This window comes from Chloroflexus islandicus, from assembly GCF_001650695.1.
Lineage (GTDB): Bacteria > Chloroflexota > Chloroflexia > Chloroflexales > Chloroflexaceae > Chloroflexus > Chloroflexus islandicus.
Window position 1 is genome coordinate 57,672 of record NZ_LWQS01000031.1, and the last position, 56,966, is coordinate 114,637.

Consider the following 56,966-nt stretch of genomic DNA (forward strand, 5'->3'; position numbering starts at 1 on the left):
CATCGGACAGCACCCGCGCCGCCGCCACCGCAGGCGGCAACGAGGCTTCAGCCGCTTGGGAGCGGTCTAGCTCTGCTTGGGGTTGGCGGCGATAAGCCGTTTGCGCAGCCAGCTCGGTCTGGGCCGCATCAACCCGCTGCGCCGTCAGCAGCGGGCCGCCCACCAGCGCTACGATCAGCGCCGCCGCCAAACCGCTCGCCAACCGGCGCGAACCGCGCCAGCGGATCAGGAGAAACATAGCGCCCAACCCCGCCAAGAGCGCGCCTACCACCGGCAAGGCCGCATCGCTTGCCCCGCGCAACGCCCCCAACCACTGCTGCCAGAACAACGGCATCCCCGGCGGCAACGGGCCAAACTCGGCAAAATCCATGGTCACCTGCGCGCGGCTAGCCGGCTGATCGCCACTAGCCGGCAAGGTTATATGCAACACTTGGCGCACCGGCAAGCCATCAGCAGCCAGCCACAACTCACCGCTGCCCCGCAGCCGGTGATACTCATCCGCCGGACGCAACTCAACCCCCGGCGGCAACCGGTTCGCCTGCCGCAACGCCGCCTGCTGGCGTTCGCGCAGATAGCGCTCGAGCGCCATCGCATCGATCTGGAAGGCATAACGCGTCACCGTGCGCCCAGCTATCTGCTCCTCACCCAACGGCTGCACATCGCGCACCGCATTCAAATACCCCAACACATCACCGCCGGGCGCAAACAGATCGCCAAGACCGCTGTACTCCTCCCAAGCCCCCTCACCTTGGCGCACCCACGTCTGCCCGGCGACAATACGCAGCATCACGCTGCCCTCACCGGTCTGCACATTCCCACCCTGCGTCCACAACCGCAGCTCAGTCGTCTCAGCCGGCAGATCGGCCTTGCCTTGCAGATAGATTTCGTGCCGGTCGGGAGGCTGGCCGGCATTCACCGGCGAAGCAACCGGGTCAGCAACAATCGTCGCCGTAGCATCAAACCGGTAACTGCCGGCGCTCAACGCGCGCTGCCACGCGGCCCGGATCGGATCCGGGTTCGCCGCCGGATACAAGCGCACAACCATCAACAGCAGAAACAGAGCAATCAGCGCAATCGATACAACAGACGCAGAGAGCGCAAAACGGCGCGGCTGGCGCATAGCGAAGCCTCCAAAACATCGAGTGACGGCTAAACAGAGCGACGAAAAAGTGACGAGCTAGCAAAACAATGTTTTGGCCATACCGAGAGCAGGTGCGCGCCGGTAGAGGAGCCAGAGACGTACCGGTTCGTTATCCGGTGGCCGCACCTTGCAGAGGCGCAGACTATCTGCACACAGCGCGCAGAGGACACGATCGAGGGTACATTTCGGTATGCGCTAGCGGCAGCGCCAGATCGAATTGGGGCAAACGGTGTCCTTTTACGAATGGTTAAGATTCCTTGTGCGCCAGTGTACAAGTTTGGCGTAACAAAAACATTACAAGCGCCGGCGGGCCGGCGCTTCTTACGATGAAGTGCGGCAGCCAAACTGCCGTACCCTCCTGTCATTGCGAGGGCGCGGAGCGCCCGAAGCAATCTCCCCCTTCAGCGGAACGAATGCCTGAGCACACCTCTCCCGTGCTCGGAGGAGATTGCTTCGCCGCCTCCGGCGGCTCGCCATGACAACCGGGGAGCGCGGGCCGCTGGCCCGTCGATCAACACACTGGGGGGAATAGCCACAAAAAGACACAAAACACACGAAACTTTGGCAGCTCTTCCTCCATTGCTTTCCGCCCACTACCCTCTATGGAGTGCGGCAGTTTGACTGCCGCACTCCATAGTTCTGCCCAAGCTATGCAAAACCCTTTACACCACCCCTTGATACGCCTTGATCACCTGCGCCACCAACCGCTCGGGCGCAAACCGTTCGCGCACCGCCCGCCTCCCGCCAGCGATGAGGCGTTCTCGCAAGGCTTGATCGTCGAGCACGCACAGTATCGCGCCGGCCAGCGCCTTATCATCGTTGTACGGGATGAGCAAGCCGTCTTCGCCATCACGGATCAGTTCGTTAATTACCGGGATGTTAGTGCTGATGACCGGCACCCCTGCGGCCATCCCTTCCAACACTGGCAAGCCAAACCCTTCGTAGCGCGAGGGGAACGGCAAGACGGCACTGGCCCGCAAAAGAGCCAATTTCTGCTCTTCGCTCAGCGTGCCGAGAAAATGGATATTGGCCGCCACACCAAGCTCGCCGGCTAGCCGTTGCAGTTCGGCCCGTTGGGCCGGGTTGTGGGTGACAAAGACGAAACTGGCCTGCGGGTAGCGGGCAATGATCGCCGGCATCGCCGCTACCAGTACATCGTAGCCTTTGCGCGGCGTAAGCTGGCCAATGTAGGGAATGATCGGCGGGGTGAAGGTGGCAGCCAATGGCGGCGCAGGCCCCTCCATAAACGCCATATCGAGCCAGAGCGGCACAACCGTCATAGGTTGGGTAAAGCCGAGTTCGCGCAAGACCTGCGCTTCGTGCTGCGAGCAGGGGATGAACGCCGCCACATCGCGCAACGGGCGATGAATCGCGTAGTTGCGCCAATGATCGCGCCACCGCCAGTCGCGCAGGCCGCGTTTGAGCAGTTGCGGTACGGTGTAGATGAGCCGTTCGGGGTGGATCGCCGATTCGTAGGGCCGTTCCCGGTCGGCCACCAGCCAACGATCATGGTATGGTCCGAGCCACGTCCACACGACCGGCACCCCGCTCCGGCGCAGCCAGCGCACCGCTTGCAAGGCCAGTACATTGCGCGGGTGAATGACATGGGCCACATCAGGCAACGGCATCGCTGCCAACGCCGCGATCGTCTCGCGCCCCGGCCAGAGCTGCGGCGTCACCCGCCGCACCTTGATACCGTCAATCTCTTCAGCCCGCTCTGTCAAGCCAAGGTGCGGTTGATCGGGTTGCCAATAGGTCAGCGCCATCACCTCATGGCCAGCCGCTACCAACGCTTGGCCCAGCGTTCGTTCGGGCCAATTGCGGAACGCGCGGCTCACGCCACCCAAACCGATAATCAGAACGCGCATGATGTTTTCCAAACGTCATTCGGCAGGGGCGCACAGCCGTGCGCCCCTACAAGGCCCTTACGCTCTCTCCAACCACCGCCCGATACACTGCCTCAATCCGATCCACCACCGCCGGCCACGCAAATTGGCTCGCCCACGCTGGGGCCGCTGCGGCCATCGCCGCGCGCCGGGACGGATCGGCGAGCAGATCGTTGACCGCCGTCGCCAGCGCCGCCGGATCGCGCGGCGGTACCAGCAAGCCGGTCTGGCCCGCGGCCACCACCTCCGGGAAGCCGCCAAACCGGGTGGCTACCACCGGCAACCCGCACGCCTGCGCTTCAACCGGCCCAATCCCGAAGGTTTCGCTGGCATGGCTGGTGGCGACCAGCAGATCAACCGATGCGTAGAGCGCCGGCAGTTGCGGACGCGGAACACTGCCCAAAAACCGCACCCGTTCGTTCAAGCCGAGTTCGTTGGCGATAGCGGCCAGCCGCGCCCGATCTTCACCGTCGCCGGCAATCAGCAGCACCGCCTGCGGAATCTGCGGCAATGCCCGGATCGCCGTCTCGACCCCTTTCCACGGTTGCAGCCGGCCCACAAACAGCAGCAGCGGCGCAGTCGCCGGCACACCTAGCCGCGCGCGCAGGGTGAGATCGGGAGGTTGCGGGTGAAAGAGATCAGTATCGATCCCGTTGAACACCACTTCCGGCGTAAACCCGTAGCGCCCGGCGATGGTCTGCGCATTAAAGCGCGAGCATGAAACCGCAGCGTCAACTTGCCGGGCCAGCCAGCGGTCACCGCGGTAGAAGTCTTCGCCATGGCAGCCAAGTATCACCTTGGCGCCGCTCAGCCGGCGCGCCACCAGCGCCGGCAGCAGATCGTAAGGTTTTTGCAGATGGATGATGTGGTACTTGCCGCCCGCCAACGTGGGCAACGCCGCTACCGCCATCGTCAGCCGTTCGAGCAGCTTGGCCTCGGCGTAGGCCCGCCGCAACGGCGGCAATGCCTGCCAAAACTGGCGCGAGATAAAGGGAAAGGTGTACACCCGCGCGCCGGTGGTCTCGCGCCGGGGGCCAACCCCGCCGAGAATATCCACCTCGTGCCCGCGTTTCACCAGCTCACGCGCCAGATCCCAGACAAAACTCTCGACACCGCCAATTTTGGTGGTCGTGGTCAAATTGTAGAGCGCGATCCGCATCGTTTACCAAATGGTGTAAAGCGTCAGTTTCATCACCACAAAGAACGCTAACGTCAGCCCAAGGTAGAGCGCCAAACGCCATCGCTGCCGCGCCGTCTCGCCATCGAGGTTATGATACGCTGCCAACACCGCGACCAGCGGATAGGTAAACATCCAGATTCGTTCAACTTCGCGGTTGAACAGACCGCTCAGCCACATACCGAGGACGAACGCGCCCAGTGCGCCGAGCAACGCTGCCCATGCCGGCTGCCACCGTTCGCGTCCTGCCCGCAGGTAGAGCGCACTGAGCGCTGCCAACACCCACGGCGTCACAAAGACGAGGTACGAGACGAGATTGGCGGCGGCGAAGCGCAGGTAGTAGTCGTAGCTCGGCGGCAGAAAGGGGGTTGGCGGCGGGCCGTACTCGCGGAACCGTTCCATCATGTCGCCGTTGATCTGGGTGGCGAGGCGTGAGGCACTGATGACGTTGAAACCGGTAGCAAGGAAGATGAGCAAATAGATGACCGCAATCACCCCGGCAGCGATCGCGCCTTGCCGCACAATCGCCAGCAAGGTTGCGCGCCAACCGGCCTGCGCGCTGTGCCGGGCCAGCGCCAATGCCGCTGCTGCCACACCAAAGAAGAAGAGCTGGGTGGCGGCGTAAGTCATAAACAGCGCTGCGGCGATGCAGAGACCGGCGCAGACGGCTAACCATGGCCGGCACGGCGGTTCGAGGGCGAGAAAGAAGGCGGCTGCGCCAGCCGCGATCAAGAGGCTGAACACGCCATCAAGCGAGGTGACGCCGTAGACCATCTGGCCGGGCAAGACCACTGCCAGCATCCCGGCGGCCAGCGCCAGTTGGCCACCGCCAAGCCGCCAGCCAAGCCACACCGCCACCAATGGCATGAGCGCCGTCAACCCAATTGTGATCCAACTGGTTGCTACCGGCCCCGGCCCGAAAACCTGCTCGATCAGCCACAAAAACAGGATGGCTCCCGGCGGGTGGGTGCTGCCATGCACCGACAACAGCGGCGCAATGGTCTCGAAGTTGGCCATAAACCCCATCGGATCGCCGGCCACATACGGCGTGTCGCGCAGGTATTCGTAGGGACTATCGCGAAAGAGGGCAATCGGCGCATCAAGCCCATGCACGGCGATGTCGAACGCCACCGGCAACACGAGTGCGCCAAGCAGGGTGTAAACCACAACCGGAACCGGCTGCAATGGCCGTGCCAGCCACCGCCAGCCGATCGCAAACCAGATCAGAGCGAAACTAATCGGCACGATGACCCACCACGTCGGCGAGGGATCGATCCGCGATTTGAGCGGCCAGACTCCACTATGGCCGCTGATGCGTTGCAACAACCAAAACGTACCAAGCAGCGCCACCGTCCAGAAGAGCATGCCGGCCAGCTCGCGCAGCCACGGTCGCTGCACCTTCCACCAGCGCGCCACGGCCAAGCCGATCACACCGGCCCACACACCGGCGACGGTAGGCAAAGCCCACCGCAACGTCCCAGCCCCAAACGGCACTAAGCCACCGGCAAGGGTATACGTAATCAGGCTGCTCACCAGCGCCACCAACCCGGTCGCCAAGAGCAATGGCACGCCGCTCACGTGCAACAAGGCCAACCAGCCAAGCGCCAGCGCTAACCCCGTCGCCAATCCGGCCAGCGCCGGCGTCACCGCGCCGGCGGCAGCGAGCGGCGTGACGCTCAACCCGTGAAATGGCACCCCCAACCAGCGCGGGTTATTCGGATCACGCACAGCAGCACTCTGAATAGTGACACAGACATCCGCCCCCGCCTGCTGATCAACGCCGGTCAAGATTGTATAGCGGCGCAATTCCGGCGCCAACGGCGCCGTCACCGGCGCCGCGCGACCAGCCACCAGCGTCACCGTCTCCGTACCGAGCGAACGGGCATAGCCACCCGCCAGCCACACGGTCGCCAAACTGCGCGGCGCATAGCCAAACCCCTCAACGCACACCCGACTATCGCCATCAGTCCAGCGAAAATCGCCCCACTCACCCGTTTCAACCTGATTGAGACCCGCCAACAACCAGCGACTCGCACTCGCCGGCGCGACCGTCAACGGCTGGCCGGCATTAGCCACCAGCCAGTTCAGACCAAGCACCAGCAGAGCAATGGTCACATAGGCTGCCAATGCCTGCACCAACGCCAGTTGACGCGGTTCGTGGAGGTTATGCCATATTTGGCTAACATTTGCCATGGATCTTCGCATCTGAAGAGACGTTGGGTTGCAACATCTCTACTATGGTGTATCGTCATCATCCAACCCGCACCGCAGGCTTCACAACCCTAGCCCATCCCAGCAACAGTTGAGCAGCGGACAGAACATGTGGTCGCTGGCAACCGTTGGCTATGCGATACCGGCAAGCCCGCTGCTGCACTCCCCTCTCCCGCGCCAGTTCAAGGGTGTACAGAAATTTGGTCGAATGCAGCCGCTGTGCAATGCCTCAAGACTTAGCTTTACACTCCCCTCTCCCGCGCCAGTGGGAGAGGGGCTGGGGGTGAGGGCCTGCAGCCCGCACCGCAGGCTTCGCAACCCTAGCCCATCCCAGCAACAGTTGAGCAGCGAACAGAACATGTGGTCGCTGGCAACCGTTAACGCTATGTGATGCTTGCAAGCCCGCTGCTGCACTCCCCTCTCCCACTGGCGTGGGAGAGGGGCCGGGGGTGAGGGCCTTCAGCCCGCGCAGCGGGCTTCGTAACTCTAGCCCGGCCCTTCAGGGCCGGGCAAAACACGCCCGTAAACAAACCACATCGCTGTTGCGCCTTTTGCGTCTCTTCGTGGCTCTACCTCCAACCCACCGTATGGGCTTGGCTCTCCTTTATGGCATGCGGCAGTTTCACTGCCGCACTCCACATGACTGATACTGGCGAAGGTCGCCCAGCCCGCGCAGCGGGCTTCGTAACCCTAGCCCGGCCCTTCAGGGCCGGGCCGCAACTCAAATCAACCGTTGGATCACCCGCTGGAACGGCAACCGCCACTTCAGCACCTGCGCCCGGTCAGCCGGGTCAAGCCCGCCAAACAAGCGTAGCGCCAGCAGAAAGATCACCGCGCCAACCGCAGCCAATGCCAGCAATTGCAGGGCTAGCCCAAGGCGCGCAACCAGATCGATCGCGCCCGCAGGCACACTAATCAGACCGCGCAGACCTGCCACTGCCAGCCCCATCGCTGCTGCCGCCGCGCTCACCCGCAGGGTAAAGCGCCACGGCCAGCGCAAACCGAGCAGCCGCATCCCGGCCAGCGTTGCCCACAAACCGGCAGCCACCCGCGCTAACCCAAACGTCAACGCCATGCCGATCAAGCCAAATTGGGCCGGCAACCAAAACGCCAGCACTACCACGGTAAGCAGCGCTACCAGCCGGGACATAATCACGGTGCCGAGCCGTTCGTGAACCATCAACGCATTGTGGGCGGTGGTGAGCATACTCTCGCTAAACAAACACGGCGTGAGCACCCATACAATCGGCGCTGCGTCGAGATACTGCGGACTGATCACCAGCAACCCCGGCCCGGCCAATAACACCAACCCTACCCCGCCGGGAACCATCAGCAGCAACTGCAAGCGTACCAACGATTGGTACGCGCCGTTGGTCGTGCCGCCTTCACCCTGCCGCACCCGTGCAAACAACGGCACCTGCACACCTACCATCGGCGTGTAGAGGTAACTTAGCGCCATGCGCACCAGCAGCGCGCCAGCAGCGAGCAACGACACATCACGAATGTCGCTGTTAAAGAAATTGATAAACTCAAAACTCGCGATAAAATCGGTCGCCGTCATCAGGTACGAGACGGCGGCGTAGCGCACGAAGCCGGGAGGCAGGGCATGCCGCAGATCACGCAAGCCATCACGCAGATCGACCAGCAATCCCGGCCCCGGCTCCATCTCCAACCCCGCCTGCAAGCGCCAGACCTGCCAACCGGCCAGCGCCACCGCGATCGCCGGCGCCAGCACCATCGCTACCAACACGCCGAGGATGTCCCACCGGTCAGGCAAAGCTAAAATCGCGACCACCACCAACACCTGCGGCAACAGGCCGGCAGCCAGCGCAATGCTGTTCCACGCCTTTTGGTGGAAAAAGCTGCTCAGCACCGCCATCAGCAGATCGTAGAGAGCGCCCAAGCCGAGCAAGATCACGATCGCGGCGATGATCAGCCAGTGAAATTCGGCCACGAATTGGCTGAGTTCGGCGCGCGCCGCCGCCTCGACCGCCACTTCGCCGCCGAGCAAGCCTTGCAGGTAGCCCTCGATCTGGCGATGGCTCAGTGCCAAGCCTAACGCAATCACCAGCAATATCGCGAGTTGCAGCGTCGCAACTAGCAAAAAGAGCCGCCGCGCCGCGCGCGCGCCGCCCGCTCGTTCGGTTTCGGGAATGTATTTGGGTAAGGCGCGGGCAATGCCGAGATCGAGCGCCGTGCCGAACAGATTGCTCGCCCCGCGTACCAGCGCCAGCAAGCCGAATGCTGCCTGTGAAAGCTGGTTCAGCTTCACCAGCGTTGCCAGCACTTCCGCCAGCAAGCGCAACGGCGCAAAGAGGGTGTTCCACCACACCGCTCGCGACACCTGCGTCGCCAGCGAAGGACGCCGCGCCGTCATGCGCCCTCCTTGCGCAGGTCAAGCTCGAACATACCGGTGTAAAAGCTCCGTTGCCAACGGTACGCCGCTCGTTCCAACCCAACCCGCCGCAACAGCGCCCGCGCCGCCCGCCGCAATGGTCGCCGGCTCGGCAGTTGGCCAGCCAGCAACGCCTGCTCGCGCAGATCGGTCACAGCAAAACCGAGCCGCTCGCACAACTGCACCAGATCGCGGTAGTGAAAATAGTGCATCTCGCTGAGCCGCTGCATATCGCGGAAGGCAGCGCCGCGCTTGGTGCGTCCGCGCAGCTCGATCAGCGCCTCGGCCACCGGTCGCGGCAACCAGTTAATCCCGCGCATGTGGTAATGCGGATCGATCCACGCTCGCCGGTTGATCGCCGTAATGAGGGCATGGCCGCCGGGCCGCAACACGCGCGCAATCTCGCGCAACACCGCTACCGGGTCTTGCACGTGTTCAAGCACATCCCACGCGACGACCAGATCGAACGCGGCGCTTGGCAACGGCAATGATTCGCCGGCAGCGTTGACAATCGGGAAGCGCAGATTGTAGCGCGCTGCACGCAAGCGAATGATCTGGCAGTAGGCCGGATTGTACTCACACGCCGTCACCCGCGCGCCAGCCAACGCCGCCGCCACCGCAAACCCGCCCATCCCCGCGCCAAGGTCAAGCATCCGCGCGCCGCGCAACTCGCCAATCGCCGCTCGCACCTGCGCTAAACGCTCATCTTGATAACGCTCTTGGCGCAACCGGCGCTCGCGCCACGCCGCAAAATCGCGCCGCCACGTCATATGTTGCAGCCACGGATCAATCGCCGCCGCGAGTTGGTGATCGATGTCGGTGGTCATAGCGTCCAATCTGCACTCCTGAGTCCACGCGCCGCATGGAGTGCGGCAGTCAAACTGCCGCACTCCATATTACGTTGCTGCCGTAAAGCCAGTTCTCGGTTGTAAATCGCTGTCGTTCGCTCCTTTTTCACGCCTCAATCTCCTCCCCCCAGCGGTTGAGTATCGGACAGAACACGTGGTCGATTACAACCGTTGATCGCTGTGCGATGCCGTAAAGCCCGGTGCTGCGCTCCCCTCTCCCGCGCTAGTGGGAGAGGGGCTGGGGGTGAGGGCCATTAGCCCGCTGCGCGGGCTTCGTAAGCCCAGCCCGGCCCTTCAGGGCCGGGTTCGCGATCAGATGTTCCGTCCGCTCTTGCTCCCCCAACGGGAGAGGCTGGGAGGGGCCAAGAAGGGCAGCGCGCGACTTTGCCCCTGAGCACGGGAACATCCCCTCAGCGTTCGCTCTGGCTAAAGCGGGAGAATTGCTTCGGGTGCTCCGCACTCCCGCAATGACACGCCCCACGCTTAATTCCCCTGCACTGGCGAGATGCTAATCCGCATCACCCACAACCACAACGCACTACCGAGCGATAACGCCAGCGTCGCCAGCACAAACATCCGCCCCGCCCAGCGTTCCCACAGCCGGTCAGCCATGATCGCCCACGCCAGACAGATCACTGGAATCAGGTAGAACAGTTGCTTGTCAACCATCGAAATCCGGTAGCCGGCTAACAAAAACAGCAGCGCTACCGCGCCCCACGCCGAAACCACCAGCCAGAGCAAGGGTTTCGCCCGCATTGCCCAGTATCCCGGAATGAAAAAGATCAACGGGATTGCCAAGCCATAGTAGAGGTAGTGGTTCGGCCAGATGTGATAACCAAGATGGGGCACAAACGACCACAGATACTCGTGGAAGGGCGGGCGCGAGACGCCAACCGTCTCTGGCCCGCGGGTGAAGACGGTCATCATGTAGGGAATGGTGCGTTCCACAATCGGTTGGAAATACTGGCCATAGTAGATCGCAATCGCCAACCCGATCGCCGCCCCCGCCGCCACCCAGAGCGGTTTGAGACCCGGCAGCAGCGCTTGCCACTCCGGCCCGCGTCGCGCATTCAGCCAGATTAGGAAGGTCAAGACAACCAAAAAGACGCCGGTAAAGACGCCGGTGACCGTGTAGACAAGGAACGCCAATACCAACAGCGGCACAAACCAGATCTGCACCTTCCATTCACCCAGCCGATCCCACCCTAGCAAGATGGCCGTTTGCACCAGCAGATTGAGCCATAAGCCGGCAGCGGTCGGTACATTGCCCCAGATATGCAGCAGATATGTCACCGGCAGCACAGCGTAGGTCACTGCCGCCAACAGCGCCGTGCGCTGGCTAAACCCCGCCTTAAGCGCAATCGCCGCGATCAGCACCACCCGCGACATATCCATGAGCAGGCTCACAAAGTTCGCCGTCGTCTCCATCGGCCACGGAAAGATCGCATAACTCGTCGCCAAAATGTGGAACCACGGCGAATAGGGGATCACCGGCGGATTACGCCCCCACTCCGCGACCGGCATCGTCGTCTCGTTGAGCGGGCTATTGACGCTATAGTAGAGCGGCAACGCGCCATCGTAGATGATGCGCCGCGCCTTATCCATGTGCCAAAAGACATCGATCCCAACGTAGTAGGGGTAGAGCATGCCAATCGCTTTGAGCCAGAACCCGACCAGAAAGACGATCAGTAGCGCTGCCGTAAACTCGGGCGTCACCCGGACACCGGTCTGGCCCAGTAGCCAGCGGGTGAGCGGACGCATCGCAACCGTCACCAGCAAGCTAAGCAACGTCAACGCCGCCAGCCGATCGATCATCTGCCCACTGGGGAAACGGTAGACAACGATCGCCCACCCGGCAACGAGCACCGCCAGCGTCAATCCAACCGCTGCCCAGCCAGTAGCATCAAAATACCAGCGCCGCTGGATGTCAGCCGTGAGCAGCGCCAGACAGGCAAACATCCCCAGTACGATAAACAGGCCAAGCCCTAGCGCCACTGGCGGCGCAATCGTTGCCAGCAGGGGACTTGCCGCCGGCGCAACCGAAATATCGGCCACCAGCATCCCCAACGGACGCGGATCGCGGAACGGATCGGCTTGCAAGGTCAGATTCAGATCGCCGCCATTCATCACCGCTGCCGGAATGAGTATCTGGATGCGCCGTAATTGGGCTTGTTCCGGCAACCGCGCTAGCTCAACGCCGTTGGCGCTGAGCCGCGCATTGACCGGCGAACCGTCGGGATGGGCGACCACCGCATCGAGCCGCGCGATCCAGTTGCCCTGCCCCAAACGCGGGAAGACAATCTGGCTCTCGTCAGCGCTCCAGCGGTAGGTACGGGCCGGCGCCAACTCAACCGCGAGCGGCACGCCGGCGGGTGGCGCTTCACCGCCAACAAGCGGCGATACCAGCTCGAAGGTGAGGGTCGGGGCCGCAGCAATCTGGGCCGGAATTTTAACGAACATCTCCGTCCCGCTACGGCGCGGCATCTCTAACCGCACCCCATTCACCGCCGCCGCCGACTCGCGTTGCAGAATGATCGGGTCAACGTCCGGGCGAGCAACGATCCGCGCCAGCCAAACGCCCTTTCGCCCACCGGGCACTGTCGCAGTGGTAGCTCCTGCCGGCCACTCGAACCGCTCATACGCGCCGGCGGCATCGATCTCGCGCGCGTTGAAATTGGCCAGAAACGCGCCATCGCGGTTATCGCCAATATCAACGGTCACGACTGGCCGGACTGCGTACCCGGCAACTAATGTCACAACCGTGATTAGCGCCAACCAGAGCGCCGGGATCGTCACGCCGGGCAAGCGGCGCGCTTGGCTGCCGGCGGCTGCCCGCAGGTTGATACGTTTAATCAGAGAAGAAGCCATCGTTATGTATATCTACGTGTCTCCATGACGTTTGCGCCATCGCCGCATTGTACCATGCAAAGGCTATGCTATAATCACGCCCGGCAGCGATCGCCGGAAACGAGCATGGCACAGATTATCGTCGGCATTCTACTCTTACCATTCTTGATCTACGCGCCGGGATGGGCGCTGGCGCGGGTGATCCCGGAACTTGGCAACAACGACGGCCTTGAACGCCATTTCGAGCGCTGCTTGATCGGCGCGCTGTGGAGTGGTTGGTTGGCGTTGGTGTTGGCCAGTTTCGGCATCTTTTCAATCTGGCTGCACTTAGGGATCACGCTGGCGGTGAGCGCCGGCTTGATCTGGCTAGGGCAACGGCGTTCATCAACGAATGGAACGGTGCGTGGCCTCACTATGCGCGAGGCGGCGGTATGGTTCGGCACGTTGTTGGTGCTGGCACTGCTGGTTGCCCGGCCCTTCGAGGTTATTCTGGGGGTGCGCGACGCCGGCGTCTATGCAGTCACTGGGTTTGCCATCGCCCGCACCGGCAGCATCGTTCAGCACGATGCCGTCGTTGCCGAACTAGGCCAAGCTGCGCAAAGCAGCGATCCGGCCATCCGCGGGCCGGCGGAACAGGCGATCAGCAATTTTATTGGTGTGCAAGCCCGTGATCGCTATATCGCTACCCGGCTGCGCGCCGCCGGTTTTTTGATCAACGAAGGTGAATTGCCCCAAGGCCGGATTGTGCCGCAAGGTTTCCATCTCTTTCCGGTGTGGATTGGTTTGCTGACTGCTGCTGGCGGCCCGCTCTTCGGTCTGTTTGCCACCGGTTTGCTCGGCTTGCTCGGTGTTTGGAGCGTGGGCATGATCGGGCGCCGCCTCGCCGGGCCATGGGTCGGGTGGCTGGGGATGGTGCTGCTCGGCCTGAATGCGGTGCAGGTCTGGTTTGCCCGTTATTCGACCGCCGAAACCACGGCCCAGTTTCTGACGTGGGGCGGTTTGTATCTGTTTGCCAAGTTCAATGACCACAGCTTGCCGGCGCGCGCGCGCATGATGTATGCGGCGCTGGCCGGGATTGCTTTTGGGCAGGTGGCGCTGGCCCGGATCGATTTCTTTCTGCTTGCGCCGGCGATGCTCTACCTTGGCTATTGCTGGCTGAGCCGCCGTTGGCAGTACACGCAAACCGCCTTGGCGCTGGGTATGCTGGCGATGCTGATCCATGCCGCACTGCACATTATCTTCATTGCCCGCGCCTATTTTTTCGATACCGGTTTTGCCCGCTTTCAAGATTTCGCCCTCACCTCATTGGTCGCACTGCCCTTCCTCACCCCTGCTGTGCGCGAGTCGTACTTTACCTCGCGGTTTAGCGCCCTCGACGATCCGGGGCGGATCTGGATCGAGCTGGCGCTGGTGGCGATTGCGATCGCCGGCTTGATTCTGCTCCGCCGCAGCGGCTGGATTGGGTGGATCGAACACCGGCTGGTGGCGCGCCGGCAACGCTGGCAGAACACGATCGCGCTCGGTGTGTTGCTCTTGGCCGGTTGGGCCTATTTCGTGCGCCCGCAGATTATCGATGCCGATCTGCTCTTTAATACCCGCGGCGGCTGGAATGACCCCCTCACCCGCGATCCGGCGCTGGTGGCCGGCGATGTGCGCAGTGGCGTGATGTCTCCCACCGAGGCGCGCTTACAGGCGGGGGTAGTGTTGCAGGGGAAGCCGTGGGAAGCCGAGCCTGATCTCGCCGCAACCGCCGCCTTGCGTGCCGAGCTGGCCGCCGCACGCGGGCCGTGGCAGGGGCCGTTCTCGAACCAGACCCTCAATTGGCTGCGCATTCAGGGGTATGTCGGCGCGCCGATCCGCTTGCCGCTCGTGCTCTATTATCAGGAGTACCGCGGTATGAGCTGGTGGCAGCGCATGCTGGCCGACCCTAGCACCTTCACCAGCGAGCCGGCTCCCGTCCAAGCCAAAGAGCTGATCCCGCTGGCCGGCTTGGTACGGGTAGGATGGTATTTGTCACCGCTTGGCGTGGTACTGGCGGTGATCGGGTTCGCGCTCTGGTGGCGGCGCGGCCTCACCGCGGCCAGTTGGTTGATGCTCACGGTTGGCTTTCTCGGCAGCTTCTTTTATCTCCGCCAAACCTACGGCACCTCCGAGCAGACCTACATCTATATTCTGCGCCGGTTTGTGCCGATCGCTTACCCAATCTTCGCCCTTAGCGCGGCGTATGCGCTAGCCGCCATAGCCGGCGCATGGCAATTCCGCCCGCTGGCCGCGCGTTGGCGGCAAGGTTTGGCTGCCGCTCTCGCTGGGTTGCTGCTGCTCTTCCTTGGCTGGACGGGACGCTACTATTTTGTTCACACTGAATACGCGGGCGCGTTGGCTCAAGTCGAAACGATTGCCCAACACTTCACCCCTGATCGCGATATTGTGCTGTTGCGCGGCGGCGCGCCGATCTATAGCGATGCCCGCGATATTCCTGACTTGCTGGCGACGCCGTTGCGCTTTGCCCACGACGTCGATGCCTTTACAGTCAAGAGTGTATCTACCGCGCCCTACGCCGCGTTGCTGGCCGAACAGGTCAAGCGCTGGCAAGCTGCCGGTCGCACCGTCTATCTGATGCTGAGCGCGAGCGGCGCCAATCTTGCCCTGCCCGGTTTCCGGCTGACGTTTATTGATGAGGTGGCGCTCGATCTGGCCGAGTTCGAGCAACTGACTGACCAGAAACCGCAGAATGTTTCCCGCCTGACCCTGCCGTTCGCCATCTACCGGCTTGATCCGGTCGAGTCACCGGTGGTCGATACCGCACCACCACCGCTCACGCCAACCTCGTTCGCTGCGCAGGTCAGCGGTTTCTACCGGCCTGAACAAAGCAAAGACGGCTGGCAGTACAGTTGGAGCAACGGCGAGGCAGTGATCCGGTTGCCATGGCCAGCAGACGCAGTGCAACAGACGGTGGCGATCGAAGTGGCCGGCGGCTTGCGCCCGGCCCAGCTCGGCGCGGCTACCCTCTGCGTTAGTGCGCAGGCCGAGGATACGTTGTGGCCAACCACTAGCGCGCCGATCGTCGAACTAGGCTGCCATCAGATCGGCCAAGAACCAATCATCATCCGCGTCACTCTCGATCCCGCCCAAGTGCCGCCTGCCGCTAGCGGCGCGGTGCTGCTCCGGCTCACCGGCCCAGCGTGGATCCCTGCTAACGAAGACCCCCGCCTGACCGACCGGCGGGTCTTGCACGTGCAAATCGGGCAACTGTGGATGGAATAGCGAGCCTCGCAATGATGCCTCTTGCCATCCAACTCAGCATCTTATGGTCATTATTGCTGCTCGGCGCCTTTTGGCTCATTTCAGCGCCCACATTTCAATTCCCGGCAATGAGCCGGAGAGCGGCCATCTTGTTGACAATATCCATCGCGCTGTTTGTGCGGTTGTTTGCCAATTGGCTGCTTCCGGTCGGCGCCATTTATGACATCGAATCCTATCAAATAATTGGTGACTTGGTACTCGCCAACACTGATGTCTATACATCGGATCGGGCCATATTCCGTTACCCATATCTGCCATTGCAGATGTACTGGAGCGCATCTGCGCTTTGGTTGAGCAACGCCAGCGGAATCACGTTTGTGACTATCGTGCGCGTGTTGCCTATCATCGCCGATGTTGCGATCGTTGGCGTGTTGCTTTTCGCTACACCCGTCTTGCCCAGCTTTGCCCAACGCTTTCGCGCCGCTTTCATCTATGCGCTCAACCCGATACCAGTCTTTGTTGCTGCGTACCACGGCCAGTTCGACGCCCTGCCGGTGGTGTTGCTTTTGATTGCCGCTCTCTGGCTGTATACTTCCCCAACCTTGAGCGGCTTGGCGCTTGGGGCCGGCATTTTGGCTAAATCATGGCCGGTATTGGGCCTGCCGGTGCTACTGGCCAATTTACACGCTTGGCGGAGCCGGATCACGCTCCTGCTGGGGACGCTGCTGGTGCCGTTGATCGGCATCATTATCTACGCATGGCTTTTTCAGGCTGACCCGGTGCGCGTTGTGCAGACAGCAATGGGATATAACCGCGGGATCGGTATTTGGGGGTACACCTATGCGTTCCGCTTAGGACAAGATGTGACCGGTAATAAAGCGCTGATGCACTGGATTATCGCCAATGGCCGCTGGTTCACATTAGGAGCGTTAGCCGTTGTTTGGTGGATGCGCGCCCGGCACGAGACTCCTGTTGCGGGTGTGTTAACGATCCTCGTGTGCTTTTTTGCCTGCACCCATGCCTTTGCGATCCAGTATCTAGTCTGGCCAGTTGCATTTGCTTTGCTGGCTAACGATATGTGCTGGCTACGCCGTTATACCTTGGCTGCGTATCTCTACATGGTTGCAGCCTACAGCATGCTCATTCTCGACGCAACGATCATTGGGATGCTACCGCAGCCCTTTGGTGATCACCTCATTATCATCTTAGGTTTGCCGGCGTGGCTGGTCTTTGTCGCTTGGCTGAAAGCGCGCTGGCAAAATCAGCCCGTTCCAGCCACTCTTTCTTAACATGCCTGCCACGCCACGATTGCGTCGTTATCATTTTGCTACCGCTACTGGCGTTTCCAAGAAAAACCGCCCCTCAGCGTCGTCATACGCAAACAGTTCGGCGTAGCGCCCCCACTCCAGTGCGATGTCGAGCTGCCGTTCGGCCACCTCAGGCGGAAATTCCGGCTCGAGCGCGGTAAGCAACACCTCCCAGCGCAACGATTGGTTGTCGGCGGCGGCGATCATGCGCAGCATCCAGCGGAAGAAGGGCAACCGCCGCAAGCGCGAAGCAAAAATCTCTTTGCGGGTTTGGATGCTGGCTTCGGCAAACGCTTCTCCCAACGGCGTCAGGATCAGGTTGCCGCTCTCAACCCGCGCAAACCCGAGCAGCTCAGCAGCCTCGATCAGCGGTAGCATCTGGTCGAGGTCTAAGCCGAGTTCATCTTGCAGTTTCGCCAGCGGATCGCGCTCGTCATCGGTGGCGTTGGCCTGTTCGAGCAGACCGGCCAGCGCCGTCACCGATGCTGCCGGCAGTAGGCGCGTTTGCCCGTTTTGACCCGGCTCGGTGCCGTACTCAATCGCTTCGGGTTGGGTCTGCCCGGCCAGCACCGCGTACACTCGCGCCACCAAGGCAGCAAACGCATCGGATTTGCGATCGCGCGGGTGAGGCAAGTTAACCGGCACTTCGGCCACAATCCGGCCCGGATTTTTGTCCATCACCACGATCCGGTCAGCCATAAAGACTGCCTCTTCGATATTGTGGCTGACCATCAACACCGCCCGAATCTTCAAGCTGCCGCCCGTCCACAATTCCAGCACTTCGCCGCGCAGCGTCTCGGCGCTCAGCACATCGAGCGCGCTGAACGGCTCATCAAGGCAGAGCAGCTCTGGGTCAACTGCCAATGCGCGGGCAATGCCAACTTTCTGCCGCATACCGCCCGACAACTCGCGCGGATAGGCTTGCTCGAACCCGTCAAGACCAACCAGATCGATCAACTCTACCGCGCGCCGGTGCGCTTCCGCTTCATCTTTACCTCGCGCTTTTAACGCCACCGCGACATTCTCTTCCACCGTCAGCCACGGGAAGAGGGCAAAGGTCTGGAAGACGATCGTCGCATACGGATTCACGCCCTCTAGCGCCTTGCCCCGATAGCGCACCAGCCCCTCGCTAGGCCGGTTGAGACCGGTGATGATGCGCAAGAGCGTGCTCTTGCCACAGCCCGACGGGCCGAGCAGAGCCACAAATTCGCCTTCAGCAATCGTCAGGTTAATATCTTGAATAGCGGTAAATCGGCGCTCACCCCGCCCGTAGCGTTGCGCCACCCCCATCAATTCCACCAGCGGTTTTGGCTGTGCCTGCAGCATGCGATTGCCCCCTAACTATACAACTATTCCATACGATACTTTGTCTCGGCTAGCCGGTACAAGCGCCGCCAGACCAGCCGGTTGATCGTGACCACCGCGACGATCATGGCCAAGGTGGCGGCAAACAGGCCAGCAAAATCGCCATCCGCCGTCGCCGCCGCAATCTGCGCCCCGATCCCGATCGTCTGGTAGGTCTGCTGGTTGAAGACCACATACTCAGCGACGATGCTGGCATTCCACGCCCCGCCGCTTGCCGTAATTAGGCCGGTGATCAGGTACGGAAACAGACCGGGCAAGATCAGCGTGCGCCAGCGTTCCCAGCCGTGCAGTTGCAGTAGTTCGCTGGTAAAGCGCAAATCTTGCGGAATGGCCGCTGCGCCGGCAATGACGTTAAACAGGATGTACCATTGGGTGCCGAGCATCATCAAGACGACCGCAGCGAGATTCAGGCCGCCGGGGAGGGCCAGAAATACTAACACCAACACCGGAAAGAGCGCCGTCGCCGGCACCGACGCTGCGATCTGCACGATTGGCTGCAAGATGGCTGCCGCGCGCGGGCGCGTGCCGATAAACACCCCGACCGGCACCGTCCACAGCAGGGCAATCGTCATCGCCGTCGCCACGCGCGCCATTGTTGCACCCACGCTCAACGCAATCTCGCCCCATTGCGCCAGCGGTACGCTCAGCAGCAAGCCGCCACCGACCCATCCACCCCAGCCAACCAAGACCACACTCACTGCGACCAGCAACCATCCCCACCACGAACGCCGGGTTGAGGCGCTGAGATAGGGATCGGGCGCTGGACGCCGGCTCAACCGGCGTGCAATCAACCGATCGATGGCTCCTGCCAAGCCTCCCACCCAGCCGGCCACCACTGACTGCCGGATCAGATCATAGAACCACGACTGTGACTCTTCATCATCGCGTTCGATCATTTCCAACCGGAACTGGCTAGCCCATGCCAGCAGTGGTCGCCAGACAAACTGGTCAAGGATGACAATCACTGCCACCAGCGTGAGAATGCCCCACCCAATCGCGGCTAGATCGCCGGCATTCGCAGCCGTTTGCAAGAATGCGCCCAACCCCGGCAGGCGAAAATCACGATCACCCAGCGTAAAGATTTCGGCGGCCATGAGGAAAAACCAGCCGCCGGCCCAGCTCATCATGCTGTTCCAGACCAACGCTAGCGCGCCGAACGGAAATTCGAGGGTGGTAAAACGTTGCCAGCGCGAGAAGCGAAAGATGCTGCTCGCTTCGCGCAGCTCGCGCGGGATGGTGGTCAGCGACTGGTACCACGCAAAGGTCATATTCCAGACTTGGCTGGTAAAGATGAGCACGACCGCGGTCAACTCGACTGCCAGCGCCTCTGGCAGCACCGTGCTCAGGCTGAGCAAGACCACCGGCAGAAACGACAAGATCGGCACACTCTGCAACACATCGAGCAACGGGATCAACACTCGCTCGGCACGCGCATTGTAGGCCGCGATGTAGCCGTAGATCATCGTAAACAGAAACGACAGCGCATAAGCCAAGGCCATCCGTCCCACCGAACGCAAAGCGTAAAATGGCAACGCGCTCAACGAGAGGTCGATCTCTGGCCCCTGCACTGTCGCCGGCGCGCTTTCGGCGGCGCCGATCACCAACGCCAGCAAGCCGATCAGCACCAGCAGTAACCAAACATCGGCCCGCGTCAAGATCGATTGCGCCGGCGGCGCGGGAGTAAAGGTGCGCGGTTTGAACATAACCCATCCTCAGCACAATCAAGCCGCCAAGGCATCCCAATTGCCCGTTGCGCCTTGGCGTCTTTTGCAGCTTATCCCAAGCCTAACAACCACGTCGCCAGCGAAAAGTAGATCAAGACCCCGCCGATATCCGACAACGACGTCACCAACGGGCCGCTGGCCGTCGCCGGATCGAGACCCAACCGGCGCAGAATAAAGGGCAGCGACATCCCGATGAGGCTGCCCATAAGCACTAACACCAGCATCGTGAGCGAGACCACGCCAGCGACATGCCAGCCTACCCGGATCACCCCCAACACGCCGACCGCAGTCGCCATCGCACTGCCTAACAGTAACGCGACTAACAATTCTTTCGCCAGCAGACGCCACCAGTCGCTCGACTCGATATCGCCGGTTGCCAACGCGCGCACCGTCAACGTCGCCGACTGCGACCCAGCGTTGCCAGCGCTGCCAATCAACAATGGCAAAAAGAAAACGAGTGCTACCACTGCGGCAATCGTCTCTTCAAAGGCTGCGATGGCCGCTCCCGAAAAAACATTGACAAAAACCAACGCCACCAGCCAAGGCACCCGCTTCTGCACCAGCTCCATCACCGGCGTTTCGAGATAGCTGCCGCGCAACGGCTCAACCGCCGCGCTGCGGTGGAAGTCTTCGGTCACTTCCTCTTCCGCCACATCGATCAAGTCGTCGAAGGTGACGATCCCCACCAACACCCCATCCGAATCAACCACTGGCAACGCCGGCAAACTGTACCGGCGCAACGCCTCAACCGCCCGCTCGCGATCATCAAACGCCGACAACACCACATAGCTCTCGTCCATTAAGCTGCGCACAGTTTGGGTCGGTTCGGCCAAAATCAAGCGGCGCAGTTCGATTGCGTCAAGCAAGCGCCATTGCTCGTCGGTGACATAGATGACGTCAATCGTCTCACTATCACGCCCGCGCAACCGGATATGTTCCAGCGCGCGCGCAATTGTCCAATTGGGCCGCACCGCCACATAATCAGGCGTCATCAACCGCCCGACGCTCTCTTCGGGGTAGCCGAGCAATTGGCGCGCTTCGCGCAAATCTTTGGGACTGAGCAGATTGAGCAGCTTCTGCGTCACCTGACCGGGCAGCTCTTCAAACAGTTGGGTGCGGTCGTCTGGACTGAGGTTGGCGAGCAGCAAGCGCGTCTCATCCAAGCTCAGGCTGGCGAGCAGTTCGTATTGATCGTCGTGTTCGAGGTAAGAGAAGACTTCGCCGGCCAAAGCGCGCGGCAATACGCGAAAAACGAGCATCCGCTCGGCGGCGGACAGCTCGAGCAGCAGATCGGCGATCTCGGCGGCGGGCCAGCGCGACAGTTGCTCACGCAGATCGAGCCAGCGCTGTTCGGCGATGAGCGCCTGTACCTCATCGAGGCGGGGAGTTGGAAACGTGGTCATTGTCACCCCCTGCGCATCTTGACAGCGGCATAGGGGCGACAACCGCAACGCAAACACAGAAAACCCCGGCGGGTAAGACCTCACCGGGGTGCGTTGCAATGATTAGGCCACAAGCCTATTCATGCCGGCGCAACATACCGATGAGGCCGGTGGATGCGTTGATTGTTATCACCACACTCTGCCGCTGACGAGAATGACTACTATCCATAGCGGTTCCGTTCCTCATCGTGTCTCACCGGTGCCTGTTAGGCGTCATTACTATACGCCTGAAGCGGGGATTTGTCAATCCTGATCGAAGGCCAGTAGTAGGGGCAGAGCGCTACTCTGCCCCCTGCGGCGACGCAATCTCCCCTGTTAGCAGTACCATCCCTCTCAGGAATTCCTTCCGCCCAAACAGGAGATTGCTGCGGTCGGGCAGCCCCCGCTCGGCGCGGGCCGCCACTCCCTCGCAATGACAGGTAGACCCCGCTCGCCGTTTGTCATTGCGAGCCGCGCGGAGCGCGGCGAAGCAATCTCCTCCGAGCACGGAACGCACCCGCACAGTGTTCATTCGCGCCTCAGCCGGAGATCACGGCGGGGACTGCGCCACTTCGCAATGACAGCGGTTGACGGCTTTACGAGGGCCGGTTTACCCTCACCTCCGTCCCCTCTTCCGCAACGCGGGAGAGGGGACCGGGGGGCGAGGGCTAGCAGTCCCGCAGAGTGGGCTTCGTAACCCTAGCCCGGCTCTTCAGGGCCAAGTTCCTTGCCATCCACCCTTGAACCCAGCGCAGGATGGCTGGGGAGGGGTGATGCCACCCCCGATTTCCACCCGTCAGTGCGAGCCGCGCGGAGGGCAACACGTAGGGGCAGAGCAGTGCTCTGCCCCCTGCGGCGCAGCAAGCTCCTCCGTCAGCGGGATCATCCCTCTCAGTTTTTCCTCCCGCCCAAGCGGGAGTGTGCGCCGGTCGGAAGGCCCCCGCCCAGCGCGCGCTGATACCCCTCACTCCCCACCTGTCATTGCGAGCCGCCGCACGGCGGCGAAGCAATCCCCTCCGAGCACGGAACACACTCGCTCAACGTGTGTTCACGTCCCAGCAGGCATGACGGCGCGAGCCACCCCTCCTTCGCAATCACAAACGACAGATAATCACCCGCTACCGCACCACCAACGGCACAAACAACCGGTGCGAGCCAATCAAGATAATCGTGTCACTATTGAGATAGACGGTTGAGCCGTTGCGTATCTCTACGAAGACCGTGCGCTCGCCGCTACCATCGAGCAGAGTCCAGTTGTAGGTAGATTGATACGGCATCCACTCCGTCCAATTGCTGCCGTCGTTGCTCAGCCGCATCTGTTGCGCCCAGCCGGCGCCGTAGATGTAGAGATTGGCATTCACCGAACCGGTCACTGCCGCTTCACCGTTGATCACAACCGGGTAGGTGTTCCAGCGACAACCAAAGGTCTGCGACCAATAGTGCTTATAGGTAGTCGTACTCTGATAGGTGTAACCGGCGCCGATCTCGCAAAGACCGGCGCGCAAGATGTTGTTGCGATGGCCATCACTGCTCATCCAACCATCCATAACCGCATCCGGCGTTGGATACCCCGCCGCCAGATTCTCGGCGGCCAGCGCATAGTTGTATCCGAAATCAGGAAACCGCTGACCGATACTGCGCCCAAGGCTGTCAGTGTGCGACAGTGTATTATGGCTGGCATTGTCTTGTGTAATCCAATCGGCGGCGGCTTGCAGGTTATCGTTGCGCTTGAGCGGCGGCAGGCCGTTGGCTATCCGGATCTGGTTGGTCAACTCGATCACTTGTTGGCGAACATCGGTCTGCGCCGCGAGCGGCGCTGGCGGCGCCGCTATGGTTGCGCACCATAGGCTGAGGAGAAACAGGAGGGCAACCGCATATCGAGCACGCATACAATCCTCGCACGACTTGGCTATGCGGGATTTAGTGTAAAGTGAATACGATGTTCTCGCTAGAGAGAAATAAGTCCTACTCTGAACTAGTGCAGCCATATCTTGGCGCCGCTGCTCTCTGCCTGCCAATGCTGTGAGGAGAGTATGTACCATCTCTCCATAGCCAACACTATTCGATCACGCTATTTTTGACGATTTGACAGTTGCTAGTGGTATTGTATAATCAACCGAAGTATTCACCACGCCTTGTCCCATTTTCGGCAATCACGTTACCAAGCCTATCCGGTATGCTGTGGCATAACGGCATCTTTCACTAACGAAATAACCTCTGTTCTAAGCTGCCATAGGCCAGAGATGCTTTCCATCGCGGTTTCACTATCCACATAGTTAGAAAGACTTGCTCACGACAATGAATCTGCTCAAAAACTTCTACGTGGTTGTGGGGGTGATCTTCTTTGTCTTTATCTTAGCGATGGGGATCTGGCTCGGATTTGGCTGGCGTGAGTCATTACTGGCGGCAGCAGCCTTGACGGTGGTTGCGATCGTGTTGGAGTGGCTGCGGAATACGTTCGGGTTGCCTCTCTAATTGATCACGATGGCAACACAAAGCGGGCCGCCGGTTTGGCGGCCCGCTTCGATCTGCCTGTATCAACCGGCTCTATCAACGGAACATTAGCAGCCGCAAGCCGTTGAGCACCACGATGATCGTGCTGCCTTCGTGCCCGACCACGCCGAGCGGCAACGGCACGCCGATGGTCAACGTGGTCAGCACCAGCACGACCACCACCGCTAGCGCGAAGGAGATATTTTGCCAGACCACGCGCTGGGTGCGGCGGCTGAGGCGCAACGCGTAGGTGATCGCGCTTAAGTCGTCGCGCATCAAGACCAGATCGGCGGTTTCAAGCGCGGCGTCGGTGCCGGCAGCTCCCATGGCGATGCCGACCGTCGCCGCCGCCAGCGCCGGCGCGTCGTTCACGCCGTCACCCACCATCGCTACTGCGCCGTAGCGCTGGCGCAACTGCTCGACGATGCGCAGCTTGTCGGCAGGCAGCAAGCCGGCATGGACTTCATCAATCCCCAGCCGGCGCGCCATCGCTTCGGCTACCCGCGGGTTGTCGCCGGTCAGCATCACGATCCGCTCGATCCCAGCAGCGCGCAGCTCGGCGATGCGTTGGGCCGCATCGGGCCGTTCGCGATCCATCACTGCCACCAATCCCAACCATTGTTTGCCGCGCCGGGCCAGCAGCACGGTGCCGCGGCCTTGCGCCATCAGCTCATCGGCGCGGGCCAACAGCTCTGGCGGGACGATGACGCCGGCTTCGGCAAACAGGCGCGGCGAACCGACCAGCGTCTCAACCCCGTCCCACGTGGCCCGCACCCCCATGCCGGTGACCGCGGTGAACTGATCGGGGGGCGCAATGGTCATCCCACGCTCTTCGGCGGCGTGCAAAATCGCGCGCGCGATCGGATGCTCTGACGGCTGCTCGGCGCGGGCCACGATCGCTAACAACTCCGCCTCGTCCACACCCTCCGCCGGCACGAGATCGGCCAGTGTAGGCTTGCCAAAGGTCAAGGTGCCGGTCTTGTCGAAAGCGATCACCCGCACCTTGCTCAATTCTTCGAGATGCACGCCACCCTTAAACAGCACCCCGCGCCGCGCCCCAGCCGCAATCGCGCTCAGCAGCGAAGCCGGGACGCTGATGACCAGCGCGCACGGCGAAGCGACCGTGAGCAGCACCATACCGCGGTAGAAGGTATCGGCGAACGGCGCACCGGTCAGCGCCGGCACGGCAAGGATGAAGAGCGCCACTGCCACGATCACGCCAATCGCGTAGCGCTGCTCGAAATATTCAAGGAAGCTCTGCGACCGCGCCTTGCGCGCTTGCGCTTCGCTCACCATCGTAATGATCCGGGCCAAGGTGCTCTCGCTGGCCGGCTTGGTCACCCGCACCTCCAGCGCGCCGGTCTGGTTGAGCGTGCCGGCCAGCACTGCCATCCCCGGCCCCTTCTGCACCGGCATCGACTCGCCGGTCAACGCCGATTCGTCAAACGTGCCGCTGCCCCGCTCGATCACGCCGTCGAGCGGCACCCGGTCGCCGGGACGGAGCAGCACCACATCGCCTACCTGCACCGCCTCGACCGGCAGATCGAGTTCGCGTCCATCGCGGCGGATCGTCACCGTATCAGGACGCAGCTCCATCAACGCGGTAATCGCTTGTTCGGTGCGCCGCATAGCGTAGGCTTGCAAGACATTGCTCAGCGAAAAGAGGAAGAGCAAGATCGCGCCCTCGGTAAACTCGCCGAGGTAGCCTGCGCCCAACGCGGCCAGCACCATCAGCAGATCGACCTCAATCGACCAGTGGCGCAGCGATTCGATGATGGCGCGCACGGCGTAAAAACCGCCAAAGAAATAGGTCGCCAGATGAACGGCCAGCGTGATCGACTCCGGCGCGCCCGATCCTTCCAGTATCAGACCAGTGACGATACCGATCAGGGTCAGAGCGACAAAGGCCGGTTCGAGGATCTCGTCGTTGAGCAGCAGCGTCAGGCGCTGCCGGGGTGCAGTGTTGGAAATGGTGGTCATGACAATCTCCTCTCCGCCGCCGGGTTGGATTACCGAGTTACGAATGTAACACCTGCCGATCGTCGGGATCGAGGCGAGCCAGCAGGTCTTCGCCAAGGCGGGCAAAAATGCGCTGTGCGAACAGTTCCATCCAGATAAACTGGCGCGCGATCAAGACCATGTTGCGGTTAGTGGTGACGGTGGCGGTCGTCGCCAGATGGCCGGAAGCGATCAGAAACTCGCGTTCATCGGCCACGACGATCAGCGTCTCAACCATACCGTGCAGCTCGGTCTCGCGTTTGGGGTGGCGCACCACTTGGCCAAACGAAAACGGCGCTTCGCCGGTGAGGATCACCCCTAGCGCCACGCCGCGCGCATGGGCATCAGCCAACGCCGGATAGAGCGCTTCGACATCGGCGTCAGTCAGCACCAGCATCAACTCACGCTCAGCGCCTTCGATCAGATCGCGCGCCGCCGCTAACGCTTCGCGCCTCCCGCTAAAATTCCACAGCCGGTCGCTCTCTTCGTGGCGGAAGAGCGGCATTAATTGGCTGCGCAGCGTCTCGGCCCGCTCGCGCGCCTCGCGCTCGTAACGGTCAAGCAGGATCGCCGGCGAGATCGGGCGGTACAACGTCGCCTTCTCTTCAACCGACTTCAGCACCGCACCACGCGCTTCCAGCCGCCCCAACGCCTCGTAGACCATCGATCGCGGCACGCCGGCCAGCTTGCTGATCTGGTAGCCGGTCGCCGGATACTCGGTCAGCAAGGCGAGATAGACCCGCGCTTCGTACTCGGTTAGCCCCAGCGCCGTAAGTTGTTCGAGTAAGTTCGTTTCTACCATAGTTGTTCATTTCCGAACTACTAAAAGTGTACCACGCGGCACGAATTTCGTCAAGAGGATCTTTGCAAACGTTGTTCACCACCCGCAGACAAAGCGGTGGTGCAGCGCGCCAAAAAAGGTGATCGACTGGGTTGGGGCGGAACGTTCCGGCAGCCGCTGCGACGAGGCGGGTTGGCCGTGCAGCGCCTCGGCCAGAAACGCGCGCAACAATTGCCATGCCTCGCCGGCAGCGCCGCCGGCGTTGATCGCTTCGATCCCGCCGACAAACGCATGCGGCTGGCCGGGGAAGACGGTAAAGCGGGTGTCAACCCCCGCCGCTGTCAGATTGCGCTCAAGCTGTTCAACCTCGCTCAGCGGGATCGAAGCATCGGCCCCGCCGAAGATGCCTAGCACCGGGCCGCGAATCTGGCGCAGCGCCGCTGGATCGACTTCCGCCATGCCGTAAAAGATGCCGGTTGCCGCTACCGCTGGGTTGTGCAGGGTATAGAGCAGCGACGTGCGACCACCATAGCAAAAACCGATCACGGCGATCCGATCGGCCAGCACATCGGGCCGCGCCGCCAGCCACGCAAACACCGCGTCGAGATCGGCTTGCACCTGCGCCGGCGGTGTGGTGGACACTTGATAGATGGCGCGCGGGATCCACGTCGTGCTAGCGCCGCGGAAAGTATCGGGAGCAACGACCACATAGCCATCAGCAGCGAGCGCGGTCGCCTTTTCGATGATGTCGGGCCGTAATCCCCACCATTCATGGATCATAATCACGGCGGGATGCGGGCCGGGAGTGGCCGGCTCGGCGACAAAGGCCCGAATCGGGCCGGCGGGGCCGGGGATCACGGTGTTCGTGAGCGCTGCAACCCGCCCGCTGCCGATCAGCGCGTCGATCGGAATGCTCAATACCAACCCAGCCACTACCACCACGATCATCCCCACGATCCAACCAAGCACCCGTTTCAATCGTCGCATGCGCCACCTCGATCCTATGCTGCTCTCACACCCAAGCGGACTTCAGAGGAATGCAGCAGACCGCAAAACCACCCGCTGCGTTCCTCGGCGATCTCTGCGGTAGATGCACAGTCACGTTGACAGCTCGCCGGCAATCGAGTATACTTTAGGCCGGAACGACTCCGTAGCTCAATTGGATAGAGCGTCAGCCTCCGGAGCTGAAGGTTGGTGGTTCGAGCCCACTCGGAGTCGCCAAATATGAGACCCGCCCTCGAGGGCGGGTTTCGCTTTTCCTTGCCAACCGAAACGGTGGCGGTAGGGGCATAGGTAGGGACATAGCGTTGCTATGTCCCTACGACCCCCGTTCACAACGTCCCGGTCAAAATCACCTCAACCTCACCCGGCGCCGCGTCGGTCGCCGGTTCAACCGTCACCATCACCTCGGTAAAGGCATTGACTTCGCGCGGCGCATTGACGACGAGCGTCGCTAACCCAGCCGCATCAACTTGGAAGGTGCCGGCGGCGATCCGCTGCACGCCATCGCTCAGCCAGAAGCGGTAGACGCGATCGGGTTGCAACGGCGGCAACCCGCTAAAGACGACCACGGCCTGCGACTCGCCGGGGTACATATACATCTCACCCCGCGCCGCGAGATTGGCCTTTGCCGGGCGCAGCTCACGGGTCGCCACGCCGGGGGCGCTGACAAATGACACCAACAGTCGCTCGTGGGCAATCTGTTCATTCAGGCGCGCAATCTGCTGCTCGGAGCGGGTCAATTGGGCGGCCAACTGAGCCTGCTGCGCTTCACTCGCCGCCATGGTTTGGCGCAAATCGCTGACCGCAGCCAAGAGTTGCTGGTTCGTCTCAGCGAGAGTCGCCACCTGCCCCTGTAGCGATAGCGTCAAACCGCCGAGAAACAGCACCACTACCGCCAGCACAGCCACCATCGCCGGCGCCAGCCAACCGGCGCGGCGCGATGAGGCAGGGCGGGCAACCGGCGCGCGCTGCGCTTGATCGGCAGCGATCCGCTCCATCAGCCGCGCGCGCACGTGGGCCGGCGGCGTAGCCGGCGCTGCCGCGTACGGCAACAGGGCGACCGTTTCGCGCAACTGTTGCAACTCGGCGCGCGCCGTGGGTGACGTGTTTAGAAGCTGCTCGAGCGCCGCTAGATCGGACGGATCAAGGCTGCCTAACGCCGCGGCAGCGAGCAGTGATTGTTCGTGTTCGCGATCAGAGTCGTGCATTGCCGGCTACTTTTCTAGTGATCGTGCGGGTCTATGCCGTAGTGAAGCAATGCTTGCTTCAATTTCTGCAATCCCAGCCGGATCCGGGTTTTGATCGTTCCCAGCGGGCTTTGGAGATGATCGGCGATCTCGCGTTGCGATAGCCCGCCGAAATACGCGAGCTCAATCACTTCGCGCTGATCGGCTGGCAAATCGGCTAACGCATCGGTGATTAACCGGCGCCGTTCAGTTTCAATCGTCGCTTGCTCAACATTCTGCTGCTGATCAGGCAGTGATGACAGCAGATCGTCGTCATTGCCAGCCGCCATTGGCCGTGCCTGCCGGCGCCGTAATTCGTCAATGCAGAGATTGCGCGTAATCCCGAACATCCACGGTAAAAAGGCGCTATGAACCTGAAAGGTCGCCGAGCGCTTCCAAATCCGCCAGAATGTCTCTTGCACAACCTCTTCCGCCGGCTCAGCCGCACCGAGCATTCTCAGCGCGAGACCGTACACTACCCGCGAGTGCCGATCATAGAGCTGCGCTAACGCTGCGCTGTCGCCAGCCGCGACTAATTCCATTAATGCTTCATCGCTCAATCGGGCCAAGCGGGCCGCATCGTGCGGTTGGGCCACAGCCAACCCCTCATAAGATATACGCGCACCACCCCGGATTGGATGCCTCGCAATCCAGTGATGTGCGAAGATTCCACGCACCTATTATACACGGGGCAAACGCTTTTCGGAAAACAGCGTCTTACTGCTCATTACCCGTGCGTTTTCACCATAGATATGGTACAGTTATATTGAATTGAGCCATGTGTTTGACAGCCGTACTGAATATGTTATAGTTCAGGTTGTGGCGAATATCACAAGGTGATGATACATCACCTGTCTCTCTGGCAAGGCGCGCCACAATCGCCGGATCGTCGTCGCCTCCGGCGCCAGACCGGCTCGGCGATCCTAGGAAGGAACAGCCGCATGGCCGGCTACCAACCGCAACTTAATCCGTCGGGATCGGTTTCGTTGCCCGAGGCTCGCATACCAACAACCAATAGCCATCACAGCACCGGCGAGTTGCCGCCGCAAACTGCTGGCGGGTTAGCCAGCATCTTTCACCGCGCTAATATTTTGGCTGATCTTGGCGCGATCGAGCAGCGGCTACTTGAGTGTACCCATTCGCGGGTGGCGGTCATCAGCGCGGCCGGTGCGCATACCGTGCGTTCCGGCGGCAAGCGGCTGCGCGCGGCACTGGCCGTCTTAGCCGCCCGCCTTGGTCACTATCAGCTCGACCGCGTCTTGCACCCGGCTGCTGCGGCTGAATTGATCCACGCCGCTTCGCTGGTGCATGACGATTTGGTCGATCAGGCCAACCGCCGCCGTGGCCAGATCACCGTCCATGCCCGCTGGGATAACGATGTGGCGTTGATGGTCGGCGACTACTTCTTTGCCCTCGCCGCCGCCGAGATGGCGCTCAGCCCCGACCCGCGCATTATCACTTTTTACGCCGAAGCGGTGCAAACCATTTGCGAGGGTGAGTTGAGCCCGGTCACGGTTGCTGAGCCATTTGACCGCGCCTTGCGCCAGTATCTGTACAAGACCGGTGCGAAGACGGCGGTGCTGTTTGAAGCGGCTTGCAAAGCCGGTATGGTGGCCGGCGGCGGCAGCGATGAGCAGATCGCGGCCCTTGGCCGTTATGGCTATGATCTCGGCATGGCGTTCCAGATTGTCGATGACGTGCTCGATTTTATCGGTGATGAGCGGACACTCGGCAAGCCAGCCGGCAACGATTTGCGCCAAGGCACGATTACCCTCCCGCTCATTTATGCCACTGCCGCTTCGCCCAGCCCGTTGCTGCGCGAGGTGCTTGCCCAGACGCCGCCGGACGATGCGCTGGTGGCTGACGTTATCCGCGAGGTGATCGCCGTTGGCGGCGTTGCCGCCGCCCAAACCGAGGCTGAACGCTATATCGAGCAGGCGATTGCTCACCTCGCCATCTTCCCCGCCAGTCCGGCCCGGCAGGCGCTGATCGATATTGCCCGCTTCGTGATCGAGCGCACGGTGTGAGCAAGCGTCGCCGCTATTCCTGCCGCAACGCATAGCGCACGCCGTCACGCAGATCGGCGCGGGTGATGATGGTGCTCAGATCTACTCCTAACGCAACCAATGTCTGCGCGACATCAGGCCGGATGCCGGTTATGACCAATTGCGCCCCCAGCAAGCGCACCGAGGTGGCGCACTGCAAGATGGCCTGCGCCACCTGTGTATCAATCACCGGCACTCCGGTTACGTCAAGTACTACTACTCGCGCATGCCGCTGTTGCACCGCGTGCAGTAATGCCTCTATCAGCATCGCCACACGCGCGCTGTCAAAGGCGCCTACCATCGGCGCCAGCAGCACTCGTGAAGCCACTTCCAGCAGCGGCGTTGAAAGCTCGGCTAACAACGCAGCTTGCGCTGCGATCACCTCTTCACGGATCGCCAACTGCCGGCGCAGCTCTTCGGCCTGCTTAAGCTCGGTAATGTCGATCCGTAACCCGACCGCACCACCATCAGCCGTGCGCCGCTCAACAATCCGGATCCACCTGCCATCGGCAAGGTGCTGTTCAATCGGCGCCAGCTCGGCGTGCAATCGCAACCGCTCGGCAACCCATTCGTCAACCCGCCCAATCGCGTTCGCGTATTGGCCCCGCTCGGCTCCCAGCCGGATAAACTCGGCAAACGGACGGCCCGGCGTGATCAGATCGGCGCTGATCGCGTAGAGTTCGCGGTAGCGCCGGTTGCAGAAGACAATCCGATCCTCGGCGTCGAGTAACAGAAACCCCTCTTCAAGGCTATCGAGCGCGCTTAAAATTGCTTCTAACCGCTGCTCGGCGGCGCGCTGCGCCGTCAACAACGCCGTGACCTCAATCACTTGCGCGGTTAGCGCCGTTGCACTGCGCCGGATCGACACCTGTGCGTGCCGCGCCCGATCACGGCGCAACGGCGCGGCCAACTGCAAGGGCGGATCATCCGGTGCCAGCGTTGCTACCCACGATCGGGCCGCAGTCTGATCATGCGCTTCCCACGCCAAGACGCCGGCGCAAGCCGTGATCAGATCCTCAGGCGTATCACTCGAATCACTCAACTCTAACCACAAACGATTACACTGCACCGGCCCGTCCGCCGGTGCATACGCGGTAGGCAACGGCAGCGCGTCTAGCATTGCATGGCTCTCGTTGGTCATAGAAAGCGATCAGGTATGCACGAGCAACACCTCTGCATTATAACGCAGTCTACGATCGCCCGGCGTATCTGATGAGCGGTAGATCTGGCTCGCAACCATTGGGTGAAGTGTGGTATAACCATGATAGGTTTGCAAAAGTTTTGCAAAGCTTTAACAGGAGTACTCCTATGACGCTCACCGGAATGCATGCGTTGGTCACCGGCGGCGGTCGCGGATTAGGACGGGCCAGCGCACTCGCGCTGGCCAAAGCCGGTGTAACGGTTTCGGTGCTGGCCCGCAGCGCCGATGAAGTCGCCGAAACGGTCTGGCTGATCGAGGAGAACGGTGGTGAGGGCTTGGCCCTCACCGCTGATGTCCGCGCGAGCAGCCAACTCGAACAAGCCGTCGCCCAAGCCCGCGCCCGCTTCGGCCCGATCCGGATCTTAGTCGCTGCTGCCGGCATTGGCCTGCGCGCCCCCATCTACGAAACCAGCGAAGCGCAGTGGGATGCGGTGGTTGACACGTTGCTCAAGGGGGTATTTCTCAGTGCGCGGGCCGTGATCCCCGACATGATCGAAGCCGGCGGCGGCAATATTATCATCGTCGGTGCGCCGCTCGACCGCATCGCCGTGCCCGGCTTCGCCGCTTACTATGCCGCCAAAGCCGGCGTTGACGGCTTGGCGCGGGTGATGGCGAAAGACCTCCGGCGCTTTGGCATCAATGTCAATCTCGTCCACCCCGGCGGCTTTGCCGACACCCAGATGGTGCGCACTACCGTCCCTGAAGTTCGCACCGGCTTGCTGAGCCCTGACGAAATCGGGCCGGCGGTGGTCGAACTCGCAGCGCTACCCCCGCGCAGCCAAACCGGCCAGACCATCGATGCCCACGCGCGCAAATTGGCGCAAAATTAGCCTGTTCAGGGTCTTGACAAAACCTGTGCAAAGATCGAAAATATACACATCCGAAATCTTTGAGGCGGCGTATATCTAGACAGAGAATAATCGACGCCCCTCAAAGGGCCAGCATCCGCGCTGTCGCTGCCAGCCGGAGACAAGGAGTACTGCCGTGAAAGCCTTCCCTCAGAATCACCCAGCCGACAGTGAAATCGAACCGGAAGAGTCCGCTGAGGCCGCCGAACTCGATGCTGAGTGGGATGGCGACGTAGAACTCGTCGTGGAAGACGAGGAGCTGATCGAGCCAGTCGAAGACCTTAGCGATGAAAGCGATTTTGAGGCGATTGAGGATTCGGTACAGCTCTATCTGCAAGAGATTGGGCAGGTACCGCTCTTAACCGCCGAAGAAGAGGTCGAGCTGGCCCGGCAGTACAGTCGCGGCAAAGAGGCCCGCCTGCGGTTGCAACACGAGCAGTACGCCAATAACCGCGAGCGGATGCGGCTCGAGATGGAAGTGGCCCGCGGTGAAGAAGCACGCCGCCGCCTCATCCAAGCCAATCTGCGTTTGGTGGTGAGCGTGGCCAAGAAATATATCGGCAGCCCGATGGCCTTTATGGATCTGGTGCAAGAAGGCAATATCGGCCTGATGCGCGCCGTCGAGAAGTTTGACTACACCAAGGGCAACCGTTTCAGCACCTACGCCACGTGGTGGATCCGGCAAGCGGTGACGCGCGCCATCGCCGAGCAGAGCCGCCTCATCCGGTTGCCAGTTCATCTCAGCGAGTCGATCGTGCATCTGCGCCGCGCCATCTACCGGCTTGAGCAGGAGCTTGAGCGCGAGCCAACCGCCGAAGAGCTGGCTCACGCCCTCAATATGAGCTTGCGCAAGGTGAAGCGCCTATTGCGCGCTTCGACCCAGCCGATTTCGCTTGAGCAGCCGCTGAACAACGAGCAAGAGGGCCGCGTGAGCGAGACGCTGGCCGATGAGACGGCGGCGTCGCCGATGGAGATTGCTGAGCAGAATATGCTGCAGGCCGAGATTACGGCGGCGCTGAACGAGTTGCCCGAACGCGAGCGCAAGATTTTGCAGTTGCGCTACGGCTTGCTCGATGGCCAACGCCGCACGCTCGAAGAGGTCGGTGCTACCTTCGGCATTACCCGTGAACGCACCCGCCAGATCGAGGCCGAGGCCCTCCGCCGCTTGCGCCATCCTAGCGTCGGGCACCGGCTGTCTGGGTATCTGGATTGAGACGCGAGAGGAGCGGGTGTACGAAAGGGCGGGTTTGAAACCCGCCCTTACGAGCCCTGACGCCTCGCTGACCCGCCCTTACGCTTGCTGATACGTCGCCGGCTCCTTCTCCACCAGCGGCTCGCGTCCGTACAGCCCCGTCAGGTAGGCCAGATGGTGCGCACGATCGACGTTCAGTTGCTCTGGCCGCATCCGCCATGCCCAATTGCCTTCGGCTCTCCCCGGCAGATTCAGCCGCGCCCACGACCCTAACCCCAGCACATCTTGCATCGGGATGATCGCCGTGTCGGCGACCGACATCAACGCCGCCCGGATGAAATCCCACGCAATCGTTTCGTCGCGCGCGCCAAGATAGTTGCGCACATGCTGGCGGGTATGCTCATCGAGGGTTGACCACCATCCCACCGTCGTATCGTTGTCGTGCGTACCGGTATAGACCACCAGATCGCGGGTGTAGTTGTGCGGCAAATAGTTGCTGGTCGCATCACCGCCCCACGCAAACTGCAACACCGCCATCCCCGGAAAGCCGAGCTGCCGGCGCAGCTCGTCAACATCCGGCGTGATTAGCCCCAAGTCCTCGGCAATGATTGGCACTGGCCCCAACTGCGCGCGCACCGCCGCAAACAGCGCCGCACCGGGGCCGGGAACCCAACGGCCTTCCATCGCGGTGGCTGCCTGCGCCGGCACCTCCCAGTAGGCGGCAAAGCCGCGGAAGTGGTCGATCCGCACAATATCCACGAGGCGAAACAGCAGCCGGAAGCGCTCGATCCACCAATCGTAGCCGCGTTGGGCCAAGACATCCCATCGATAGAGCGGGTTGCCCCAGCGCTGGCCGGTTGGGCTGAAGTAATCCGGCGGCACACCGGCGACCACCGTTGGGTTCCCATTCGCATCGAGGTGGAAGATGTCCGGGTTAGCCCAGACATCAGCGCTGTCATAGGCGACAAAGATCGGCAGGTCGCCGATAATCTGCACGCCGCGTTCGTTGGCATAGTGGCGCAAGGCAGCCCACTGGGTAAAGAAGACCCACTGCAAGAACCGCTGGAACTGGATCCGTTCAGCCAATTGCCGGCGCACCGTCTCAATCGCCGCCGGTTCGCGCCGGGCCAGCCCTGCCTCCCAGCGGTTCCATGGCTCGCCGTGGTAGGCCTCTTTTAGCGCGGCAAAGAGGGCAAAGGTGTCGAGCCACGCCTGCTGTTCGGCGCAGAACTGCTCAAAAGCGGCGCGGTGTTGCCCATCAGCCCGTGCGGTAAAGCCGGCAAAAGCCCATTCGAGCCGGGCCAGCTTCCATGGAATGACCGCGCCATAGTCGATCCAGTCGCCGTATGCGCCCGGCGCCCCCTGCAACGCGCCCTCATCGAGCCAGCCCAGCCGCACTAGCTGCTCCAGTGAAATCAGCAAGGGATTACCGGCCAGCGCCGAAAGACCGGCATACGGCGAATCGCCATAACTCGTCGGGCCGAGCGGCATAATCTGCCACCGTCGCTGCTTCGCCGTCACCAACCAGTCTACAAAACGGTACGCTGTATCGCCAATATCGCCAATCCCGCCAGCGCCCGGCAACGCTGAGGGATGCAGCAGAATGCCGCTGACCCGCCGATCATACATAGTGCCACCTCGAAAACGCGCAATACCACTATTTCGTTGTATGCGCAATTATAACACAAGAAACGAATTAGGCGAGGGATGATCCAGCATCCGTTCACAAAATCCGTTTGCCCAACGCCGACAACGCCAATTCGACGGCCAGCTCGGCAGTGGCATTGCGCTCATCGAGGATGGGATTTACTTCAACGATATCGAGGCTCCGTAACGCGCCGCTCTCGGCGATCAACTCCATCGCCAGATGCGCTTCCCGCGCCGAGATGCCGCCGCTGACCGGCGTGCCGACGCCGGGAGCTTCACGGGGGTCAACCACATCGAGGTCAAAGCTGAGGTGAAAGCCATCGGTGCCTCTGGTCGCAATCGTTAACGCCTGCTCCATCACCGCCGCCATCCCGCGCCGGTCGATCTCGTGCATGGTAAAGACGGTGATGGCGGACGTGCGTAACGCTTCCCGCTCCAGCGGATCGAGATCGCGTACCGCGATCAGCACCACTCGCGCCGGATCGAATGCCGGCGTCTTCCCGGCTAATCCGGTCAAGCGGAGGTGGCCGCGTCCGGTCAGAACGGCCAACGGCATCCCGTGGATATTACCGCTAGGGGTGGTGGTTTCGTCATTAAAATCGGCGTGCGCATCGATCCAGATCAAGCCAAGGCGACGACCGCGCGCGCTGCCGCTGGCCGAGCCGATCGCAAGGCTGTGATCGCCGCCGAGAATCAACGGCAGCATCGCTTGCGCCGCAATGTCGCTCACCAACTCAGCGAGGCGCTGGCACACTTCGGCGATTGGTTCGAGGTAGCGCAACCGCGCGTCAGGCGGCGGCAGCGGCGTCGTCTCAACCATTGGCGTGGCCAGATTACCGAAATCCACCACATGATGGCCAAGGTCGTGCAACCGGCGGCTGAGACCGGCATAGCGTATCGCGCTCGGCCCCATATCCACGCCGCGCCGCCCCGCACCGAGGTCGATTGGCACACCGAGAATGGCAACCCGCGTTTCGCTGGTCATGAGGTAGCCGGCTCCTCTTGCTCGTCAGTCGTTAGCGGCAATGCTTCTGGCGGGCCAAAGAAGACCTCGAGCACCCCATTGCGGAAATACGCCCGCCGCGCCGGTCGCTCGGCGAGGGTGGTGGGCAAGAGCATATCACGGCGGAAGTTGCCGATTTCGATAAACAACTCATCGCCGCGTTTGGTCATCGAAACTTTCCCGATCTCGACGTGCGGCAACGGCAAGCGCAAGACATATTCGTCGCCTTGCTTGACAATCTCTTGCGTTTTGCCGATAAAATGCACCTTGACCGGATCATCATCGCCAAACAGTTGCTGGCCGACCATTGACAGATCCTTGATCCCGGCCAAATCACGCGCATAGTAGGGGCTTTCCCAGATCGGCAGCGGGCGGAAGAGGTCATAGACCATCTGGCGATAACCCTGCTGGATGCGGGCCAGCTCTTGCATAAACGCACCTTCCACCTGATCGACCGGCAACACCCGGTTGAGCACAACGCCATCAACTGGATACCCAAATAGGGCTAGATAGGTCGAAGCGCGCTGCGCCTCTTTGATCACCATCCGTTCCGGGTTGACGACGAGCCGGTACGAGCTGACCTGCGGATCGGTCAGCGTTGCCCGCAACGCTTCCACACCCTTCGTCAACCGCTCAAGTTTCGCAAAGACATCAGTCGCCGGCACCAATTGTTTGACCAGCGGGCGGGCCACTTTCAAGGTGGTCGGTTCCCAATCCATGACCCGCGCTGCATACCACTGAAAGGTCTCTGGCATGGTCAACAAGCGCACCGTTTCCCCAGTTGGCGCTGCGTCAACAATCACGACATCAAAGTTACCCTCGCGGGCTTGCCGGCGGATGTGGAGCAAGCTCACCACCTCTTCCATGCCGGGAATAATCGCCAATTCTTCCGCAGCAACTTCGTCAACCCCGCGCCGGCGCAACAGATTGCTCAAATAGACGCGCAATTCACCCCAGTGCTGGCGCACTTCATCGAGCACATTAATCTCTTGGCCCCATAACCGTTCGCCGATCTGGGTCGGCAGTGACCCCAGCGGGGTATCAAGGGCATCGGCCAAACTATGCGCCACATCGGTACTCACGACCAGCGTGCGATAACCCAACTCGGCAGCCCGCACCGCCGTCGCCGCCGAGGTCGTGGTCTTGCCGACGCCGCCCTTGCCAAGATAGAGGATCAGCCGCATTGATGCATCCTTTGTCTGTCTGTCGCCACGAAAAAGTCGCTCATCTCGCTGATGCGACGCCGCATCAATTGTATATGTTGCAATTCAGCCCGTCAATAAGCTATGGTACACTACCTACGATGATACTCGATCATCATTGCTACATCAAGGTGTAAGGATTACCAGTGCTTTCTGATCTGTTTCTTATTCGTCATGGGCAACCGGTGCATAATCCGGCCATCCCCTACCAGTTGCCGCCGGGACCTGATCTGTCCGAACGTGGCCGCGCCGAAGCGCGGCAGGTCGCTGCATTTTTGGCTGATAAGGGTGTTGAGCTGCTCTTCGCCTCGCCGTTTGCCCGCACCACCCAGACGGCTGAGGTGCTAGTCGATGCGCTCGGTTTGCCGGTTACGTTCACGACACTCGTCCAAGAGCATGCCCCCAGCGAGTCGTTCGACCACGTGCGCGCGCGGGTGCGCGAGTTGCTGGCTGGGCTAGCCGATTCGCCCTACCAACGGGTCGGCATCGTGACCCATGGCTCGCCGATCCGGGCATTTTTGCTTGAGCTCAGCCACGATCAGATCGATCTGCGCGGCCACGTCTACCAAGGCGGCAACCCGGCCCCCACCTGTGGCGTCTGGCACGTGACCTTCAACCAGCAACGCGCTTGCCGGTTTGAACTAGTGTTTAAACCTGCCGGATAGGGTAGCCGCTGCGCCGCTGCAGGTGCGCTCTGTTCGAGACATGCATCGCTGAATCATGCGGGAATGCTGCCCCGCCTGCTCTTAGCGCGAAAGCGGGGCAAGGCAATCAGAGCAACCAAGCCGATGGCTGAGCGGCGCCAAACCGGGGGTGCAGAAATCTTCAGCTCGTGCTGCGTTCCAGATTGATGCCGTCGCATGACAGGGAGGGATAGCGATGACCGATCTTGACGCCGTGATCGCCGCTTTTGCCACACACTTGCGTACGGCCCGCCACGTGGCCGTGCTCACCGGGGCCGGCATCTCTGCCGAGAGTGGCATTCCCACCTTTCGCGATGCCCAAACCGGTCTCTGGTCGCACTTCGATCCCGAAGAACTCACCTCACCCGCCGGCTTTGCCCGCAACCCGGCCTTAGTCTGGCGCTGGTATGCCGAGCGGCGGGTGAAGGCCTGCGCTGCCCAGCCCAATCCAGCCCACTATGCCTTAGCGGAATTGGCCAAGCACGTGCCAACATTGACTCTGATCACCCAGAATATCGACGGTCTCCATCAGCGGGCCGGCAGTCCCAACGTTATCGAATTGCACGGCAGCCTGCACCGCGCCCGTTGTATGGCCGATGGCTCGGTGCATCACACATGGGATTACGACGAGGAATTGCCGCGCTGCCCGAACTGCGGCGCGATGCTACGACCTGATGTGGTCTGGTTTGGCGAAATGTTGCCGCAGCGGGCGCTAGAAACGTCGTGGCAGGCTGCGCTCGATTGCGATGTTTTTATGTCAATTGGAACATCAGGCGTCGTCGAGCCGGCAGCGTCACTGCCGCGCGTGGCACTTGGTCGTGGCGCAACGGTGCTCCTCCTCAATCTCGAACAAACCGTTGCCGCTCGCCCGCCGCTCTTCACCATCAACGGCAAGGCCGGCGAGGTATTGCCGCGGTTGGTCAAGGCAGCGTTTGGCGAATAAATGCGAGCGCAGCCCGCTCCCCCGCCTGTCATTGCGAGAGAGCGGCGGCCCGCTCCCCCACCTGTCATTGCGAGGGAGCGGCGGCACCAGCGAAGCTGGATGCCGCCCGACCGAAGCAATCCCCCCTTCAGCGGAAAGGATGCCTCTCCCGCTCTCGCGGGAGATTGCTGCGCCGCGCTGCGCGCGACTCGCAAGGACAACGGGGGTGCGGGAGATTGCGGCGCCACCCACAGCGTGGCTCGCAAGGACATGAGCATGCGGCAGTTGCACTGCCGCACTCCATATACGCCGGCTGCCGACCCGCTGCCCGGCGCGCTCCTGTCATTGCGAGGGAGTGGCAGCCCGCTCCCCCGCCTGTCATTGCGAGGGAGCGGCGGCACCAGCGAAGCTGGATGCCGCCCGACCGAAGCAATCCCCCCCTTCGGCGGAAAGGATGCCTCTCCCGCTCTCGCGGGAGATTGCTGCGCCGCGCTGCGCGCGGCTCGCAATGACAATCGGGGTGCGGGAGATTGCGTCGCCACCCACAGCGTGGCTCGCAAGGACATGAGCATGCGGCAGTTGCACTGCCGCACTCCATAATCATACGCCGGCTGCCGACCCGCTGACCGGCACGCTCCTGTCATTGCGAGGGAGCGGCGGCACCAGCGAAGCTGGATGCCGCCCGACCGAAGCAATCTCCCCCTTCGGCGGAAAGGATGCCGCTTCCGCTCTCGCGGGAGATTGCTGCGCCGCGCTGCGCGCGGCTCGCAATGACAACGGGGGATGCCAGACAACATACCGCTATCCCACAGGTTGCCCCTGCGGGATAGCGGCGTGAGGAGGAAGGAATCGCCACCTTATTGCATCGCGGCAGTCGCCGCTTGGCGGAAGGCATTCACCGCAGCGTCAATCACCTTTTGCGGATCGCCCCCGGCAGAGGTCACAATCGCGCGCAGCGTTTCCCCGTTGCGCAACCGTGAGCGGATGGTTGCCACATCGAGCCCCGTCTGATCGGCTGCCGCTTGAATCAGCCACCCCAGCGTGCTGCGCTCGGCTGCTTTAGCCGCCCGATCGGCCAACTGCGTACCGACGGTGGTATCATTGACCAAGGTGGTCGCCCGCTCGCGAATGGTGGCCAGCATCTGATCGGCCTCGGCCTGCGTCATACGCCCATTGCTCACCGCCTGATCGAGCCGCGCCTTGGCTGCATCCACGACCGCCTGCACCAAGGCATCACCGCTGCTGCCATGGGCAGCGGCGATCTGGGCCAAGCTACGGCCATTCTGCAACTCGGCACGAATCGTTGCGGCATCAAGACTGGTCAGATTTTGCAGAGCTTTGATCAATTGCCCAACATTGACCGCTCCCACGCCGCGCCAACCGCCGCCGCCTCTCCCGTATGTTGCCTCGACCGGAGTCGAATGGGGTGCTATTGCTTGCGCCGCGCTCACCAGCGCCGGCTGGCTCCAAAGCAAGGTCAGCGCCAACGCTGCGCCAGCGAGGCCACTGAACAGGGTTCGTTTCATCGCATCTCCTCCGTGGTGTCGTTGTGCTACGAAGTACCCCGCTTGATCCGGGGTCAGATGTACTCTAGCACCAGACTTTGAAGAACTTATGAACTGGTGACGAGTAACTTGTGGAGGCGGCTGCAACAAAGTTGCGCTGGCAACGTCATACAGGCAGGGATCGCGCAGTGATTAGATTACAAAGGAGAAGGGCTATGACAACCACTCGCTTAACGCGCAGCGCCACCGATAGCATGATTGGCGGCGTGTGCGGCGGCCTCGCCCGCTACTTCGGCATCGACAGCACGATTGTCCGGCTGGTGTTCGTGTTAGCGGTGCTCAGCGGTCTCAGCCCGCTGATCTACATCGTGCTCTGGATCATTATGCCGAAAGAGGAATTGGCCCAGCCTACCCCGCCGGCCCCAGACCCCACCGGCGAATGGAAGTACGATCCATACACCGGCCAGCGCATCCGGTGACCGATCGCACGTGGTACGGGCGGGTTTGAAACCTGCCCGTACTAGCTCCCATCCCCTGTCTTCTCCTCATTGACTCTCCGGCGCACCCAGCGTATGATTCCGGCAACGCTCGTGTCTACTGCGCCAAACCGATGACCTTGCCAACAGCCGTCGCCAATCTGATCACTACTGCGCTGGGCCGCCCGATCGAGCAGATCGATCACCTCGGCGGCAGCTTTGGCGCGCGCCTTGCCCGCGTCACTATCAACGGGCAGCGCTTTGCGCTCAAGTGGGCCGCCAGCGGCGCGCCAGCGGCGATGGTCGCCGCCGAAACCCATGGCCTGCGCACACTCGCCGCCGCCAACGCCATCCGCGTGCCGGCAGTCGTCTTCGCGTGCGAGGCCAACGGCGACCAACCCGCCATCGTGCTCAGTGAATGGATCGCAGGCGATGGCCGGCCCCCCGATCCAGCACAGCTTGGCGAACAGCTCGCTGCGCTGCACCGCCACACCGGCGCTGCGTATGGGCTTGAGCGCGACAACTTCATCGGCGGCACGCCGCAAACCAACGGCTGGATGGACGACTGGATCGCCTTTTTCCGCGAGCGACGCCTCTTGCCGCAGATCGAGCTGGCTGCCCGCAACGGTCTTTTGCCGGCGCGCCGCCGGCAGATGCTGGAACGGGTTGTGAGCCGCCTTGACGAATGGCTCAGCGGCGTGCCGCGCGTTCCCTCACTCATTCACGGCGATCTGTGGAGCGGCAATGTCATCGCTGGCCCCGGTGGCGCACCGGCCTTGATCGACCCCGCCATTTCGTACAGCGACCGCGAGGCGGAACTAGCCTTTACCGAACTCTTCGGCGGCTTCTCGCCCCGCTTCTACGCCGCGTATCAGGCAGCATGGCCGCTCGACCCCGGCTACCGCGACCGGCGCGATCTCTACAACCTTTACCACCTGCTCAACCATCTGAACCTGTTCGGCGAAGGCTACGGTGCGCAGGTCGATGCGGCGGCGCGCCGGTATGGATAGGCGGTGCGTGAATGAGCGTTTGCATGGTATTACGTAGGAATCGTATGGAGTGCGGCAGTTAAACTACCGCACTCCGTAGAAGTCAGTACACTGTTCGCGAAGTCTGTCGCTTAGCGCGTCTGTTGCTGTTCACGCGTGCGTTTGCAGGTGTTAATCCTAAAGATCCAATATAACGGGCACACCGCATAAGCCGCCGTTGCAAACATAATGAGCGCAAGAAAACCAGTGATGACCTGCAACCAGAAGAGCTGGCCAAAGAGTGAAATAAGACCGAAAACCATCGTCAATACGAGACGAATATCGCGATCAAGCGTGCCTACATTGCGCATAGCAACAATCCTTTCCCTTGACCTTTCTCGTGCCTAGCATAACAATCTTGTCTACGCTTGTTGGTGAAGATCTCACTACCGAGCGTAATGATTGCTCATTTGCATTGTAAGGCAAGAACCCGGAACATGCCATATCGAAGAGGATTGACTCTTGTGCTACAATAGGGCAGTTTCGCCGAGACTATGCTGTGGGGAGCTATGAAGGACGAAACCACCGACATGCCAATTGATCAGAATGATCCGTTCGGTTTGGCGGCTGTGCGCGATCTGTTGCACATGCTCGAGGAGAGCGATGTCTACGAAATCACGATCGAGCGCGGCAATGCCAAGTTACACGTCAAACGCGGCCAGCCCACCCCTAGCGGCGTGATCTATTCTGCTCCGCTGCCCGCCGCACCGCTCAACGCGCCGCTCAGCGCACCGCTCAGCGCACCGCTGCCGACTACCCCAGTGACTCCTTTCGTCCAACCGCCGCCAACGCCAGAAGGGCCACCAGTTGAGATGCCGGCTGGCCATACGATTACCGCCCCGATGGTCGGCACCTTCTACGCGGCACCCTCGCCGAAAGACAAGCCATTCGTGCAGGAAGGCGATGAGGTGCGGGTCGGCGATACCGTCGGCATTGTTGAAGCGATGAAGATGATGAACGAGATCGAGAGTGACGTCGCCGGACGGGTGGCGCGCATTCTGGTCAAGAATGGGCAACCGGTTGAGTACGGCCAGCCGCTGATGGTAATTGAACCGCTTTGATGCGCGCTTTTTCGGTCTCTGACTTAAATAGCGCTCTGCGCGCTCATCTGGAAGAAGATGGCCTATTCTTCGACCTCTGGCTGCTAGCCGAAGTCGTGGAATTTCGCCGTTACAGTTCAGGGCATTGCTACTTTACCCTGAAAGATGAGCAAGCGAGCATTCGTGCCGTGCTCTGGCGCAGTGCCGCCGAACGGCTGGCGAGGCTGCCGGCCAACGGTGAGGCGGTGCTTGCCCATGGCCGGGTTGGCTTCTATGAAGCCCGTGGCGAAGTGCAGTTCGTCGTTGATCAGATCGTGCCGGCAGGGGAAGGCTTGCTCAACGCGCAACTCGAACAACTGCGCGCCCGTCTCGAAGCTGAAGGGTTGTTCGATGAACGCCGCAAGCGATCGTTGCCGCCCCTGCCGCGCCGGATCGGGATCGTGACCTCGCTCCAAGCGGCGGCGCTGCAAGATATGCTGACCATTTTCCGCCGCCGCTACCCGCTCGCCGAAATCGTCGTATCACCGTGTCTCGTTCAAGGTGAATTGGCCCCAGCTAGTATTGTGGCCGCGCTCCGCCGCGTCTATGCCGAGCCGGTCGATCTCGTGATCGTAGCTCGCGGCGGCGGCGCTAGCGAGGATCTGGCAGCGTTCAATGATGAACAGGTGGTGCGGGCAGTCGCCGCTAGCCCAGTGCCGATTATCACCGGCGTTGGTCACGAGACCGATACCACCTTGGTGGATGCGGTAGCCGATCTGCGCGCCCCTACCCCTTCCGCCGCCGCTGAAGTGGCCGCGCCAGCCGTCGTCGATCTTCGCCAACGGGTGGCCGAATTGCGCGACCGCGCCGCTGGCGCAATCATGGCGCGCATCGAGGAACAGCGCCGCGCAGTTGACCAACAAGTAACGTTGCTCCGCCGCAACCATCCCCGCCGCCACCTTGATGCAGCCCGCCAGACGGTTGATGAGCTTGATCGCCGGGCTAGCCGTGCGTTCGAGCGGTGGCTGGCCCTCGCCCAAACCCGCCTGCAAGGCTTGCAAGCCCGGCTCAGCACCCTCAGCCCGCAAGCGACGCTGGCCCGCGGTTATGCCATCGCGCAACGCACCGGCGGGCAAGTCGTCACCGATCCGGCGCAGGTGCAAGCGGGCGAACAGCTCCAGCTCACGGTACGCGCCGGGACGCTGCTTGTCGCTGTAGAGGATGCCAATGAGTGAACCAACTGCCGTTGAACAATATGAGACATTGCTGGCCGAGTTACAGGCAGTGGTAGAACGGCTCGAGCGCGGCGAGTTATCGCTTGCCGAAGCGTTGCACCTGTACGAACGCGGCGCTGAGCTCGCTGCGGCGTGCCAACGATTGCTCGATACTGCCGAATTGCGGGTGCGCCAGCTCGATAGCGCCTGAACGGAGCCGGTTTCGTCATGAGCGTCTCGATCGTGGAAAAAGTCTATCGTTACCCGTGGCGGCGGCGGTGGTGGCTCGCCACCCTCGGTAATCTGCTGGTGATCGCGAGCCTCGTCATCGCCGTGTACCAGCTTCTGCGCGGAGTCGTCGCAGCCAGCGAACCCCTCGCGCTCTGGTTGCGCCGCACGCCATGGCTACGCCCGCTGTACGATGGACTGTCTCCCCTTCCACGCGATCTGAGCTTATGGTTCCCAGAAGCGCTCGGCGTACTGGTGTGGGCAGCGGTAGGGTTACTGGTCGCGTTGCTGCTGCTGAACGCGCTCCCCGCGCTCCGGGTCAGCACCCGTGGCCTGCTCGTCGAGTTTGCCGGCGGCTGGCTGCCGGTGGCATGGGAAGATGTGCAACAGATCCACGTCACTGGCGATGAGGCTGGCCAGCGCTTTGTGTTGCTGGTAATCCCCGCCAAATCAGCCAAGCGTCTGACCGGCTGGCATCGTGTATATGGCTTGTTATACGGCACCACCATCCGGCCAGCTTTTCTCGTGTCGTCATCGATCGATGAGTTTGACCATTTGCTCAATACGATCTTGCACGAAAACAATCGCGCGATCCGCAGCGTCGAAGGAGCGCAGCCGGTGGTGGTTGACGAACAACGCCGTTCACCATTGTTTGGCCTGTTCTTACGCGGCGCTACAGCCGCACCACCGGCTGCCAATGCAGTCTTGCCGCCAACGACCGCACCAGAGGTAACGGCCACGCTCCCCGCATGGTCATTGATCAGGATCGCGCACCTCAGCGTGATGGCGCTTGTGCTTATCTTTGGTCTGCTACACTATCGCAGTTATTGGGATCGAGCGCTCACGCTCATGCTTCCAGAGTTACGCAGCAACCCTGCGCTGCTGTGGGTCAGCCAAGATCCCGTCTATCGCGCGATCTTCAATGCCTATCAAGGCGCCAGTGCGCCCTTCTTCGGCTTCACCGGACGGCCCGATCTGCCAGCCCCGGCGTGGCTGCTGATCGCCGCCCATCTACTTCTTGCGCTTGTCATTGCGCTAGCTTTTGCGCTGCTGATCGCCATTCCCTCGTCAGTCATTGCAGGTCAAAACGGGATGATCGTCCGCTTTCTCCCCCGCCCCTTGCCATTCGCGCGCACTCTTCCATGGGCGAGCATCAGTGCGTTTCAGATGATCGATCTTGGGTTTGGCCGCAGCATCGCTTTTGTCCAATCACCAGCACTACCATGGCTTAGCCGGCTGTGCGGCTTGGTGGTGACGGGAAAATGGACGCCGGGAGCCATCTTGATCGGCACGATGAAGAACTGGCCAGCATTGATCGAACAGTGCGAAGAACGCTTGAGCCATCTGCCGCCGATCAACGACACTCCCCGTTTTCAACCGGCTGCGTTTATGCCCAACCTGCAACTGATTGGCCAGCCAGTGGCAACAATTGCTGCACTGAAAGCGGAATTGACCGCAACCGGCGCAACCACAACCGATCTGCTGTGGCGCGCCGGCAGGGCGATGCTCGTTGTATCGTTGCCGCTGGGGTTGATGTTTGCGATTCCGGCCTTGATAGACGGTGATCGCTGGCCAGATCTCGGCATTATCTTGGGCGGGCTTGGCTTTTGGCTCGCCGGCTTGCTTGAATGGCCGCTGGTCGTGCTGATTTCGCTGATTATTCACGGTGCGCTTGACAACGACCAAGAGCAGGCGCATATTTTCACGTTCTACCCGCTGGTGCAGATGCCGCGCCTCTTGCCGCTGTTGCTCGCGCTGATCTGTCTTATCGTCAATCTGCCATGGCTAGCTGCCATCCTCTGGCTCGCTTCCCTCGCGATTGCCTACTGGGTGACAGCAGCGCTCTGGGTCGATGTGTACGAGTGGGAAGGCGCACAGGTCATTCTGGGTGGGTTGCTGCCAGCGATTTGGCAGCTTTTTGTGATGGTGGCATTCTGGACGTTGCGGTAAGATTGGCGTGGCAATACCATTGGTGGTATTCAGAGTAAACAGAGAGGATATTGGCAATGGATCGCATTCGTATCGCTACCGAAGCTGCTCCGGCAGCGATTGGGCCATATTCGCAGGCTATCCGGGCCGGCAACTTGATCTTTGTGTCCGGACAGTTGCCGATCAATCCGGCCACCAACGAGATGCTTACGGACGACATCGGCGCCATGACCCGGCAGATCTTTGCGAATATTGCCGCTATTTTGCACGAGGCGGGCAGCTCGCTCGACCGGATCGTGAAGACGACCGTCTTTCTGGCCGATCTGAACGATTTTGCCGCGATGAATGCCGCATACGCCGAGCATTTCAGCGACGCGCCGCCGGCCCGTTCCACCGTGCAAGTGGCTCGCTTGCCCCGCGATGCCCGGATCGAAATTGAAGTAATTGCGTTGGCGTAACGATTCACGCGCATCGTTTGCCGCTGTCGCGCGGTATTCATGATAGATAATCACGTTGCCTTCCCGTAGTGGATTGGAACGACCGGATGCGACAGCGCGCGTTTTTCATCGCCATCCTGATCGGGGCGCTCGTCACCATCGCGTGGCTCCAGCGTCCCGACGGCCAGTTGCACGTCATCCTGCTCCCGACTGCCGGCGATGCGATCCTCATCCAATCACCCGCTGGTTCGTTTACGTTGATTGACGGCGGGCGCGACCCAACCGATCTGGCGGTTGCTTTGGGGACATATCTGCCGTTTTGGCAACGCCATTTGGCAGCCACGGTGCTGACCCGCGCTGTTGAGCGCAATCTGCCCGGCCAGTTGGGGGCGTTGCGGCGATACCGGCCCGCGCTGGCGCTGGCGCAGACGATGCCCAAGGGAGAATGGCGCGATCTGATGGACAGCATGGCAACGCCGGTGCGCCCATTGCAAGCCGGGCAACAGATCAATCTCGGCGGAGCGCGCTTGCACGTATTAGCGACGAATGACGGTGATGACGGCGGCGCAGTGTTGCTGATTGAATACCGCGCAACCCGTGTGCTCATCCACAACGGCGGCAGCGCCGGCGATGCGGCCCTTGCCGCATTGGCCGGGCAAACGATTGATCTGCTCATCTATCCGTGGCAACGCCCGATCACGACGCCGGCATTGCGCGATCTGCGCCTTCGCGCTGTCGCCTTCAGCTCCGGCTTTGAGGCCGATGAGCCAGCGTTAGCTAGCTTGCATGAACGGCGGCAACTGGCGCCATACTTGTACCATCCCAAACTCGACGGTGCGATCCATCTGATCAGTGATGGTCGTCGAGCAACCATAACCACGCAACCGCCATGAACGACCGTCTCGGCTTAGTCTTATTCCTCATCGGCGCGGCCCTTGCGCTGCTCAGCGCCGGCGCATTCCTCTGGCAGCGGTTTTACCGCGACGATCCGGCCAATGCGGCCCGCCGCATCTTTAAAAACAGCGCCGTCACTTTTGGCTTGCGCATGTTCGTGCGCGGGTTGGATACGGTTATCCTATTTTTGCTGGTCGGCGCGCTCGATCCAGCGGCGCTCGGCGCGTACAATACCGCTGCGCTACTGGTGGCGCAATACCTCGCCACCTTTACCGAATTCGGCCTTGGCATCTTGCTGACCCGCGAAGTGGCCCGCCATCCTGATGCTGCCCGCCGGTTGTTCGGCGTCACCCTAGCCCTGCGCCTACTGCTCATCATCGCCGCGGCTGCACCGGTGGCATGGCTGGTCATCGCCGGCTACAACCTGATCGGTGCGGTTGGGTTGAGCGAACCGCTCACCACTGATGGCCAACTCGCGATCTGGATCTTGCTGCTGACCCTCGTGCCGAGCGCGTATAGTGGTGCGGTGACGGCGCTCTACAATGCTGCCGAACGCATGGAAGTGCCGGCGGCGGTGGAAGTGTTGACGGCACTGCTCAGCTTTCTAGCCCGCATCGCCGTGCTTGCGCTGGGATGGGGCGTGATCGGGCTAGCGTGGGCAGCAGTGTTGGTCAGCTCAATCACCGCCGTGATCTTTTTCGGGTTGCAAGTGCGCACCTTCTTCGCCCCCACCCTCAGCTTCGATGGCGCCGCGATCCGCGCTCTTGTGCCGCAGGCGCTGCCGTTGATGCTAAACAACCTGCTCAGCGTGATCTTCTTTCGCTTCGACCTCTTCATCGTGCGCGCTTTTGGCGGCAGCAACGCCGATCTGCTGGTGCAGCAGTACGTCTTGCCCTACCAATTGCTCAACATCGCGCTGGTACTGCCGCCAGCCATTACCTTCGCTGTGTTCCCGCTCTTGGCACGGCGAGCCGGCGGCGCGCGCAGCGAACTAGCCATCGCCCAACAACGCACGCTGCGCCTACTGCTCTTGATCGCCTTCCCGCTGGCAATGGGCATGACCCTGCTGGCCGATGATCTGGTCTGGATCTTCGCCCGTCGCCGCTTTGCCGAATACCTGCCGTCGGTGACGGTGCTCGCAGTGCTAGCGTGGTTCCTGCCGCTCTCGTTTGCCAACGGCCTCTTACAATATGTCTTGATCGCCATCGAACGGCAGACCGCCATCACCCGCGCCTTCGTCGCCGGTGCGGTCTTCAACCTGACCGCCAACCTGATCGCGATCCCGCTCGCCATCCGGCTAGGCCAACCCGCAGATGCTCTACTGGCGGCGGCGATCATCACGATTGCCTCGGAAGTCGTGCTGTACGCCGTCTTCCGGCCCGTGCTGCATCGCGAAGGCTTACCGCCGGGACTCCTGAAGCTGATGTGGCAACCGGCGCTGGCTAGCTTCGCCATGGCCGCCGCGATGCTGCCGGCCATCATCTGGTTACCGGGATGGATCGGCAGTCTGTGCGCGATCCTGATCGGCCCGCCGGTATACGGCGCTGCGCTATGGCTGATCGGCGCCATTGGCGCGGAAGAGGTGGCGCTCGCGCGGCGGATCATTGGGCGGGCATCGTGATCGCTGGTACTATGTAGCAAACCACATAAGAGTGACGGGACACTATGCTCAACCGCGCCAACTGCGACCCCGAAACCGATCAAGCGCACCGGAATGCCTTGGGGCAGTTTTTCACGCCGCCCCACATTGCCGATCTGATGGCGTCGTGGATCGATCCCTTGCCGGAAACGATTGTTCTGCTCGATGCCGGTGCAGGCAGTGGCGCCTTAACCGCAGCGCTGGTGCGCAGAGTTTGCCAAAACCGTGGCCCAACTCGCCGGATCCATGTAACTGCATTTGAGATCGATCACGCCTTAACGCAACCGCTCGCCCAATGTATGGCGGAATGCCAACGCATGTGCGAGGCGGCGGATGTACAATTTACGGCTGATATCCATCATACCGACTTTATCAGCGCGGCAGTGCCAATTGTACGCCGTGAACTCTTCGCCGCTGCCCTGCCGCCGTTCAACGTTGCACTGGTCAATCCACCTTATCGCAAAATCCGCAGCGACTCAACTTACCGCTTGCTGCTGCGTTCGGCAGGGATCGAAACGAGCAACCTGTACGCTGGATTTCTTGCTCTGATTATGCAGTTGCTTGTTCCCGGCGGCCAGCTCGTATCGATTACTCCGCGCAGCTTCTGCAACGGCCCCTATTTTCGACCGTTTCGCGCTGAGTTGCTGAACACGATGGCGATCCAGCGCCTCCACACGTTTGACTCACGCGCCACCGTCTTTCGCCACGACGATGTGCTGCAAGAAACCGTCATTATGCACGCGATCAAATCAACCCAACCGCGCGCCACAATCTGGGTGTCGCGCAGCAATGGACTTGCCGGTCACCCAATATACGAGCAAGCATTGCCCAGTGATACGGTTATTCGCGCCACCGGCGCCGATCGCTGGATTCATATCCCGGAACACGAAGATATCCTGCGCGCGCAAGGGCAGCGCCAACGACTGCCGGCCACACTGGCTGAGCTTGGTTTAGCGGTATCAACTGGCAGAGTGGTTGACTTTCGGGCCCGGCCATGGTTACGCGCTGAACCGGACGAAGCGACCGTTCCGTTGATTTACCCGCACAACCTGCAACATGGTGTAATCCAATGGCCAGACGTAAGCATGCGCAAACCGCAAGCGATCCAACGTTGCGCCGAAACAGCCAACCTGTTGATCCCCTCGGCAATCTACGTGGTCGTCAAACGATTTACGGCCAAAGAGGAGCGGCGTCGCTTGGTAGCGGCGCTGTATGAGCCTTGGCGCATACCTGCTGAGAGCGTAGGATTTGAAAATCATGTCAACTATATTCACGCCAACGGTCGCGGGATCGAGCTTGCGCTCGCCAAAGGACTCACGATCTTCCTGAACTCGACGTGGGCAGATCGTGCGTTCCGGGCCTTCAGCGGCCACACCCAAGTCAATGCCGCCGATCTGCGCGCCTTCTCTTATCCGAACCGGGCAGCGCTGGAATATATTGGCAATCTCATCGATCAAGTAAATCTCTCCCAAACAGAGATTGATGCTATCATTGAGGGGCTATTGTATGAGTCAACGCGAGATTAAACCTGAAAAGATGCGACAAGAAAAGCTCTCCCAAGCAAAAATGATTCTGCAACAGCTTGGTTTTGGCCCACGCCAGTCAAACGATATCGCTGGATATACCTTGCTCGCCCTTGCCAATCTCACCCCAGAACTGCTGTGGAGTAAAGCAACCGCGCCGTTATGTGGAATAAAAGGAATTATTGACTTTATCAAAGAATACTATGGTGAATCATACGCCCCAAATACACGCGAAACTATTCGCGATGAAGCGGTTAAATATTTTGTTGCCGCAGGTCTAGTGGTACCCAACCCAGACAAACCAGATCGACCGACAAATAGTGGTAAATACGTATATCAGCTTTCACCGGCAACACTACAACTACTTCAATCATTCAACACTGATCAATGACACGAAACCCTAACAAATTATTTAAAAGCTCAAGAAACCATCAAACAAGAGCTAGAGCGAGTGCGCAAAACAGCAGACATCCAAATACATCTCTCGCCTAGCCAAGTGATACATCTATCTCCCGGTGGTCAGAATCCACTAATCAAAGACATTATTGAAAAATTTTGCCCAAGATTCGCAAAGAACGGGATCGTTATTTACGTCGGCGATACTCGTCTCGCATATAGGGATGATACTTACCTCGAAGAACTGGGTATCAAGCTCAATTCTGCTGCTAAAATGCCCGACGTGATCGTGTATGATCCCAGTCGCAACTGGATTCTGCTCATTGAAGCTGTCACCAGCGCCGGCCCAATTGACGGCAAGCGGCGCAAAGAGCTAAAAGATCTGTTTAAGAATGATACTGCCGGTTTAGTCTTCGTCACTGCGTTCAGCGATCGGAAGACAATGCGCCGATTTTTAGATCAGATTTCATGGGAAACGGAAGTTTGGATTGCTGACAATCCTGATCACATCATCCACTTTGACGGTGAACGCTTCCTTGGCCCATATCCTGACACCCAACCTACCTAGCGCATCGATGACGGTATGTAACGTCCCACTGCACACGAAACAAGCGCACCACATCCCTATGCAACTATCTGTCAGCCTGATATTCAGACGCCTACCGCCACATGCACAGCTAGACTGGATGTTCCATCGTACTTAATCTATAGCTGTGATTCCCCCCAATGACTCTGAACGGCAAGTCAATCAAATAAAATCCCTGATCGAATAGATTTTATGTCTACATCCAAATAAATTGCACCAAAATGCACAAATTATAAAATAAAAACATCAAACTTCATATTTTTAACGAAATTTTTACTTGTTAAAAATTGTACTATAAACCTTAAAACGAATTATATTATCACTTCTGTTATCAACTATCAGCCCACCATCACTATCTTTCTACGAAATTCTCAGCAAAATGTAGGAACTTTTCTCATTTTTGCGTCGTATTCTATACGTAACAGCAGCAGTGGCATAAGCGAAGGAGGCTTGTATGAACCGGCTGCGTATTCTCTGGAGTGCGATCATCCTGATGGTGGCGCTGATGATCAGTGGCACGACATCACTGATGGCAGCGCCCTTCTCTGGTCGCACCACGTTTGCCGACCCGCGCTTTGCGGCAGTCTGGACGCGCACCGACGGCGAGGCGGTGCGGGGCGGGCGCACGTGGTATTGGGGGCCGGGGCCGTGGTTTGATTACGGCGAATTTTACCGGCAAAGCCCCAATAGCGCGCGCACCGTGCAGTATTTCGACAAGGCGCGGATGGAGATCAACAATCCGGCTGAAGGCATTGTCACGAATGGCTTGCTGGTGAAAGAACTCATTAGCGGGCGCATGCAGCTCGGTGACGATCCTTACGATGTGAGCTATCGCGAAGGGTCGGATGTGCCGGTGGCCGGCAACCCGCGCGCAGCGAACACCATCGCTCCCGGCTATCGTGACTTCGCCGGCATTGCCACGATCGACAATGGCTACCGCGATCCGTCGCGTCTCAACCAGCGAGTGAATACTGTCATCTCGCGCAGCGGCAACCTCAGCGTGCGCGATGACCTCGCCAAACCCGAAACAACGATCGTCCAATACAACAGCGTGACCGGCCACAACATTCCGAAGGTCTTCTGGGACTTTATGAACCAGCGTGGACGGGTCATGGAGAATGGTCGTATCGTAACAGCGCCGATTGTAGACTGGCTGTTTGCGATGGGCTATCCAATCACCGATCCCTACTGGACGCGGGCGGTGGTCGGCGACACCGAGCGCGATGTGCTGGTGCAGCTCTTCGAGCGGCGCGTACTGACCTACACCCCTGACAACCCGGCTGGCTATCAGGTCGAGATGGGCAACGTCGGCCAGCACTACTTCCAGTGGCGTTACCCGCACCTCGGCACGCCGTGGGCCGCACCTGATCCGGTGACACCGCTGATCTACGCCTCGAATATTGACACCGGCAGCTACTGGGAACTCTACCGGGCCAATTTCAACGGTGGCGGCCAACGCCTGACCTTCAACAATGGCGAGACGGTTGCTTTCTCGTGGCGGCGCAGTTGGGATCCGGCCCAACAATACCTGATCGTTGACTCGCGGCGCAATAGCCCCACCTATCGCCAGATCTACGCCCTCAACGCGATTGCCGCCGATGCGGGCGAACGAGCGCCGGGAGCTGGCGTCCTCCGCATTAGCTACAGCAACAACGATGGCGCCTTCCCACCGCCGGATAATGATTACTCAACCACCCCCGGCAGTGAATACAACGCCATGGTTTCGCCTGACGGCAATCTGATGGTATTCGTCTCAGAACGAACCGGCGCACCGCAACTCTACCTCCGCCGGCTGAATATCCCGCTGCGCGGCTTTGCCCAGCAGATCACCTCTTATGACCCAGCCTGCACCGTCGAAACACCAACATGGTCGCCCGATGGCCGCAGCCTGTTCTGGGTCACAAACTGCGAGGGTAACTTCGAGATCTACCGGGCCGATGTTCGTTACTACTACATTGATACGCTCTATGCCGGGGTTGAGCCGGTGAACATCCGCAACCTGACCAACAACGCGGCCAACGACCGCTTCGCCCGCGTCTCGCCTGACGGTAAGTTGGTCGCCTTTGGCAGCGACCGCGACGGCAACTGGGAGATCTACGTGATGAACGCCGACGGCAGCAATGTCCGCCGTCTGACCAACCATCCCGCCACCGATGATGGCCCCACGTGGTCGCCCGATAGCAACCGGCTCGCCTTCGCCAGCGACCGCGACGGCGACTTTGAGATTTATATCCTGAACGTTAGCGATGGAGTCATAACCCAACAAGTGACCCAAAACGCCGCTCAAGACCGCTGGCCGTTGTGGGCCCAGTAGAGACGCACGGCTGTGCGTCCCCGCACGGCTGTGCGTCCCCAAGCATTCGTAGGGGCGGATGGCAATCCGCCCCCGGATGGCAAACCACCCCATGACCCCATACGGGCGAATAGGACGAGGGTACGGGCAGGTTTACATCTGCCCATACCCCCTCCTACCTACGGAGGTGCTGCAATGCGACTCATTCATCGAGTGATCGTTATCCTCGTACTAGGCGCTGCCATGCTGACGAACACAACATTCCTCTCAGCAGCGCCCTTCGCCGATCGCCACGAGTTCGCCGATCCGCGCTTCGCCGTGATTTGGAGCCGCACCGACAGCGAGGCGGTGCGCGGCGGGCGCACGTGGTATTGGGGGCCGGCGCCGTGGTTTGATTACGGAGAGTTTTATCTCAATAGTCCAAATAGCCTGCGCACCGTCCAATATTTTGATAAAGCAAGGATGGAGATTAACAATCCATCTGATGGGATCGTCACCAATGGACTTTTAGTAAAAGAGCTCGTTTGCGGACGCCAGCAATTCAGCGATAATCCACTTGACGCTATAGACATAGGAAGTTCAGATGTGCCGGTAGCCGGGAATCCACGAAAAACAAACCCCATCGCACCCAGTTATCACGACTTTGCAACTGTTGCAACTACTGATAATGGCTACCGCGACCCGCAACGTTTGAAACAGCGCGTCAGTGCAACCATCGAACGGGGCGGTAATGTGAGCAATCGACCTGATCTAGCTCGCCCTGAAACCACGATTGTGCAATACAGCACTATCACCGGTCACAACATTCCGCGCATCTTTTGGGATTTCATGAACCAACGCGGGCGTGTGATCGAGAATGGCCGCATTACCACCGGCCCGATTGTCGATTGGCTGTTTGCGATCGGCTACCCGATCACTGATCCCTATTGGACACGCGCTGTTGTCGGCGATACCGAGCGCGATGTGCTCGTGCAGCTTTTTGAGCGGCGCGTGCTGACGTATACCCCTGACAATCCGCCCGCCTATCAAGTCGAGATGGGCAATGTGGGTCAGCACTATTTCCAGTGGCGCTACCCGCACCTCGGTATGCCGTGGGTTGATCCCGATCCGGTCACTCCTCTCATCTACGCTTCGGATATCGACACCGGCAGCCATTGGGAACTCTACCGGGCCAATTTCAACGGCGGCGGCCAGCGGCTGACCTTCAACAACGGCGAAACGGTCGCCTATTCATGGCGGCGCAGTTGGGAGCAAAACCAACAATATCTCGTCGTCGACTCACGGCGTAACAACTCGCAGTACCGTCAGATCTATCTGCTCAATGCGATCGCTGCCAACGCTGGCGAGCAAGCACCGGGAGCTGAAGTGATTCGGGTAAGCTACAGTAACAATGATGGCACGCCAATTCCACCGAATTATGATTACTGGAGTGTCATAGGCAGCGAATATAATGCCGCCGTTTCACCCGACGGCAATATACTAGCCTTTATTTCGATGCGTGATGGGTCGCCTAGCATCTATCTCCGCCGTTTGACCATCCCGCCGCACGGCACAATGCAAGCGTATCATTTTTTCACGGGAGGCTGTGAGATCGAAACACCTACATGGTCGCCAGATGGACGAAGCCTTGTCTGGGTTTATATCTGCCAAGGTAACGCTGAGATCTACCAAGTTCAGCTACAGTATAATAGTTATGACGATGACTTCGTAGAGATTGAGTTTGTTACATTCCGCAACCTGACCAACCACCCGGCCAACGACCGCTTCGCCCGCGTTTCTCCCGACGGCAAGCAGATCGCATTCGCCAGCGACCGCGACGGCAACTGGGAGATTTACGTGATGAACATCGACGGCAGCAATGTCCGCCGCCTGACCAACCATCCCGCCACCGACGACGCCCCGACGTGGTCGCCCGATGGCCGCCAATTGGCCTTCGCCAGCGACCGCGACGGCGACTTCGAGATTTATATCCTGAACGTCAGCGATGGGAC

At 60.8% G+C, this 56,966-nt stretch carries 44 protein-coding genes and 1 tRNA gene (1 of these 45 only partly in view); 23 read left to right on the forward strand and 22 right to left on the reverse strand.

All coding sequences use genetic code 11. The features are described 5' to 3' along the window. From A6A03_RS01600 to A6A03_RS01630, 7 genes are all read right to left on the reverse strand, one after another. On the reverse strand, nucleotides 1-1,120 hold the start of the coding sequence (locus A6A03_RS01600; protein ID WP_066782930.1) for a LamG-like jellyroll fold domain-containing protein. 10,349 nt of this gene lie to the left of the window's left edge; only the first 1,120 of its 11,469 coding nucleotides appear in the window; it begins with the start codon at nucleotides 1,118-1,120; the stop codon falls past the left edge of the window. Between the two features lie 683 nt (nucleotides 1,121-1,803). Further along, nucleotides 1,804-3,009 carry a glycosyltransferase family 4 protein gene (locus A6A03_RS01605; RefSeq protein ID WP_066782932.1) on the reverse strand — a complete coding sequence of 402 codons (1,206 nt, stop codon included), beginning with the start codon at nucleotides 3,007-3,009 and terminating at the stop codon, nucleotides 1,804-1,806. Nucleotides 3,010-3,055: 46 nt separating this feature from the next. Next, a complete protein-coding gene (locus A6A03_RS01610; protein WP_066782935.1) occupies nucleotides 3,056-4,186 on the reverse strand; it encodes a glycosyltransferase family 4 protein in 1,131 nt (376 codons plus the stop codon). A 3-nt stretch (nucleotides 4,187-4,189) separates the two neighbouring features. Then, nucleotides 4,190-6,397: a hypothetical protein gene (locus A6A03_RS01615; protein WP_245668754.1), complete on the reverse strand. Its 2,208-nt coding sequence runs from the start codon at nucleotides 6,395-6,397 to the stop codon at nucleotides 4,190-4,192. A gap of 739 nt (nucleotides 6,398-7,136) precedes the next feature. Next, nucleotides 7,137-8,792, reverse strand: a complete 1,656-nt coding sequence (locus tag A6A03_RS01620) for an MATE family efflux transporter (RefSeq protein WP_066782939.1) — start codon at nucleotides 8,790-8,792, stop codon at nucleotides 7,137-7,139. Next, complete coding sequence (locus A6A03_RS01625) at nucleotides 8,789-9,637, reverse strand: class I SAM-dependent methyltransferase (protein ID WP_066782941.1); 849 nt, start codon at nucleotides 9,635-9,637, stop codon at nucleotides 8,789-8,791. The genes A6A03_RS01620 and A6A03_RS01625 overlap by 4 nt, the downstream gene beginning before the upstream one ends. 504 nt (nucleotides 9,638-10,141) lie before the next feature. Next, nucleotides 10,142-12,526: a hypothetical protein gene (locus A6A03_RS01630; RefSeq protein WP_066782943.1), complete on the reverse strand. Its 2,385-nt coding sequence runs from the start codon at nucleotides 12,524-12,526 to the stop codon at nucleotides 10,142-10,144. 105 nt (nucleotides 12,527-12,631) lie between these two features. Here A6A03_RS01630 and A6A03_RS01635 point away from each other — a divergent pair, with 105 nt between their 5' ends. Further along, nucleotides 12,632-15,769, forward strand: coding sequence for an ArnT family glycosyltransferase (locus A6A03_RS01635; protein ID WP_066782946.1), 3,138 nt, complete (start codon nucleotides 12,632-12,634; stop codon nucleotides 15,767-15,769). Nucleotides 15,770-15,780: 11 nt separating this feature from the next. Further along, the gene (locus tag A6A03_RS01640; RefSeq protein WP_066782947.1) at nucleotides 15,781-17,037 is read left to right on the forward strand and encodes a glycosyltransferase 87 family protein; all 1,257 of its coding nucleotides are present in this window, start codon (nucleotides 15,781-15,783) and stop codon (nucleotides 17,035-17,037) included. Between the two features lie 30 nt (nucleotides 17,038-17,067). Here the strand turns inward: A6A03_RS01640 and A6A03_RS01645 are convergent, their stop codons facing one another. From A6A03_RS01645 to A6A03_RS01665, 4 genes are all read right to left on the reverse strand, one after another. Continuing rightward, nucleotides 17,068-18,381, reverse strand: coding sequence for an ABC transporter ATP-binding protein (locus A6A03_RS01645; RefSeq protein WP_066782949.1), 1,314 nt, complete (start codon nucleotides 18,379-18,381; stop codon nucleotides 17,068-17,070). 23 nt (nucleotides 18,382-18,404) lie between these two features. Further along, complete coding sequence (locus tag A6A03_RS01650; protein WP_066782951.1) at nucleotides 18,405-20,123, reverse strand: ABC transporter permease; 1,719 nt, start codon at nucleotides 20,121-20,123, stop codon at nucleotides 18,405-18,407. Nucleotides 20,124-20,194: 71 nt separating this feature from the next. Continuing rightward, entirely contained in the window at nucleotides 20,195-21,547 is a 1,353-nt protein-coding gene (mgtE, locus tag A6A03_RS01655) for a magnesium transporter (RefSeq protein ID WP_066782952.1), read from the reverse strand. Nucleotides 21,548-22,683: 1,136 nt separating this feature from the next. After that, nucleotides 22,684-23,454 (reverse strand): CAP domain-containing protein, encoded by a 771-nt coding sequence (locus tag A6A03_RS01665; RefSeq protein WP_082908891.1) that lies wholly within the window; start codon nucleotides 23,452-23,454, stop codon nucleotides 22,684-22,686. Between the two features lie 409 nt (nucleotides 23,455-23,863). On the opposite strand from A6A03_RS01665, the gene A6A03_RS20240 reads away from it, so the two are divergent. Then, complete coding sequence (locus A6A03_RS20240; protein ID WP_156525242.1) at nucleotides 23,864-24,040, forward strand: hypothetical protein; 177 nt, start codon at nucleotides 23,864-23,866, stop codon at nucleotides 24,038-24,040. Nucleotides 24,041-24,115: 75 nt separating this feature from the next. Here A6A03_RS20240 and A6A03_RS01670 read toward each other — a convergent pair whose 3' ends face one another. The 3 genes from A6A03_RS01670 to A6A03_RS01680 form a co-directional block, all read right to left on the reverse strand. Continuing rightward, nucleotides 24,116-26,038, reverse strand: coding sequence for a heavy metal translocating P-type ATPase (locus A6A03_RS01670; RefSeq protein WP_066782956.1), 1,923 nt, complete (start codon nucleotides 26,036-26,038; stop codon nucleotides 24,116-24,118). A gap of 37 nt (nucleotides 26,039-26,075) precedes the next feature. Then, nucleotides 26,076-26,858 carry a TrmB family transcriptional regulator gene (locus A6A03_RS01675; protein ID WP_066782958.1) on the reverse strand — a complete coding sequence of 261 codons (783 nt, stop codon included), beginning with the start codon at nucleotides 26,856-26,858 and terminating at the stop codon, nucleotides 26,076-26,078. Nucleotides 26,859-26,933: 75 nt separating this feature from the next. Then, nucleotides 26,934-27,824: a dienelactone hydrolase family protein gene (locus tag A6A03_RS01680; protein WP_066782959.1), complete on the reverse strand. Its 891-nt coding sequence runs from the start codon at nucleotides 27,822-27,824 to the stop codon at nucleotides 26,934-26,936. 157 nt (nucleotides 27,825-27,981) lie between these two features. Here A6A03_RS01680 and A6A03_RS01685 point away from each other — a divergent pair. Beyond that, nucleotides 27,982-28,058: transfer RNA gene (locus A6A03_RS01685), tRNA-Arg, on the forward strand. 110 nt (nucleotides 28,059-28,168) lie between these two features. Here the strand turns inward: A6A03_RS01685 and A6A03_RS01690 are convergent. Further along, the gene (locus A6A03_RS01690) at nucleotides 28,169-29,047 is read right to left on the reverse strand and encodes an anti-sigma factor (RefSeq protein WP_066782961.1); all 879 of its coding nucleotides are present in this window, start codon (nucleotides 29,045-29,047) and stop codon (nucleotides 28,169-28,171) included. A 14-nt stretch (nucleotides 29,048-29,061) separates the two neighbouring features. Then, nucleotides 29,062-29,661 carry an RNA polymerase sigma factor gene (locus A6A03_RS01695; protein WP_066782963.1) on the reverse strand — a complete coding sequence of 200 codons (600 nt, stop codon included), beginning with the start codon at nucleotides 29,659-29,661 and terminating at the stop codon, nucleotides 29,062-29,064. A 345-nt stretch (nucleotides 29,662-30,006) separates the two neighbouring features. On the opposite strand from A6A03_RS01695, the gene A6A03_RS01700 reads away from it, so the two are divergent. Beyond that, nucleotides 30,007-31,092: a polyprenyl synthetase family protein gene (locus A6A03_RS01700; RefSeq protein ID WP_066782965.1), complete on the forward strand. Its 1,086-nt coding sequence runs from the start codon at nucleotides 30,007-30,009 to the stop codon at nucleotides 31,090-31,092. Between the two features lie 13 nt (nucleotides 31,093-31,105). Here A6A03_RS01700 and A6A03_RS01705 read toward each other — a convergent pair whose 3' ends face one another. Further along, nucleotides 31,106-32,230 (reverse strand): PAS-domain containing protein, encoded by a 1,125-nt coding sequence (locus A6A03_RS01705; RefSeq protein WP_066782967.1) that lies wholly within the window; start codon nucleotides 32,228-32,230, stop codon nucleotides 31,106-31,108. Nucleotides 32,231-32,418: 188 nt separating this feature from the next. Here A6A03_RS01705 and A6A03_RS01710 point away from each other — a divergent pair, with 188 nt between their 5' ends. Together A6A03_RS01710 and A6A03_RS01715 are read left to right on the forward strand one after the other, a co-directional pair. After that, nucleotides 32,419-33,141 (forward strand): SDR family NAD(P)-dependent oxidoreductase, encoded by a 723-nt coding sequence (locus A6A03_RS01710; RefSeq protein ID WP_066782969.1) that lies wholly within the window; start codon nucleotides 32,419-32,421, stop codon nucleotides 33,139-33,141. A gap of 154 nt (nucleotides 33,142-33,295) precedes the next feature. After that, entirely contained in the window at nucleotides 33,296-34,372 is a 1,077-nt protein-coding gene (locus A6A03_RS01715; RefSeq protein WP_066782971.1) for a sigma-70 family RNA polymerase sigma factor, read from the forward strand. 78 nt (nucleotides 34,373-34,450) lie between these two features. Here the strand turns inward: A6A03_RS01715 and malQ are convergent, their stop codons facing one another. From malQ to A6A03_RS01730, 3 genes are all read right to left on the reverse strand, one after another. Next, complete coding sequence (gene malQ / locus A6A03_RS01720) at nucleotides 34,451-35,980, reverse strand: 4-alpha-glucanotransferase (RefSeq protein WP_066782973.1); 1,530 nt, start codon at nucleotides 35,978-35,980, stop codon at nucleotides 34,451-34,453. A 94-nt stretch (nucleotides 35,981-36,074) separates the two neighbouring features. Beyond that, nucleotides 36,075-36,983, reverse strand: coding sequence for an arginase (gene rocF, locus A6A03_RS01725; RefSeq protein WP_066782974.1), 909 nt, complete (start codon nucleotides 36,981-36,983; stop codon nucleotides 36,075-36,077). Next, a complete protein-coding gene (locus A6A03_RS01730) occupies nucleotides 36,980-38,185 on the reverse strand; it encodes an ArsA family ATPase (protein WP_066782976.1) in 1,206 nt (401 codons plus the stop codon). The genes rocF and A6A03_RS01730 overlap by 4 nt, the downstream gene beginning before the upstream one ends. Nucleotides 38,186-38,349: 164 nt before the next feature. On the opposite strand from A6A03_RS01730, the gene A6A03_RS01735 reads away from it, so the two are divergent. Together A6A03_RS01735 and A6A03_RS01740 are read left to right on the forward strand one after the other, a co-directional pair. Then, on the forward strand, nucleotides 38,350-38,868 hold the full coding sequence (locus A6A03_RS01735; RefSeq protein WP_066782977.1) for a histidine phosphatase family protein: 519 nt from the start codon (nucleotides 38,350-38,352) through the stop codon (nucleotides 38,866-38,868). 214 nt (nucleotides 38,869-39,082) lie between these two features. Then, a complete protein-coding gene (locus A6A03_RS01740; RefSeq protein WP_066782980.1) occupies nucleotides 39,083-39,829 on the forward strand; it encodes an SIR2 family NAD-dependent protein deacylase in 747 nt (248 codons plus the stop codon). Between the two features lie 836 nt (nucleotides 39,830-40,665). Here A6A03_RS01740 and A6A03_RS01745 read toward each other — a convergent pair. Then, complete coding sequence (locus tag A6A03_RS01745; protein WP_066782983.1) at nucleotides 40,666-41,334, reverse strand: hypothetical protein; 669 nt, start codon at nucleotides 41,332-41,334, stop codon at nucleotides 40,666-40,668. A gap of 194 nt (nucleotides 41,335-41,528) precedes the next feature. Here A6A03_RS01745 and A6A03_RS01750 point away from each other — a divergent pair, with 194 nt between their 5' ends. Both A6A03_RS01750 and A6A03_RS01755 read left to right on the forward strand, forming a co-directional pair. Further along, nucleotides 41,529-41,792: a PspC domain-containing protein gene (locus tag A6A03_RS01750; RefSeq protein WP_066782985.1), complete on the forward strand. Its 264-nt coding sequence runs from the start codon at nucleotides 41,529-41,531 to the stop codon at nucleotides 41,790-41,792. A gap of 131 nt (nucleotides 41,793-41,923) precedes the next feature. Then, the gene (locus A6A03_RS01755; RefSeq protein WP_066782987.1) at nucleotides 41,924-42,799 is read left to right on the forward strand and encodes a fructosamine kinase family protein; all 876 of its coding nucleotides are present in this window, start codon (nucleotides 41,924-41,926) and stop codon (nucleotides 42,797-42,799) included. A gap of 110 nt (nucleotides 42,800-42,909) precedes the next feature. Here A6A03_RS01755 and A6A03_RS01760 read toward each other — a convergent pair whose 3' ends face one another. Further along, nucleotides 42,910-43,128: a YgaP family membrane protein gene (locus tag A6A03_RS01760; RefSeq protein WP_066782989.1), complete on the reverse strand. Its 219-nt coding sequence runs from the start codon at nucleotides 43,126-43,128 to the stop codon at nucleotides 42,910-42,912. Nucleotides 43,129-43,326: 198 nt separating this feature from the next. Here A6A03_RS01760 and accB point away from each other — a divergent pair, with 198 nt between their 5' ends. The 12 genes from accB to A6A03_RS01815 all read left to right on the forward strand — a co-directional run. Next, nucleotides 43,327-43,878 carry an acetyl-CoA carboxylase biotin carboxyl carrier protein gene (accB, locus tag A6A03_RS01765; RefSeq protein WP_245668755.1) on the forward strand — a complete coding sequence of 184 codons (552 nt, stop codon included), beginning with the start codon at nucleotides 43,327-43,329 and terminating at the stop codon, nucleotides 43,876-43,878. Continuing rightward, complete coding sequence (xseA, locus tag A6A03_RS01770) at nucleotides 43,878-45,071, forward strand: exodeoxyribonuclease VII large subunit (RefSeq protein ID WP_066782992.1); 1,194 nt, start codon at nucleotides 43,878-43,880, stop codon at nucleotides 45,069-45,071. Before accB ends, xseA begins: the two co-directional genes overlap by 1 nt. Then, on the forward strand, nucleotides 45,064-45,261 hold the full coding sequence (gene xseB / locus A6A03_RS01775) for an exodeoxyribonuclease VII small subunit (RefSeq protein WP_066782997.1): 198 nt from the start codon (nucleotides 45,064-45,066) through the stop codon (nucleotides 45,259-45,261). The genes xseA and xseB overlap by 8 nt, the downstream gene beginning before the upstream one ends. Nucleotides 45,262-45,278: 17 nt before the next feature. Further along, complete coding sequence (locus A6A03_RS01780; RefSeq protein WP_066782998.1) at nucleotides 45,279-47,228, forward strand: hypothetical protein; 1,950 nt, start codon at nucleotides 45,279-45,281, stop codon at nucleotides 47,226-47,228. Between the two features lie 56 nt (nucleotides 47,229-47,284). Beyond that, nucleotides 47,285-47,665, forward strand: a complete 381-nt coding sequence (locus tag A6A03_RS01785) for a RidA family protein (protein WP_066783000.1) — start codon at nucleotides 47,285-47,287, stop codon at nucleotides 47,663-47,665. 86 nt (nucleotides 47,666-47,751) lie between these two features. Then, on the forward strand, nucleotides 47,752-48,537 hold the full coding sequence (locus A6A03_RS01790) for a ComEC/Rec2 family competence protein (protein WP_066783002.1): 786 nt from the start codon (nucleotides 47,752-47,754) through the stop codon (nucleotides 48,535-48,537). After that, on the forward strand, nucleotides 48,534-50,159 hold the full coding sequence (locus A6A03_RS01795; protein ID WP_066783004.1) for a flippase: 1,626 nt from the start codon (nucleotides 48,534-48,536) through the stop codon (nucleotides 50,157-50,159). The genes A6A03_RS01790 and A6A03_RS01795 overlap by 4 nt, the downstream gene beginning before the upstream one ends. A 44-nt stretch (nucleotides 50,160-50,203) precedes the next feature. After that, a complete protein-coding gene (locus tag A6A03_RS01800; protein ID WP_066783005.1) occupies nucleotides 50,204-51,703 on the forward strand; it encodes an Eco57I restriction-modification methylase domain-containing protein in 1,500 nt (499 codons plus the stop codon). Next, on the forward strand, nucleotides 51,684-52,091 hold the full coding sequence (locus A6A03_RS20120; RefSeq protein ID WP_172812271.1) for a hypothetical protein: 408 nt from the start codon (nucleotides 51,684-51,686) through the stop codon (nucleotides 52,089-52,091). Before A6A03_RS01800 ends, A6A03_RS20120 begins: the two co-directional genes overlap by 20 nt. Nucleotides 52,092-52,151: 60 nt before the next feature. Continuing rightward, nucleotides 52,152-52,664: a BsuBI/PstI family type II restriction endonuclease gene (locus A6A03_RS20125; RefSeq protein ID WP_172812272.1), complete on the forward strand. Its 513-nt coding sequence runs from the start codon at nucleotides 52,152-52,154 to the stop codon at nucleotides 52,662-52,664. Between the two features lie 472 nt (nucleotides 52,665-53,136). Next, nucleotides 53,137-54,996, forward strand: coding sequence for a TolB family protein (locus A6A03_RS01810; protein ID WP_066783006.1), 1,860 nt, complete (start codon nucleotides 53,137-53,139; stop codon nucleotides 54,994-54,996). A 174-nt stretch (nucleotides 54,997-55,170) separates the two neighbouring features. Continuing rightward, nucleotides 55,171-56,966: TolB family protein (locus A6A03_RS01815; protein WP_066783007.1), on the forward strand; the 1,796-nt coding region annotated here is incomplete at its 3' end.

Excerpts from the sequence above, each read along its gene's own strand:
- A6A03_RS01605 (WP_066782932.1), bottom strand. The coding sequence starts at position 3,009 with ATGCGCGTTCTGATTATCGGTTTGGGTGGCGTGAGCCGCGCGTTCCGC.
- A6A03_RS01610 (WP_066782935.1), bottom strand. The coding sequence starts at position 4,186 with ATGCGGATCGCGCTCTACAATTTGACCACGACCACCAAAATTGGCGGT.
- A6A03_RS01615 (WP_245668754.1), bottom strand. The coding sequence starts at position 6,397 with ATGGCAAATGTTAGCCAAATATGGCATAACCTCCACGAACCGCGTCAA.
- A6A03_RS01620 (WP_066782939.1), bottom strand. The coding sequence starts at position 8,792 with ATGACGGCGCGGCGTCCTTCGCTGGCGACGCAGGTGTCGCGAGCGGTG.
- A6A03_RS01625 (WP_066782941.1), bottom strand. The coding sequence starts at position 9,637 with ATGACCACCGACATCGATCACCAACTCGCGGCGGCGATTGATCCGTGG.
- A6A03_RS01630 (WP_066782943.1), bottom strand. The coding sequence starts at position 12,526 with ATGGCTTCTTCTCTGATTAAACGTATCAACCTGCGGGCAGCCGCCGGC.
- A6A03_RS01635 (WP_066782946.1), top strand. The coding sequence starts at position 12,632 with ATGGCACAGATTATCGTCGGCATTCTACTCTTACCATTCTTGATCTAC.
- A6A03_RS01640 (WP_066782947.1), top strand. The coding sequence starts at position 15,781 with ATGATGCCTCTTGCCATCCAACTCAGCATCTTATGGTCATTATTGCTG.
- A6A03_RS01645 (WP_066782949.1), bottom strand. The coding sequence starts at position 18,381 with ATGCTGCAGGCACAGCCAAAACCGCTGGTGGAATTGATGGGGGTGGCG.
- A6A03_RS01650 (WP_066782951.1), bottom strand. The coding sequence starts at position 20,123 with ATGTTCAAACCGCGCACCTTTACTCCCGCGCCGCCGGCGCAATCGATC.
- mgtE (WP_066782952.1), bottom strand. The coding sequence starts at position 21,547 with ATGACCACGTTTCCAACTCCCCGCCTCGATGAGGTACAGGCGCTCATC.
- A6A03_RS01665 (WP_082908891.1), bottom strand. The coding sequence starts at position 23,454 with ATGCGTGCTCGATATGCGGTTGCCCTCCTGTTTCTCCTCAGCCTATGG.
- A6A03_RS20240 (WP_156525242.1), top strand. The coding sequence starts at position 23,864 with ATGAATCTGCTCAAAAACTTCTACGTGGTTGTGGGGGTGATCTTCTTT.
- A6A03_RS01670 (WP_066782956.1), bottom strand. The coding sequence starts at position 26,038 with ATGACCACCATTTCCAACACTGCACCCCGGCAGCGCCTGACGCTGCTG.
- A6A03_RS01675 (WP_066782958.1), bottom strand. The coding sequence starts at position 26,858 with ATGGTAGAAACGAACTTACTCGAACAACTTACGGCGCTGGGGCTAACC.
- A6A03_RS01680 (WP_066782959.1), bottom strand. The coding sequence starts at position 27,824 with ATGCGACGATTGAAACGGGTGCTTGGTTGGATCGTGGGGATGATCGTG.
- A6A03_RS01690 (WP_066782961.1), bottom strand. The coding sequence starts at position 29,047 with ATGCACGACTCTGATCGCGAACACGAACAATCACTGCTCGCTGCCGCG.
- A6A03_RS01700 (WP_066782965.1), top strand. The coding sequence starts at position 30,007 with ATGGCCGGCTACCAACCGCAACTTAATCCGTCGGGATCGGTTTCGTTG.
- A6A03_RS01705 (WP_066782967.1), bottom strand. The coding sequence starts at position 32,230 with ATGCTAGACGCGCTGCCGTTGCCTACCGCGTATGCACCGGCGGACGGG.
- A6A03_RS01710 (WP_066782969.1), top strand. The coding sequence starts at position 32,419 with ATGACGCTCACCGGAATGCATGCGTTGGTCACCGGCGGCGGTCGCGGA.
- malQ (WP_066782973.1), bottom strand. The coding sequence starts at position 35,980 with ATGTATGATCGGCGGGTCAGCGGCATTCTGCTGCATCCCTCAGCGTTG.
- rocF (WP_066782974.1), bottom strand. The coding sequence starts at position 36,983 with ATGACCAGCGAAACGCGGGTTGCCATTCTCGGTGTGCCAATCGACCTC.
- A6A03_RS01730 (WP_066782976.1), bottom strand. The coding sequence starts at position 38,185 with ATGCGGCTGATCCTCTATCTTGGCAAGGGCGGCGTCGGCAAGACCACG.
- A6A03_RS01740 (WP_066782980.1), top strand. The coding sequence starts at position 39,083 with ATGACCGATCTTGACGCCGTGATCGCCGCTTTTGCCACACACTTGCGT.
- A6A03_RS01745 (WP_066782983.1), bottom strand. The coding sequence starts at position 41,334 with ATGAAACGAACCCTGTTCAGTGGCCTCGCTGGCGCAGCGTTGGCGCTG.
- A6A03_RS01750 (WP_066782985.1), top strand. The coding sequence starts at position 41,529 with ATGACAACCACTCGCTTAACGCGCAGCGCCACCGATAGCATGATTGGC.
- A6A03_RS01755 (WP_066782987.1), top strand. The coding sequence starts at position 41,924 with ATGACCTTGCCAACAGCCGTCGCCAATCTGATCACTACTGCGCTGGGC.
- A6A03_RS01760 (WP_066782989.1), bottom strand. The coding sequence starts at position 43,128 with ATGCGCAATGTAGGCACGCTTGATCGCGATATTCGTCTCGTATTGACG.
- accB (WP_245668755.1), top strand. The coding sequence starts at position 43,327 with ATGAAGGACGAAACCACCGACATGCCAATTGATCAGAATGATCCGTTC.
- xseA (WP_066782992.1), top strand. The coding sequence starts at position 43,878 with ATGCGCGCTTTTTCGGTCTCTGACTTAAATAGCGCTCTGCGCGCTCAT.
- xseB (WP_066782997.1), top strand. The coding sequence starts at position 45,064 with ATGAGTGAACCAACTGCCGTTGAACAATATGAGACATTGCTGGCCGAG.
- A6A03_RS01780 (WP_066782998.1), top strand. The coding sequence starts at position 45,279 with ATGAGCGTCTCGATCGTGGAAAAAGTCTATCGTTACCCGTGGCGGCGG.
- A6A03_RS01785 (WP_066783000.1), top strand. The coding sequence starts at position 47,285 with ATGGATCGCATTCGTATCGCTACCGAAGCTGCTCCGGCAGCGATTGGG.
- A6A03_RS01790 (WP_066783002.1), top strand. The coding sequence starts at position 47,752 with ATGCGACAGCGCGCGTTTTTCATCGCCATCCTGATCGGGGCGCTCGTC.
- A6A03_RS01795 (WP_066783004.1), top strand. The coding sequence starts at position 48,534 with ATGAACGACCGTCTCGGCTTAGTCTTATTCCTCATCGGCGCGGCCCTT.
- A6A03_RS01800 (WP_066783005.1), top strand. The coding sequence starts at position 50,204 with ATGCTCAACCGCGCCAACTGCGACCCCGAAACCGATCAAGCGCACCGG.
- A6A03_RS20120 (WP_172812271.1), top strand. The coding sequence starts at position 51,684 with ATGAGTCAACGCGAGATTAAACCTGAAAAGATGCGACAAGAAAAGCTC.
- A6A03_RS01810 (WP_066783006.1), top strand. The coding sequence starts at position 53,137 with ATGAACCGGCTGCGTATTCTCTGGAGTGCGATCATCCTGATGGTGGCG.